Here is a 56072-nt window from a genome sequence, read left to right as displayed (position 1 = left end):
AGATCGGCGTTCTCGTGGCGCTCAAAAGCGAGGCTTTGGCCGAGACGCTGCAGGCGCTCGGCAAGCAGCTGGCGATGCACATCGCGGCCGCCAACCCGCTGGCGCTCGATGCGGCGTCGCTGTCGCCAGTGCTGATTGAGCGCGAGCGTGGAATTGCGATCGAAAAGGCCAAGGAAAGCGGCAAGCCGGCTAACATCGTCGAGAAGATGGTCGAGGGCGGCTTGGCCAAGTTCCGCAAGGACAATGCCTTGCTGTCGCAGCTGTTCGTGATGGACAACAAGACACCGATTGCCGATGTCGTAGCCGCTGCCGGCAAGGATGCCGGCGCCACTATCGAACTGGCCGAGTTTGTCCGTTTCCAGATCGGCGAAGGCATCGAGAAGAAAGAAAGCGATTTCGCCGCTGAAGTCGCCGCCGCATCCGGGGTCAAAGCCGAACCGGTTTCTTAAGCCCGAACGGAACAGCAAGGTTGGCAACTGGACGGGCGCGCCATAAGAGCGTGTCCGCCCGTTTGACCGTTCGCCGCAGAGGATCCGCCCACACATGACCCGGCCTCGCTTCAACCGCATCCTCCTGAAGCTCTCCGGCGAAGCGCTGATGGGGCAAGGGCAGCAAAGCATCGACCCGGACGCCGTTGCCGGGCTGGCCGGCGAAATTGCCGCGGCCAAGGCGCACGGCCATGAATTGTGTTTGGTCGTCGGCGGCGGCAACATCTTTCGCGGGGTTGCGGCAGCGGCGAAGGGCTTTGACCGCGCCAGCGCCGATTACATGGGCATGCTGGCGACCGTGATGAACGCTCTGGCGTTGCAGAACGCGCTGGAAAAAGCCGGCGTCGACACCCGGGTTCAATCGGCGATCCCGATGGCCAGCGTCAGCGAGCCCTATATCCGCCGCCGCGCGCTCAGGCATATCGAAAAAGGGCGGATCGTGCTGTTCGCCGCCGGCACCGGCAATCCTTACTTCACCACCGACACGGCAGCGGCGCTGCGTGCCGCGGAGATGGGCTGCGATGCTTTGTTCAAAGGCACCAGCGTCGACGGCGTCTACACCGCCGATCCCAAGATCGACAAAAGCGCCAAGCGCTACGACCATTTGAGCTATACCAAGGTGCTCGGCGACGATTTGAAGGTGATGGACGCCGCCGCGGTCGCCTTATGCCGGGACAACAACATTCCGATCGTCATCTTCAACATCCGCGAGCCCGGCAACCTTGCCAAGGTGCTCGCCGGTGGGGGCGTCGCGACGATCGTTCAGAACGAGGAGAAAGCATGACGACGAGCATCGACAAAGCGGACCTGCAGCGCCGGATGCACGGCGCCCTGGAGGCCCTGAAACATGACCTTGTCGGGCTGCGCACCGGACGCGCGTCGACCGCCTTGCTCGATCACATCACGGTCGAGGTCTATGGCGCGCAAATGCCGCTGAACCAGGTGGCGACTGTATCGGTGCCAGAGCCGCGATTGCTGACCGTGCAAGTGTGGGACAAATCGAGCGTTCACCCGATTGAAAAGGCCATTCAGTCGGCCGGCCTTGGCCTCAATCCGATCACCGATGGCCAACTGATCCGCTTGCCGATCCCCGACTTGACCGAAGAGCGGCGCAAGGAGCTCGCCAAGCTGGTCGGGCAATTTGCCGAAAAGGCGCGGATCGCGGCCCGCAACGTCCGCCGCGACGGCATGGATCACCTCAAGAACGACGAGAAGAAGCACGAGATCAGCGAGGACGAGCGCAAGCGGCTGGAAGGCGAAGTCCAGAAAATGACCGACCAGACCATAGCCGACATCGACGCCGCCGCCGACGCCAAGGAAAAGGAAATCCTCGGCAAGTGAAGCCAAAGCCTGCCGCGGCGCCAGAGGGAGCGAACCCGCTCGCCAACGCTGGCGGCAGCATCGTTCCGCGCCACGTCGCGATCATCATGGACGGCAATGGCCGCTGGGCCGCTCAGCGAGGGTTGCCGCGCGTCGCTGGGCATCGGGCCGGGGCCGAGGCAGTCCGCAAGACGCTGCGTGCTGCTGCTGAATGCGGCGTCGACACGCTGACCCTTTACGCGTTTTCGTCCGAGAATTGGCGCCGTCCGGAAGGTGAAATCTCTGACTTGAAGGGCCTGCTCGGCTATTATCTGGAACGAGAACTCAATTTGCTGGCCAAGGAAGGTGTACGGTTAAAGCTGATCGGCGATTATGCCGCCTTCGGCCCCGACCTGGTCGAGCGCCTAGAAAAAGCCATTGAGCGGCTGGCCGAGAACAGCCGACTGACGCTGGTGGTCGCGCTCAATTACGGGTCGCGGACCGAGATTGCCGATGCCGCCCGGACGCTGGCGCGCAAAGCCAAGGCCGGGACCCTTGATCCTGACTCCATCGATGAGGGCGCCCTCGGCGCCGAGCTGCAAACGGCCGGCCTCCCCGAGCTCGACCTCCTCATTCGCACGTCGGGTGAAGTGCGCCTGTCCAATTTCCTGCTGTGGCAAGCGGCCTATGCCGAAATGCTGTTCACGCCGGTGCTTTGGCCGGATTTCGACGAGACTCAATTCAAGGCGGCGGTGGCGGAGTTTGCGGCGCGGCAGCGGCGTTTCGGTGGCCGGTGAACGAGCTTTTCGTCCGCACCTTTTCGGCCATCGTCATGATGCTGATCGCCGTCGCCGCAGCGCTGCAGGGCGGCTACTATTTTGCTGTCCTGGCCGCCGCCGCCGCAACCGCGATTTATTATGAGTGGACCCGCCTGGTCCGCGGCTGGGGCGCCGCCTGGTATATCTCCGGGTTCGTCTATGCGCTGGTGCCGGCGCTGGCTTTGCTGTGGATCCGCGATCGCGCCGACCATGGCTTGGCGCTGCTGCTGTGGATCTTCGTCATTACCTGGGCGACCGACATCGGCGCTTACTTCATTGGCCGCAGCTTCGGCCGCGCCAAGCTGGCGCCGACGATCAGCCCGGGAAAGACGGTCGCAGGGCTGTATGGCGGCATGGCGGGGGCGGCGATCCTTGGCGGGGGATGGGCGCTGCTCACCGATCTTAGGCTGACCCTATTGGTGCTGGCGCCGCTGTTCGCGGTTGCTGCTCAAGGCGGCGACCTGTTCGAAAGCTGGATGAAACGGCGAGCGGGGGTGAAGGATTCGGGTAGCTGGCTCCCGGGCCATGGCGGGGTATTCGACCGGTTGGACGGCCTCATCCCGGTCGCGATCCTGACCGCCGCGGCGCAACTGGCGGGCCTCGCGTGAAGCGCAGGGTCTCGATCCTTGGTGCCACCGGGTCGGTCGGCACATCGACGCTCGACCTGATCGAGCGCTCACCCGACCGCTTTGATGTCATCGCATTGACTGCCGGCAGCGATGCGCAAGGCCTGGCGGACGCTGCCAGGCGGACCAGCGCGAAGCTGGCCGTGATTGCCGACCCCAGCCACCTGGCCGAGCTGGAGACGAGGCTGGCCGGGACCGATTGCCGCGCCGCGACCGGTGCCGACGCGTTGAACGAGGCGGCCGCCGGCGAAGCGGAATGGGTGATGGCAGCGATCGTTGGCTGCGCCGGGCTGGTACCGGTCATGGCGGCGATCGAGGCCGGGCGGACGGTTGCTCTCGCCAACAAGGAAGCCCTGGTCAGCGCCGGTGCACTGATGATTGATGCAGCGGCTCGTCACGGCGCCACTTTATTGCCGGTCGACAGCGAGCATAATGCGATTTTCCAGTGCCTTGCCGGCAGTCGCCGCGAAGACGTCGCGAAGCTGATCCTGACCGCCAGCGGCGGGCCGTTCCGCACCGCATCGGACGCTGCTATTCGCGCGGCCACGCCCGCCCAGGCGGTCGCGCACCCAAATTGGACGATGGGCGCCAAGATTTCGGTCGATTCAGCAACGCTGATGAACAAGGGACTCGAGCTCATCGAAGCCCATCATCTGTTTGGCCTGCCGTCGAACCGGATCGATATCTTGATCCATCCGCAATCGGTCGTGCATTCGCTAGTCGAGTTCATCGACGGCTCGGTTCTGGCCCAACTCGGCAGTCCGGACATGCGCGTGCCGATTGCCTATGCCCTTGCCTGGCCCGAGCGGATGGCAACTCCGGCGCAGCGGCTCGACCTCGCAACTATTCGCAGTCTTGACTTCGAACAACCTGATTTGCAACAGTTTCCGGCGCTCAGGATCGCACGTCAAGCGCTTGAGCAGAGCGGCGCGGCGCCGACGATCCTCAATGCTGCCAATGAAGTTGCCGTGGCCGGCTTCCTCGCCGGCCAATTTGCCTTTACGGAGATCGCGAGCCTGGTCGAGCAAGCACTCGAACGGGCTGTCGCGGGGGCTCCGAGCTCGATCGAGGACGTGATCCAGATCGATCTTGAGACGCGACACGCCGTTGCCGAACTGATCGAGGCCCGTTGCCACTAATGCTTCAACAACCGCCCCTCTGGCTGATCCTTATCGCGTTTATCTGCGCTATCGGACCGCTCGTCTTCATCCACGAGCTTGGCCATTATCTCGTCGGGAAGCTGTTCGGGGTTGGCGCGGAGACTTTTTCGATCGGGTTCGGTCGGGAAGTCGTCGGCTGGACCGACCGCAGCGGCACGCGCTGGAAAGTCGGCTGGCTGCCGCTCGGCGGGTTCGTGCGCTTTGTCGGCGACATGAATCCGGCCAGTGCCCCGGTCGATCCGGAGGAAATTCCACAGGAGCTGCGAGCGCGCAGCTTGCATTTAAAACCGGTGTGGCAGCGGTTCCTGATCGTGCTGGCTGGCCCGATGGCCAACTTCCTGCTTGCGATCGTGATTTTCGCGGCATTTTTTGCGACGTTAGGAATGCCACGCACGCCTCCGGTCGCGTTCCGCGTCGCGCCCGGCAGCGCGGCCGAACATGCTGGCCTCATCCGAGGCGATCATATCGTTGCCGTTGACGGCCGTACGACGGCGAGTTTCGAAGAACTGGCGACCTACGTCATTCTCCGACCGGGCCAGGACGCGACGGTCGATTACATCCGCCAGGGCCAGCATCGCCGAGCCATCGCGCGGATCGCGGTCGAGGAACAACAAGACGCTTTCGGCCAGCGTTTCCGGATCGGACGACTAGGTGTTTACGCGCAGGGCCGCGAATATGTACCGTTGAAACCGTTGCAGCTGATCCCGGCCGCGGTGGCCTATACCGGGCGCCTGACACGTTCGATGATCGACGGACTGTGGCAGATCGTCACCGGTCGGCGGTCGGCAAAAGATCTTGGCGGGCCGCTAAAAATTGCTCAGATCGCCGGACAGCAAGCAAGCCTCGGCGCATTTGAGTTCATTCAGCTGCTCGCTTTGTTTTCAATTAATCTGGGATTCATCAACTTATTGCCAGTCCCGGTGCTTGATGGTGGACACCTGTTCTTCTACGCAGTCGAAGCGGTCCGACGGCGGCCGGTCAGCCTGCAGGTGCAGGATTGGGCGTTCCGCGGCGGACTGGCACTTATCCTTGCCTTGCTGCTGTTTACGACATTCAACGATCTCGGCACATTCGGTCTTTGGGACCGGCTTGAGCGCTTGATTGGCTAAGGCGCTTAAGGCAGGGCGGGTCGAGTATCTCCGGGTTCGCTAGCCGAACGCGAAAATTCACTTAAGGCGGGGACCGCGTGATTTCAGGAACTAAGATTATCGGCAAGCGCACAAGTGCAACGCTCCTCGTCGGCACCATTCTTGGCGCCTGGTCGGGGCCGCTGTTCGCCCAGGCCACACCGGCAACCCCGCCAGCCACCACACCGGCGGCAACCGTGGCTCCGGCGCCATTCGCGCTAACGGGTCAGATCCGGTCGATTGCCATCCGCGGCAGCGAGCGCCTCGAGCCCGAGACCGTGCGCGCCTACGCCAATCTGTCGCCGGGCCAGACCTATACGCCCGCGACGCTCGATACGGCGCTTAGGGACCTTTACGCGACCGAGCTGTTCACGGATGTCGTCATCACTGGCGCGGATACCGGCAATCTTGTCATTACGGTGCGCGAAAACCCGGTCATCAATCGCATCGTCCTGGAGGGCAACAAGCGCCTCAAGTCCGACAAGATCCTGCCTGAGATCAAGCTCGCGCCGCGCCAGATTTTCACTCGGACCAAGGTCCGCACGGACGTTGAACGGATTGTTGAGTTGTACCGGCGCGAAGGGCGTTTCGCCGCCCGCGTCGAGCCCAAGATCGTCCAGCTCGACCAGAATCGCGTCGATTTGGTGTTCGAAATTTTCGAAGGTGACAAATCCAAGGTCCGCCGGATCAATATTATCGGCAACAATGAATTTCCCGACGATCGGCTGCGCAAGGAGATGTTCACCCGGCAGGCGGGCGGACCGCTCGGATTCATGAAGTCTAATGACAGCTATGATCCGGACCGGCTGGCAGCCGACCAGCAAAAGCTGCGCGCCTACTACCTGACCCAGGGCTATGCTGATTTTCGCGTCGTTTCGGCGCTTGCCGAGCTCACCCCGGACCGTCGCGACTTCATCATTACCTACGTCGTCGAAGAGGGCCCGCGATACAAGTTCGGGACCATTGATGCCGAAAGCGCGCTACGCGACCTGACCGCCGAAAAGGTCAAGGCCGTCGTCACCCTGCAGCCCGGCAGCTGGTTCAACGCCAAGGCGGTCGAGGATACGGTGTCCCAACTGACCGAGCTGGCGGGTAATTCGGGCTATGCCTTTGCCGACATCAACCCGGCGTTTAACCGCGACGTCGAAAAGCGGCTGATGAACCTCACCTTCCGGGTAGGCGAAACGCCCCGTGTTTATGTCGAACGCATCAACATCCAAGGCAACACCACCACCCGCGACAAGGTCGTCCGCCGCGAGTTTCGCCTCAACGAAGGCGACGCGTTTAGCGCCATCAAGGTCAAGCGCTCGCAGGACCGTTTGCAGAGCCTCGGCTTCTTCCAGGACAAGCTTGAAATCAAGCAGACCGAAGGATCGGCTCCGGATCGCATCGTGCTTGGCGTCGACGTCGAAGAAAAATCCACCGGCGAACTCCAGCTGTCGGGCGGCTATTCCAGTCTCGAACGGTTCGTACTGCAGTTGTCGGTTGCCCAACGCAATTTCATGGGCAAGGGCCAGGAGCTTAACGCCGGTATCAACTATTCGCGATATTCGCGGTCGGTGCAGCTGGGCTTTGTCGAACCCTATCTGTTCGACAAGCAGATCCTGCTCGGTGGCGAAGTCTATCGGCGCGACTACAACAGCTTCAACTTCGTCGATAACAAGCGGAACACCACTTATTCGCAGATCAGTACCGGCACCGGTTTGCGGATCGGATTTCCAGTTACCGAGTTCGTTAGCTTCGGTGGCCGCTATTCGTTCGTGATCGATAAGATCACGCTCAACAAGGCTACGTTCTACTCCGATCCGGACGGTATCGGTCCAAGGGGGCTGGAATGCGACCCGGTCAAGGCTGGTCGCTACCTTTGCGATGAAATCGGGAGCCGGGTGACGTCGCTGGTTGGGCTTTCGTTGCTGCACGACGACACCAACGGCATTCGTCCGACCCGCGGCCAACGAATCCTTTTTTCGCAGGATTTCGCCGGCCTGTTGGGCGACGTGAGGTACCTACGCACGCGATTTGACGCGACGAAATACAAGGAAGTTCGCTCCGGCTGGGTGGCTTCCGTTCACGCCGAAGGCGGGTATATTATGCCGCTGACGAAATCGCCGGGTCCCGGCCGCGACGCCATCCGGCTTACCGACCGCTTCTTTGGCCCTCAGATGCGCGGCTTCGATATCCGCGGGATCGGCCCGCGCATTGTTCGTACCACCTATGACATTACCGGCGCTCTCGACACCAAGACCAACCAAACCAGCGACTCGCTTGGCGGCCGTGCTTATTACATGGGCCGCGTGGAGCTCGAGGTTCCCGTCAGCTCATCGATCCGCAGTCTGGGATTGCGCCCATCGGCATTTATCGACGTGGGTTCGGTTTGGTCACTGACAAAGCCGGAGCTGACGGATATCATTGCGATCTGTGTTCCGGTTACAGCAAATACGACCTTGCCAACTTTCAACCTCGTCCCCGGCGGCGCCGCGACGACTTGCGGTCCGACGAGTGGCCCGACCGGCTTTTCCCGTGTCGCCGGGATCAAGGAGACGTTTCTCGGCAATTCACCCAAACCTCGTTTGGCGATCGGCGTCGGCGTCAACTGGGTTTCACCATTCGGACCATTCCGTCTCGATATCGCCAAGGCGTTGCTTTCTCAGCAAGGCGACGACACCAAATTGTTCAGCTTCAACGTAGGAACCCAATTCTGATGAAAATGATTTTGCTCCACACCTCCGTCGCGGCGGCACTCCTTGGACTAGCCGCTCCCGTCATGGCTCAAAGTGTCCCGGCGGCAACCATCGCCGTCGTCGATCTCGAAAAGGTCACTTCCCAGTGCAACGCTTGCAAAACCGCGAAGGCCGCGCTGACCAGCCAGTTGAACGCGCTCAAGGCTCGCCAAGCCTCGCTGGCAGCGCCGCTCGAAGTGGAAGGCAAGGCCATTCAGGCGGCGGCGAGCGCGCTCGCTGGCAAGGCCCCGGATGCGGCTTTGCAAGCGCGCGCCCAAGCGTTCGAAACCAAGCGCCAGGCAGCCGGGCAGGAGATTTCCCGCCAGGAGCAGCAAATTCAGCGCAATCAGGCCTATATCCAGCAGCAGATTGCCGCCAAACTGGGCCCGATCTATCAGCAGGTCATGCAGCGGCGCGGGGCCAATATCATGGTCGAGGTCAGCACCACGTTGGCAACCAGCGCCTCGCTCGACGTTTCCGGTGACGTGCTGGCCGCGCTCAATGCATCCTTGCCCAGCTTGCAGACGATTGCCCCCGCTCAGGCCGCTCCTCAGGGCCGGTGACCGAATCCGCGCAAGGCGCCGCCGCAACTGCGCTCGATATCGGGCGCGTAATGGCGGCGCTACCGCATCGTTATCCGATGCTGCTCGTCGACCGGGTCGAATCGCTGGAAATCGACCGGTCGATCGTCGCCATCAAGGCGGTGACGATCAACGAGGGGTTCTTCCAGGGTCATTTTCCCGGGCGTCCGATCATGCCCGGAGTGCTCATCGTCGAAGCGCTCGCCCAGGCGGCGGGCGTACTCGCCGTCGAATCGCTCGGTCTCGCGAACAGCGGCAAGCTGGTGTATTTCATGGCCATCGAAGGAGCGAAGTTCCGCGCGCCGGTCGTACCCGGCGTGCTTCTGCGGCTTGAGGTCGAATTCGTCCAGAAGCGGAGCAGCGTCTGCAAGTTCGCCGGCCGGGCGCTGGTCGACGGCAAGGTCGTTGCCGAAGCCCAATTCACGGCGATGATCGCCGACCCGCCGGCGGCCTGAGCCGCCAACCCGCTTCGCCGCGTTCGATCCGAAAACTTCTCGATAGTTCGTCGCTCGTCAACATGGCGGGCGGCGGAAGGTCGGCGGCGATGCTTCCATTGTCCAACAGCAACACCCGATCGAACCCGCCGACACGATCGATGTCGTGAAGGGAAACGATCGCCGAGCAATGGGTCGCTCGCACCGTCTCGCGGAGTAATTCCAGCGTCTTGAGCACCCAATAAGGGTCAAGGTTAGATAGCGGCTCGTCGAGCAGCAGCAGCCGCGGCGACGGTGCCAGTGCCCGAGCCAGGAGCACGCGGGTTCGTTCGCCGGTCGAAAGCTGGTTGGCTGGGCGGTTCGCAAAGGGCTGGAGCTCTAGTTGATCAAGCAGTTGATCGATGCGCTGCGGCGCGATCCGGATCGGTCCCAGGGCGACGACGTCCCGAACGCTGATCGGCCACACCAGGTCGCGGGTCGTTGGCAGGAACGTCAGCAGGCGCGGGCGCCGGGCGACCGGCGCAAACATCAAATCCTCGCGTTCGATGGCGACGCTTCCCCCGGTCATCTGGATCGTGGCCAAGGCCCGCAGCAGGCTGGTCTTACCGCTGCCGTTGGGGCCGATCAGCGCAATTAGCGAACCCGCTGGAACCTCGAGATCGGTCGGGTGCAGGCGGCCGTCGATCGCGACCCCTTGCGCTGTGAGCAGCGGCGTCATGACGTCAGCCGCCCCGACATCCTTTGGCGCATGCCGATCACCAGCCAGATGAACAATGGCGTGCCGACGACCGTGGTCAGAATGCCCACCGGAATGTTACGTCCCGCTGGCGCAAACCGGACCGCAAGATCGGCAAGGACCAGCATGATTGCGCCGATCAGCGCCGCCGGGACCAACGCGCGACCGGGATGGCCGCCGCTCAAGCGACGCGCGGCATAAGGTGCGATCAAGCCAACGAAACCGATCGCGCCGCACACCGACGCGCACGCCCCGACCGCGATGGCCGACAGAACGACGACCTCAATGCCGAGCCGGCGCGGTGGAAAGCCGAGCGACGCCGCGACATCTTCGCCCAGCGCCATCAGGTCGAGCGCCCGGGCTCGCCTGGCCAGCAGAGCACAAGCCAATGCCGCCGGGATCAGCGCAGCGGCGGCTTGGGGAAGGCTGCGATCGACGAAGCTCCCCATCAACCATTCGAAGCTGTCGTAGTAAGCGAACGGGGAGGGGGCGAGCGCGAGCAGCAGGCTGGTGGCGGCGCCCGCGGCGAGCGCGATGGCGACCCCGGCGAGGAGCAAGGTCGCGGTGTCGCTGCGGCGTCCAGCCAGTAGGACTAGTGCCGCCAGCGCCAGACCCGCCCCTCCGGCACCAAAGGCGGCCAGCGCGAGCGGATCGACGATCCCGAACCAATAGGCGCCGAGAACCGCGCCCAGCGCCGCACCGCTGCTGCTGCCGGTGATGTCGGGGGAGGCGAGCGGATTGGCGAACATCGCCTGCAGCGCGGCGCCGGTCATGCCGAGCACCGCGCCATAGCCCGCCGCCAGCAGCGTCCGTGGCAGGCGCAATTCGGTAAACAGCAGCGCCGCGAGGCTGGGATCGGTCCGCCGTAACTCGAGCAGCGGTCCCAATGGCACCAGGAGGTGCAACAGCATGAGCATCATCAGCGCGGCGCATAGGAGGACGATTGAACGAGTCACCGCGTCGCCGCCCGCAAGCGTTCGATTTCAGCGATCATCAACGGCCCCACGCACGTCCAGCGGCGGCCATCGGTCGTCAATCGCTGCGACTTGGCATTGCGGACGATAGGATGATCCAGCCAGCGCGTCCCGCTAGACACCTGCGCGCTGCGATACTCGCTGCGGACCAGCACCGCGGGCGGCCGCACCAGCAGCGTTTCGAGGCTAGCGCGTCCGCCGGGCAGGGGGCGCTGTTCGAGACCGGCGAGCCGCAACCACTGGGTGCCGATCGAACCAGCCGCCAAAGTCGAGCCGCCACCCGAAATCCACATGGTGTCTTTTGCCACCGCCGGGCGGGTCCGTTGCAAGAGCGATAGCCGGTCCAGCCACGGCGTTGCCCTGGCCGGTTCACCCAGCGCTGTTGCCACGGTTCGCAAGTTCGTCGCGACATCCTGCAGCGACTCCGCCGACACCAACTCGACCGGCCGAATGCGCAGCCTCCGGGCGAGCAGGCGGGTCGCCCGCCCGCCGCCACCCATGGTCAGCACAGTGTCGGGCCGACGTGCCAGCACATCCTCGATCGACCCGCGATTGGCAGGAAATCGTCGCGCCGATCGCCACAAAGGCGATTCCAACGGGTCTTGCGACAGGAAGCTGACACTGGCGATCTCGTTGCGGCGGGCGAGCAGCAGCAGATATTCGTCGGTGCACAGGTTGAGCGAGGCGACACTAGCGCCGATCAGCAAGGCGGATGCCAGCATAAAGGCTCCTCCCTTCGGTGCGATAACCAAACACGTCCTGGTAGTGCGCGTCAAAGGCATTGGCGGCGCGGGCGAACAGCTCGATTCGAGTACTCACCGCAAAAGCGACACGCGCACCGCCAAGCCAATAAGAGTGAAGGCGCACAGTCTCGAACGGAAAGACGTCAAAATTCATGTCGTCGTGCGTGCCAGCGGAAGCGATCGATGCGCCATAGCTGAAGCGCCCGCGGGTGCCGTCGAGCGCGAGCGAGCCGCTGTGCTTGGGGCGCCGCAGTTCATGCACCTGGCTGCCGGCGACCGAGCCCGGTTCCGATGCTTTCAGATAGGCATAGTTGGCATCCACCCTGAGCGCTTCGCCGAATTGCCAGCCGAATTCCGCTTCGATTCCCGATCTGCGGCTCTTTTCATCGCGGTTGATGGTGGTGGAAAATGGCGAGCCGAAGATATCGACAATCTCGTCGCTGAGTCGTTGGCGATAGATTGAAAAAGATGCGCGAGCATGATTGGAACGGTAGCGGAGTGATGCTTCGACACCGCGTGAGCTTTCCGGTCGAAGCGATGGATTCCCAATGAAACTTCCGGGAAAGAATCCATACAAATCGAAGAACGTCGGCTGCGCGATGCCCTCGCCGTAGGACGCCGTCACGGACAGGCCGTGGCCAAGGTTAGCAAGGCCCGAAACGCGCAAGCTGGTGGCTTCCTTGAAGCGGTTGAAACGGTCATGACGAACCGCGACGTCGGCAACCACGGGCCCCGCCTTGGCCCGCCATTCGACGGTCAGCGATTGGTGCTGCCGGGTCCGGTCCTGGGCGCTGAAGCCGCCAAAAACGGTATCGCGGGCTTGGAAGCGCTCACTTTCATGGTCCGCCGCACCGATCAGCTGATGGTCGACGCCGCCGGTTGAAAAGCGGCGCTCGATCTGTCCGCTCAACGTCGTCCGCCCGCCGCTGGTCTGGTTGATCGGTGCGCCCGCGAAAAAATTGTCCTTCTTCGAGCCGAGCAGGGACGCCGACAGATGGCCGCTCCACGCTGAAGTCGGGCTGCCAGCGCGGATCCAGAGCTGACCGGCGGCCAGCTTGTTGGTGCTGGCCAAGTCCTGCGTCGGCGCGAAGGTGAACGGATTGCTGCCGTCGAACGCGTTGCGGCCAGTCAAAGCGAAGCCGGAGGCGCCCACTTCGACACTCGGGGACAGGTCCCAGCTTGCCCGGGCGCGGCCCGACAGGTTGCGATAGCCGTCGCGGTCGCCGCCGCCGAAAATATCGATGCCCCTCGCGCGCTGCCACCCTATGGCCGCCGCCAGTTTCGCCGCGCCTGGCGTCGCCGACACCGATGCCGTCGCCCGGCGAAAGCCGAACGAGCCGGCTTCAGTCGCGGCCGAAAACGACGTTGCTTCACCAGTATCGCCGTCGACCGCAATCACGCCGCCGATCGCCTCCGATCCCCACAGTGCCGATTGTGGTCCTCGGACGACCTCAATCCGCGAGACGAGATCGGCGTTGAGCAGCTCGAACCGCGGCGCGTTGCCGGCGGCGGGATCGTTGGCGCGGATGCCGTCGATGAACAGCAGGGTGTGATTGGCCTCAGCGCCGCGGATGCGCACTTCAGCCAATGATCCCGCTGGTCCCGAGGTGGCGACGGCGGTCGACGGCACCAGGCGCAGCAGGGCCGGGACCAGAGGCTCGCCCAGCCGCGCGATGCGCTTGGTGTCGATGATGGTGACGCTGGCGGCGCTGTCCGCCGCACGTTCCGGAACGCGCGCCGCGGTAACGACGATTTCCGTGGTTTCAATCGGTGTGTAATCCATGGTCTATCCCTCTGTTTATCCTGACGAACATGTCGTCACAGAGGGGTGCGCGGTGCTTAACCACGCCCGACCCACGTTCCATCGGCTGGTCCCGGCCGGGGAAACGAACGACGGACCAAGGCAAGTGTCTGACTGCCCCGGGCACGATCCGGGGGTACAGTTGCGGGCACAGCGCCGGTTTTAAACCGGCTTCCTTCTTGGCCAGCGGCCGTAACCGCCGGACCTCGGTCCTGCGAACGGGCTAGGAGGCGGCTCCACGCCTTGTCAAGCTGGCGCGTTTTCGCTAGTGGCGCGCGACACCCAGGTAGCTGGTCGGAAACCAGCGGCCCCAATTTTCCAGGAACCTACCCATGAAGTCCGGCGTCCATCCCGATTATCATATGATCATGGTCGAAATGACCAACGGCACCAAGTTCGAGACGCGCTCCACCTGGGGCAAGGAAGGCGACACCCTCCACCTCGACATCGATCCGTCCGTCCATCCGGCGTGGACCGGCGGCAAATCGAGCATGCTCGACACCGGCGGCCAGGTCGCCCGCTTCAACAAGCGCTTTGGCGGACTGACGCTCGGGAAGAAGTGAGCGACGCGCAGCCTGTCCGGGGGACAGGCGAGCACCGCTCAGGCGAGACCGCGCCGGCCAAGCGCCGGCTGCGGCTATCCTCGGGCCGGATCCAGGTCGGTAATGTTCCCTTATTCTCGGCGCCGCTGATCGAGACCGAGCGGCTGACCCTGCGTCACTTTCGCGCCCACGACCTCGACACGTTCGCCGAGACCTTGGCCGATCCCAACGTCGTGCGGCACATTGGCGGTGAGCCCAACGACCGCGAGGACGCGTGGCGCAAGATGCTGACCGGGGCCGGTTTCTGGGCATTGATCGGGATCGGTATGTGGGCGGTCGAGCGGCGTTCCGACCATCGCCTGATCGGCCATGTCGGCCTGTTCGACTTTCAGCGCGACATGCAACCCAACATCACCGGCGAGCCGGAGATGGGCTGGGTGTTTAATCCCGTTGCGCATGGCCAGGGCTTCGCCACCGAGGCTTGTTTGGCGGCGCTGGAATGGTTCGATCGGACCCAGCCGCCGGTATCCATTCCGGCGATCATCGCGATCAAAAACGAAGCGTCGATGCGGCTGGCGGAACGGCTCGGGTTCGAACGCCAGCCCGATGCAACCTATCGCGATGAGCCAATTGGCTTTTTCCGTCGTCCGTTGCAGCGCGGCTAAGCCCGCTTACCAGCCACCGCCGCCACCGCCGCCGCCGCCGCCGCCCGACGATCCACCGCCGCCCGAGCCGCTGCTCGATCCCGGCGCGGTCGACGCGGAACTGACGGTGCTGGCCAGCGACGAGCCGACCGCGCTGACGAACCCGCCGGTATCATCCCACGGGCTACTGCTGCCGGCGTACCAGGCGAAGCCCTGGCGGCCCTGCGCCGCGGCCTGCGCTAGGACCGACTGAAAACGGTCAGCCCAGTGATTCTCGACCCCCAGCGCGATCGCATAGGGCAAGTAGCGCTCGAACAGTTCGGGTGTTTCCTTGGGTGGCGTCATACGGTCGAGCCGCTCGCCTTCGGCAAGCGACAGATATTGGCGAAACCCAGCGATATGATCGAGCACACGGCGACCCTCGAGAGTCGGCGCCGCAATCCACCAGAAGGCCGAAATCACCAGCGGCAGACCGATCAAGGGGAAGGCGAGGGGGGCCAGCCAGCCCGAATTGAAAGCCGCGGCAATGACCGGAAAACCGACCACGGCGGCCACCCCGCCGGATATTATGATGCCGACGATTACCAGGCATTTGCCGGTCGATCGCAGGCCCTGGACCAGCAGCAGGAGCAAGATGGTGGTGACCATCGCGCCCAATGCGACCAGCACGATCTTCACATCGAGCACCCCGGTGGCTGCGACCACGGCCGCCGCAGTCAGCCACAGCGCCGCCAGGATCAAGGCAATGCCGGCGAGTGCCCAGCCCCAATTGCGCAGGAACAGCTTGCCGTCGAAGCGGGCCAAGAACGCATCGTCGAGCGCCTTCTTGGCGGCGGCGAATTCGACATGATTCTTCTGCTCCATGACGATCGATCCCCTGGCCTCGACAAGCTTGTTCAGCGCCACCGCTTCCTCGGCCGGCAGCGGGGCGGGGCCGTCGGTGCGCTCGAGCCTTGTCTTGTCCTTGGCCAGCCAGCCGCCGTCTTCCTCGACCATCCGGATATGGCCGCGGACCCCCATGTCGACCAGCGCGGCGGCAAAACCGCGATTATCGCCCCCCATCTTCCATACGTAGCGCATCGCGGCGGGACTAAGATCGTCGGCCGGGGCGAAAATCGGCACCACGGTTCCGGGTCGCGGATTACGGCCGGCGCGCTGCCACGCGATGACGTAAAAACCGACCAGGCCGAGCAAAGTCAGGCCGCCGGCGATCAGCGGGCCATAATCGGTCAGCCACCAGCGGGCCCGCGTGCCTTCATCGGCGTCGGCGACCACGCCTTTCGGCCAGGCGACCGCCACCGTCAGCCCTTCGTAGGAGCCCAGCGGCGCCGTCGTCCGGATCTCAATCTCGCCGGGCCGCTCGTTGACGACCGCGGCATATTGCGCGGTCGCGCCCTGGGGACCGGTATAGAATGCGCGCTGCCCAAACTGGACCGCCTTGGGCAGCTTGATGATTGCCTCGGCAACGTCAATTGGAAACACCCAGCCATTGCCGGTGACGTTCCAGTACAGCTCGTCATAATCGGGGAAGCGACCAATCTGGCGGGTCGTGGAATAGCGGATCACATAGCGATGATCGCCGGGCGCGATGATTGTCTTGGCATCGCCAATTCGGACCCGGACGCCGTTGGACATCGGCTCGGTCGCGGCCGGTTCGGGCATGCCGTCGCGCATCACGTCTTTAAGCGTGAAGCCGACCTGGGCCCGCGAGCCGTTGCGACCGCGATAGCGGGTTGGGAAATCGCGAAAAATGCCGTGGTTGATGCGGTCGCCCTCGGCCCGCACGTCGATCGTCTCGGTGATGTCGAGCGACGCATCGGGCTCGACCTGGACGTAGCTGGTGAAGCGAGAAATGCGTTCCTGTGCCGTCGCCGCGGACGCACCGACGGCGGCCAGCAAGAGAGCGGCCAGCGCCGCCAGGAAAGGGCGCATGGTCACGCCGCCGGGCGTGGGAAGGCGACCTTCGGCGCACTCTGAATGGCGGGATCGTCGTCCTGGTAGAACGGCTCTTCGGCGAACCCCAGCGGCCGCGCGACCAGCACCGCCGGAAAGCTCTGGACCGAGCTATTCAAGTCGCGGACGGTGGCGTTGTAATAGCGCCGAGAGCTTTGCAGCTCACCCTCGATGCTGGCGAGCTGATCCTGAAGCTGGAGGAAATTGGTGTTGGCCTTAAGCTCGGGATAGGCCTCGGCGACCGCGAACAAGCGGCCGAGCAAGCCCGTCATCTGCGCGTCGGCCTGGGCGGTCGCTGCGACGCCGCCGGGATTGACGGTCGCCGCCCGGGCCTGGGTCACCTGTTCGAACACCTCGCGCTCGTGGGTCGCATAGCCCTGGACGGTCTCGACCAGATTGGGAATGAGATCGGCGCGGCGGCGCAGCTGAACGGTAATCCCGCTAAAACCCTCCTTAACCAGGGCGCGCAACCGCACCAGCCGGTTGTACATAGCGATGAGTGCCACCAGCGCCAGGACAACGACGCCGAGAATGCTCCAACCGAAAATGCCCATCGTCTTTCCCCCGATTTCCGCCGTCCAGTATACAGGCGCCAAAGTCCGCCCGCTAGAGCGCCGTAGTGCCAGTGGAATGCGGAGAGACAAGTTTGGTGCATTTGCTAGACTGTGCCCATAATTCCTGGCGCGGCAGGTTCGGCGAGTAACATTGCCTCGCCGGGCCGGCCAAGCCTGCGTGAGGTCCTGTTAGGGGGAGTCAAAATGACAATGTTCGCGAAGATTTTGCTCGCAACCTGCCTGAGTTCCGCGTTCGCCGTCACTGCGGTGGCCGGTCCGGTCGAGGATGCGAACGCGGCTTACGAGCGCAAGGACTATTCCGCGGCGGCACCTTTTTATCGCGTTGCCGCCGAACAGGGAAACGCCAAGGCGCAATTCCGTACCGGCTATATTGCCCTGATGGGTGCAGCCGTGGCGGACGAAGCGGCGGCGCTCAAATGGTTCCGCCGGTCGGCCGCCCAGCATTATGCGCCTGCTCAAACATGGCTCGGCCACATGTACCGACTCGGTTTCGGCGTCGAACAGGATCATTCGGCAGCGTTGAAATGGTATCTGTTGGCGGCTGAACAGGGTGATCCTGAGGGGCAGGCCGGCGCCAGCGAAATGTATCAAAATGGCCTCAGTGTCCCGAGAAACTATCCCGAAGCATTTCGATGGCGTCGCCTGGTTGCCGGGCGAGGGGGTGCCGGCGACCAAGCCGATATGGGCTACATGTATCAAAAAGGGGAAGGCACCGCGCAGGATTATGCCGAGGCCCTGAAATGGTATCGCCTGGCCGCCGCCCAGGGGAACGCCTACGCGCAACACGGCATTGGCGACATGTACCATGCCGGCCAGGGCGTCGCCCGGAACGATGCGGACGCGCTCACATGGTACCGTCTGGCCGCCGCCCAAGGCGACATCCGCTCGCAGAACGAGATTGGCGTCATGTATCGTAAGGGCGAGGGGGTCACGCGCGATGATGCGGAAGCGTTGAAATGGTTCCGGCTGGCCGCCGCGCAGGGACATCCCCCGGCAGAATACAACATTGGCCAAATGTACGCGCTGGGTGAGGGGGTCGCGAAGGACCGCGCAGAAGCGGATAAATGGTATGAAACGGCCGCCACAAAAGGCAATGCCGACGCTCAGTTCGAAGTCGGCCGCAAATATCATATCCGCGGGGACTTCAAGAACGATCTTGTGGAAGCGTTCAAATGGTACAGTCTAGCCGCCGCTCAGGGGCACACCGAGGCGCAATATTTTGTCGGGCACCTCTACCTGGAGGGACAAGGCACCAGTCAGAATTATATCGAGGCCTATAAATTTCTCAGTCTCGCCGTGCACGGCTTCGCCGACGTACCCTTGGCCTTACCGATGGTGACCCGGGATCGCGACCTTGCCGCGTCGAAGCTCAGCCCGGCGGAACTCAACGAAGCACAGAAGTTGGTAAGCGATTGGCAGCCTAGCAAGTGACCCGGGCTCTCCCAGGCGGGAGAGGGGTCAGAAGGCCGAAATTCCGGTGATCGCGCGGCCCATGATCAAAGCGTGGACGTCGTGCGTGCCTTCGTAGGTGTTGACCGTCTCGAGGTTGGCGGCGTGGCGCATGACGTGGAATTCGGCGCTGATGCCGTTGCCGCCGTGCATGTCGCGGGCGATGCGGGCGATATCGAGCGCCTTGCCGCAATTATTGCGCTTGATCAGGCTGATGGTCTCGGGGATCAATTCGCCGGCTTCAAGCCGGCGGCCGACGCGCAAGGCTGCCTGCAGTCCCAAGGCAATCTCGGTCGCCATGTTGGCGAGCTTCAATTGGACCAGCTGGTTGGAGGCGAGGGGACGGCCAAACTGGTGGCGGTCGAGAGTGTATTGGCGCGCGGCGGCGTAGCAGGCCTCGGCCGCGCCCATCGATCCCCAGCCGATGCCGTAGCGGGCCCGGTTCAGGCAGCCGAATGGACCTTTCAGCCCTTCGACATTGGGCAGCAGCGAATCCTCGCCAACTTCGACCTCGTCCATGACGACTTCGCCGGTGATCGAAGCCCGCAGCGACAGCTTCATGCCGATCTTGGGCGCGGTCAGACCCTTCATGCCCTTGTCGAGCACGAAACCGCGGATTTTGCCGCCATGCGCATCGGACTTCGCCCACACCACGAACACGTCGGCAATCGGCGAATTGGTGATCCACATCTTCGAACCAGAGAGGACATAGCCGCCCTGCACCTTTTGGGCCCGGGTGCGCATGCCACCCGGGTCGGAGCCGGCGTCGGGCTCGGTCAGGCCGAAGCAGCCGACCAGTTTGCCGCTGGCCAGGCCGGGAAGGTATTTCTGGCGCTGCTCCTCGCTACCATAAGCGTGGATCGGGTGCATCACGAGGCTCGACTGGACCGACATCGCCGAGCGGTAGCCGCTGTCGACCCGCTCGACCGCTCGGGCGATCAAGCCGTAGCTGACATAACCCAGACCGGCGCCGCCATATTCGGGCGGGATGGTGGCCCCGAGCAAGCCGAGCTCGCCCATTTCGGACAGGATATCGCGGTCGAAATGCTCATCCATATAGGCATCGGTGACGCGTGGCTGGAGCTTGGCCTGGGCATAGCCCTCGGCGGTGTCGCGGACCATCCGCTCTTCTTCGTTGAGCTGATGCTCGAGGTCGAACGGATCCGCCCAGTCGAACGGCAGGATGGCAGGCTCGCCCACTGATTTGTCCCCGCGAGTGAATGAAATCGCGGGTTCCTTAGCGGCCTCAGTGGGACTTCGCCACCCCGCCGGCACCGCCCAGCGTTTGCTTCAGGGTAATGCCGAAGCTGACATGCTTGTTGCGCTCACGGAACTCGCGAACGTCGGGATTGGGGTTCGACCGGTTGGGGAAGGAGAAGATCCGCTCGCGCTGCCCGTCCGTATCAAACAGATTGTCGACGTCGAATGTGATCGAGGTACGCGGCCCCGGCCGATATTCGACGAACGCGGTGCCAAAGGGCCCGCCGTTCCAGTTGGTGTCGGTTTCGTCGGCGCGGAAAAACGTGAAGCGGGCGCGATCCTGAACCGTGATGCCATAAGAAAAAGCGCCCGCATCGCGGCGCAGGTCAACGTTCCAGTTCCAGTCGGGGAAAAAGTCGCTGAAATTGCGCGTCGTGTTGGAAATCGGGTCATGGACTCGGGTGCGCTGTAGCTGACCGTCGACCTTGAGCCGCACGCCCTTCAGCCCAAGTTTCGCCAGCGGAGCGTCGATGGTGAGGGCAATGAAGCTCCGCTTGCCGGTGCCGATATTGCCTGGGGCGCTGAAGGTCTCGCCATGGCTGTCGAGGATCAGGATCTGGTCCTGCAGCATGCTGATCTGGTCGACGCCGAGGTCGAGCTTGAACAGGCCGTCGCCAAGGATCGGCTTGTCGATCGTCGCGCGGACTTCCCAGGTGCGCTGGGGCAGCAAATTGGCGTTGCCGGCGTTGACGCGATCGTTGCTAAGCTCGGCGACGCTGATGAAATCGTAGAAGTTCAATTGTGCCACTGTCCGCCGGACCGATAGCCGGGTGTGCCAGCCGCCGCCGGGCTTCCAGTCGAGCGAAATGCTGGGCTTAAGGAACTTCAAGGAACGATTGGCCTCGGTATCGCCGGTGACCGTCAGGTGCGACATTTCGTAGTTGAGGCCGGCGTCGATGCGCAGGGCCGGGGACAGCGATTTGCCGACGTTGATATAGGCTTCGCCGCGCGTCTCCTTGACCTTGGCCTGGTCGATCGGGAGATCGATCCGGGTCTTGTCACCGGTCGGGCCGATCGCAAACAATTCGGTCGAGCTATCGAGCGTGTTGAGCACCGCTTCGATCCCCGCCTCGAACGAAAAGCCGCCAAGGTCCGCGCGCGTCCAGGTTGCCCGGCCGATAGTTTCGCCCTGGGTCGCTTTGGCGGTCTGTTCAAAGCCGCCAACCACTGTGGGATTGTCGCTTAGGACTCCGCTGCGCTGGATATAGGCATCGAAATTGTTGCGCTTGCGCCGCGTCGCCAGGCCGACGAACTTGATCGCGCCTTTCGCCAACGGTCGCGTGATGTCGCCGCCGATTTCCGTCACCGGGTTGCGGTAGCGCTGGAACAGACTGTCATCGCGCTCCGGGGCAGCAGCGGGCACGACGTGGTTCCATTGCTCGAGGTCGAACTTGGCGGGTGACCAGCGCACATTGGCCCGAAACGCGCTGTCCGGGGCGCGCTCGAGTGCCCAGCTTCCGGAAAGATAAGGCACGCGGTCGAAGTAACTGTTGGTCTTGCGACGAAATTCGATTTCCTGGCCCGTTGCGAAATCGGTAATGAGGTCGGTACCCTCCTCGATATTCTTGTTCTGGCCCGTTCCGGCCGACAGGTTGATGGTCGATGCGCCGCGCTTGATCTGGGCTGAGCCTGAAATGTCGCGGTTGATATAACCGGTCCACAACCGGCGGCCGGCGACCGTCACATTGCCGTCGATGCCGGAAACCGCCGACAGGATGACATTCAGGACCTGGCTCCTGCCCGAAAATTCCGAACCATAAAGGTCGCCCGACCCGACCTCGACGCGAATGACGCTGCGGGCCGGGATTTTCGATAGGGTACTTTCCAGCGTTTCCGCCTTGGAACTCGGCCGGGCGCCGTTGATCACGACATTGCCGGCGGCTCCGGCAAAGCCGCGCGTGTCGGTATTGCCGAGGTCGAGCGAGAAACCGGGCACCCGGCGGGCGATGTCGAGCGCGGTCCGCGGCGCGAACTGGGTAAAGAAAGCGGCGTCATACGTGGTCACCCGGCTGGCCGAGTTGGCCGCGGCCGGCGCGGATTGTTCGCCAGCGACCTGGGCCTGGATGGCGCTCGGGACAGCTAGCCCCACCAGAGCGGCCGAAGCAAGGAAAGCAGCTTTCAGGCGCATGTTTTAACCCCCGTGTTATTGATATAATACAGTACATGGCAAGGCGAGCGATGCCATCGCCGTTCGACAAATCGACCAACGATTCCGCGAAACGCGCATGGGCGCCGACGGACGGCCCGTGGCCGGCTCAACGGTTGCGCGTCCGGCTCTTTCGCGCCGCGCAATTGCGTGCGTTCGGCGGAGGGCGTGCGGTCCGAGGCCGGATGTTTGAGTGGCTGGATGTTAACGGTGATCACGCCGCAGTTACGCATTGGGATTCTCCTTCGTATTTGACAGGCAAGGCTTCACCGGTGCGCCGTTTGGGGGCGCTCGATCGCTGCCGATGTTCAGGGTGTCAGCTGGTCAGGCAGACGGGCGGTTCAGGTGTCGTCGTCGACCGCGATATCGGCGGGCGGGTCGACGGATCCGACGACGCGCAGATTGACGACGTCGGCCGCGCTGGCATGGCGAATGCCGCGACGTTGGAGCACGCGCACGAACTCGGCCGTCACGCCGTGGATGCGCATGTTGACCGCCTGTTTGAAGGACAGTTGCGGATAACCGACCTCGGCCATCGACCGCAGGAAGGTGCAGTCGACGCCGTGGACACTCGCGGCGGTAATCTGTTCCGGAGTGAGTCCGCGAAGGCCGTGTTTTTCGAGGTTGCGGATATATCCCGGGGTCACGCCGACGACTTTGAGTGCAACGAGGTCGTCCGTCCCGATGCGCGTGAGCCGAGGGGAGGCGGCGCGAATCGCCGCGGCATATTGGGGCGTCACGCCAAGCATCGCGTTGGCGATTTCCGGAGAGGCCTGGTCCGCCTGCCTGCTGGCCGCGAGTGCACTGGCAACGGCGGCGGTGCGTATTGCGCCGCTGGCGTCGGCAAGCTGGGCGTTGCGCCGGTCATTCCGAGCATTCGCCAAATCCCGTTCCAGAGCGCGCTTCTCGTTCAATTTGAGCGTGCGGTGCGGCACCGCCAATTCGTCAACCGCGTCGCTGACCAACCGCTCCGGCGCCGGAGCGCTGGGGTAATCCAGGGTTTGTGGGACACTGGCTTGCACCAGCGCGTTGATGGGCGACGCCGTCGCGACCGGGTTGGCGGTCAAAGTGAGCGCCGCCAGCGGTGCGGCGAGCACGGCTGCTCCGGCAAACACACCGAGCGCAAAAACGCGTCCGATTGGTCCCCGGGCCAGAGTCGAATCGAGTACCCGGCGAACGCGCCGCGACAGCGAGTTGCGGCCCGGTGCGACGCCGTGCGCGCCGATCAGCAATCCGCGGCACTGGTGGCGGGCAACGCCGATCAAAAGCCTGGCGTAATCGGTGTCCACAATTTGGGCGTCGAGCACCGCATCGTCGGCCGCTTCCTCACGCAATTGGTGGGCTTCGCGGGCCAACACCCAGACCAAGGGGTTGAACCAGAACAAGGCGACCGTAACCCGCGACAGCATCAGCTTGGCCCAGTCGAGATTGGCGACGTGCGCCAGCTCATGGGCGAGAATCGCTTCGGCCTCATCGGGCGAATGGGACGCTTCGCCGTTGACCAGAATGACCGGCCGCACGACGCCCCAGCTGATCGGCGACGGCAGTTCGTCGCTGGTGAGCAGCGCCGTGCCGTGCTTGAAGCCCATCCGTCGTTGCGCCCCGGCTAACGCCGTCAGCCAGCGCGGCTCGACCAGCGCATGTGCCCTTGCCCGCAGCCCGAACAGCCGTCCCAACGCAATCAGGGTGAGCAGGAGGAGCAAAGCGGCAGGAGCGGCATAGACCCAAAGGAGCCAGTCCACGCTCCGCGCGGCGTCGGTGATGCCGCTCGATTGCGGAAAGATTCCCGCGGCGGCTGCGGGCTCCGTGCCGAGCGTGGCAGGATTAACAACTCGATCCTGGGTCGGCCGCATCGCCGCCGCCGACGCAATGTGCTTCGCCGATGTCACAAACGCCGGACCCTTCACCTCGATCGACGGCAGCGCCATGGCTGCAACCGGCAGAAGGACAATCGCGGCCAGCCCGAGATGGGCGATCCAGCTGCGCTGGGAGGCGGAGCGTTTGTCGGCCAGCCGCAGCAGCAGCAGGACAACGCCCGCAATCAAGAAGGACTTGGCGGCGAGGGGGATGAAATAGCCCATCATTTTTCTCCCTTCGCGGCACGCGCCCGGGCGATGATCTGTTCAAGCTCGGCAAGGTCATCCGGCTGCAAGCGGTCCGACATGCCGAGCAGCGCCGTCGCGGCGCCGGCGGCGGAGCCGTTGAAGAACACACGCACGACTTCGCTCAGCGCAGATTTGCGCGCGACGCTGTCCGCGACGACCGGACTATAGATATAACCGCGATCGGATTCCTGGCGGTGGACATAGCCCTTGTCCTCAAGCCGCTTGAGCATAGTCCGGACGGCCGAGCCGCTGGGCTGGTCGGGGAGGGCGTCGCAAACCTCGGCGACGGCCATTTCGCCGCGCTCATAGAGCAAGTCGACGATCTGTCGTTCGCGGGGCGGTAATTTGCTCAGCATGCGTTGGCCTTTCGCGCTACATTTGTGGCGTGTGCTACAATTGTAGCGTGGACGCAAGGCCTTTTTCGTCCGGCTGCAGAAATTTCCTGACGGTTGGCAGAACGCTGGCGGAGAGGGTGGGATTCGAACCCACGGTAGGCTTGCACCCACGGCGGTTTTCAAGACCGCTGCCTTAAACCACTCGGCCACCTCTCCCGCGCGGGATTGCCAACGTTCAGCGCTACACATCTATCGTGGTCGGGGCGGGCCGTGCAAGGCGCGCGGTGAACCCGGCTGGCGCAAGAGGCGTTGGTACTTCTAGGCTGCGGCAGGGACGGGAGGTGCTGTGTTGCGTTCGATCAATGGTTGGATTTTGGTCGGACTGACCGGTGTCGCGCCGGGACCAGCGAGCGCGCAAGTCGCCCTGCAGCCGGTGACGGTTTACGCCCAGCCGGCGGCGACGGCACCAACCGGCTTCGATGCGTATAAGATCTGGCTGATCAGCCGGGCGCGGCGCGAGGGCGTGCGCGAGGCGACCATCCAGACGTCGATCCCGTCACTCCAGCTCAACAACCGGGTGATGGAGCTCGACCGGGCGCAACAGCCGCAACCGCGCACGTCGAACTTCATGGCGCCGTTCGCGCCCTATCGCAGCGAGCATGTGACGTCGTCGTTGATCCAGCGCGGACAAACCCGCTTTGCCGAGCACTGGCCGCGCCTGCACCAGATTCAGACCAGCTACGGTGTCGATCCGGCGGTGCTGATGGCGATTTATGGGCATGAAACCAGCTATGGGGCGATCACTGGCGGGTTCGATTTGCTCCAGGCGCTGGCGACGCTGGCTTACGAAGGCCGCCGCCGCGATTTCTTCGAAACCGAATTCCTCGCCACACTTAAACTGGTCGACATCGGCGTGCCGCGTTGGCGATTGAAGGGCAGCTATGCCGGCGCCACCGGCTATCCGCAGTTCATGCCCTCGGTCGCCTTGCGCCTGCGCGCCGACGGCGATGGCGACGGCTATGCCGATTTATGGTCAAACGAGGAGGACGGCTTCGCCTCGATCGCCAATTATTTGCGCGACGCCGGGTGGAAGCGGGGCATTCCGTGGGGAATCGCCGTGCGGACGCCGGCGACCCTCGATCGCGCCGCGATTCGCTCGTTCATAACAGCGCCCAAATGCGCCAAGGTATATCAACGCCACAGCCGCTGGCTGACGATGGCGGAATGGCGCGCGCTGGGCGTGATGCCTTATGCCGGCCGGCCGATCCCCAACTCCGAGCTGGTGACGCTGCTGGAACCCGATGGCCCGGGCGCGACCGCTTATTTGCTGACCAATAATTACCGCGCGATCCTCGATTATAATTGCTCGAACTATTACGCTTTGTCGGTCGGCTTGCTGGCTGACGCGATCGCCGGGCGGTGAACCCACTCGCGCAAGCGAACTTCCGGCGATAGAGACGGCGGGTCACCCAAATAAAGGCCGCACTATTCCCATGATCCGTTCAATCCTGCTCGCCACTGCCGCAATTGCCGTCCTCACCACCGCCGCGCCGGCGACAGCGCCGCAATTCGACACGCCGGCGGGGAGTGCGTTCCTGATCGACTTGTCGTCGGGCGCCGTATTGCTCGACAAGAATGCCGAACAGCGCATGCCGCCGGCGTCGATGGCCAAGATGATGACCACCGAGGTGGCGTTCGAACTGATCGACCGCGGCCAGCTGCCGCTGAGCAAGGTCTGCACGGTACGGCCCGAGACCTGGCAGGCGTGGCACGGGCCGGCGGCGGGTTCGACCATGTTCCTGTCGACCGGCGAGCAGGTCAGCGTCGAGAATTTGCTGCACGGCATCGTCACTTTGTCGGGCAATGACGCGTCGGTGGTGCTGGCCGAATGCATCGCCGGTACCGAACAGGCGTTCGCCGGACAGATGAACGCGCTGGCGCGCACGCTGGGCCTCAACAACAGCCACTTTGGCAACAGCAATGGCTGGCCCGACGAAGGCCGCACCTTTGTCACCGCTCGCGACCTGGCGACGCTGGCGCGGGCGACCATCGAGCGCCATCCCAAGCTCTACAAGCAATTCTACGGCCAGCCGAGTTTCACCTGGGGCAAGACCCTGGGGTCCAACCAGGACATAACCCAGGCCAATCGCAACCCGATCCTCGGCAAGATCCCCGGCGCCGATGGCCTCAAGACCGGCCACACCGACGAAGCGGGTTACGGCTTTACCGGTTCGGCCGAACAGAACGGCCGGAGGCTGGTGATGGTGATCGCCGGCTTGCCGAGCTGGAATGCCCGGGTGACCGAATCGTCGCGCCTGATGAGCTGGGGCTTCGCCGCCTGGACCGCCAAACCTTTGTTCCAGGCCGGCGCCAAGGTCGGCACCGCCAAGGTCCAGCTCGGCAACGCCTCAGAGGTTAATTTGGTGGCGCCGCGCAATCTCGCGGTCACCGTGCCGGCGGGGCTCGCCAGCAGCCAGACCAAGCTCAAGATCCGCTATCAGGGGCCGATCAAGGCGCCGATTGCCAAGGGCCAGCATATCGCCGACCTGGTCATCTTCACCGCCGACACGGCGCCGCAGGTGGTGCCGCTGGTCGCCGGCGAAGCTATTGAGCAGGCCGGTTTCTTCGGCCGCCTCTGGCTCGGCTTCAAACAGCTCGTCGGGTTGGCGTGAGTCGGTCGGCGTGACAGGCCGTTTCATCAGCCTCGAAGGCGGGGAGGGGGTGGGCAAATCGACCCAGCTCCTGGCCCTCCAGGCGGCCTTGGCGGAGGGCGGCATCGACTGCCTGACCACCCGCGAACCCGGCGGCAGCGCGGGCGCCGAGGCAATCCGTACGCTGCTGCTCGACGGCGATGAGGGGCGCTGGTCGATCCAGTCCGAAGCCTTGCTGTTCGCCGCCGCCCGTGCCGACCATGTCGAAAAGACCATTCGCCCGGCGCTGACGCAGGGGCGGTGGGTGCTTTCCGACCGCTTTCTCGATTCGTCGCTCGCTTATCAGGGCGGCGCCGGCGGGCTTGGGCTGGAGACAGTCCGGACGCTCCATGAGCTTGGCAGCCAGGGTTTCCTGCCCGACCGCACGCTGGTGCTGGTCCTCGGCGGGGGAAACGAACGAGCGCGGGCGCGGGACAGCGCCGGCAGCGACCGGATCGGCGGGCGATCGGCCGACTATCATCGCCAGGTCGACGAAGCGTTCCGACTGATCGCCCAGCAGGAGCCCGAGCGGGTGCGGCTAGTCGATGCGTCCGGCACCCCAGCCGAGGTCACGCAGCGCCTGCTCGACGCCATCGCGGACCTGCTGCCGTGATTGTCGGCCACGACAAAGCGGTCGAGGCGTTCGACAGCGCGAGGCGGTCGGGCTCACTGCATCACGCCTGGCTGCTCGCCGGGCCGAAGGGTGTGGGCAAGGCGACCTTCGCGCGGGCCGCGGCAACGCGCGTATTGGCCGATGCAGCTGGCCCCAAGGTTGACCTGCCGGGCCTGCAGACACCCACCGAGCACCCGACCGCCCGTTTGGTCGAGGCCCGCAGCCATCCCGACATGCGGCTGCTCGAGCGGCTGGAGAATGAGAAGACCGGCGCTCTGGCGCGCAACATCACGGTCGATCAGGTGCGCGGGCTGGCCGAACTGTTCGACCTGACGCCGAGCATGTCGCCGTGGCGCGCGGTGGTCATCGATGCCGCCGACGACCTTGAGAAATCGGCGGCCAATGCCTTGCTCAAGATGCTCGAGGAACCGCCGGCGAACTGCGTCTTCCTGCTGGTCAGCCATGCCCCGGGGCGATTGCTCCCGACCATTCGTTCGCGCTGCAGAGCCTTGAGTTTTCAACCGCTTGGCGATGACGTCATGGCGTCGCTGCTGGAAACCCATGCGCCGACGATTAACGCTGCGGAGCGCGCCCGAATTATTGCCAAGGCCGGGGGCTCGGTCGGCCGCGCTGTGGCCTTCGCCGCGCTCGACCTCGCCCGGCTGCAGGACGCCGCGGCCAAAATCCTGCGCGATGGCGATCCGACCAACGCCCGCCGCGCGGACCTGGCGATCGAGCTTGGCCGCAAGGGCGCCGCCGAGCGCTACGCCGCCTTCCTCGATTTGGTGCCGACGCTGATCGCCCTAGAGGCGCGGAGACACAGCGGCCGCCAGCTCGAACGGGCACTCGACGCTTACGCCCAGTCGCGCGAGCTCGCCTCGCTGGCGCCGCGCTTGTCGCTCGACCCGGCGTCAACCGTGTTTCAGCTTGGTGGAATCCTCGCATCGGTGGCGTCGCGTCCGGTTCCTTGATGGGCGGGGCGGGGGAGGCTAGTGCCCCTTCGCCATGGCCGACCCTTTTTACATCACCACCGCGATCAGCTACCCCAACGGGCGGCCGCACATCGGCCATGCCTATGAGGCGATCGCCGCCGACGTTATCGCCCGCTTCCAGCGGGCCCAGGGCCGCGACGTACGCTTCCAGACCGGGACCGACGAACATGGCCTTAAAATGGTCCAGGCGGCTCGCGACGCGGGGCTTGAGCCGCGCGACTATGCCAAGCAAATGTCTCAAATATTCCAGGACATGTGTGATATTCTTGAGGTCAAGTATGACCGCTTCATCCGTACTTCAGAGCCCGACCACTATCGTGCCAGCCAGGCGATTTGGGCGGCGATGGAGGAAAAAGGTGACCTTTACCTTGGCCGCTACGAGGGCTGGTATTCGGTCCGCGATGAAGCGTTCTACGACGAGAGCGAGCTGACCGAAGGGGAAGGGGGCGAAAAGCTGTCGCCGCAAGGCTCGCCGGTCGAGTGGACCGCGGAAGAGAGCTGGTTTTTCAAGCTGTCCGCCTACCAACAGCCTTTGCTCGAATATTACGAAACCAACCCGCAATTCATCCAGCCCGACAGCCGCCGCAACGAGGTGCTGCGTTTCGTCGAGGGCGGCTTAAGCGACCTGTCGATCTCGCGCACCAGCTTCGACTGGGGGGTGCCGGCGCCCGGCCATGCCGGCCATGTGATGTACGTCTGGCTCGACGCGCTGACCAATTACATTACCGGCTTGGGCTATCCCGACGATACCGAGCTGTTCCAGCGCTACTGGCCGGCGGACGTCCATTTGATCGGCAAGGACGTCGTACGCTTCCACGCGGTCTATTGGCCGGCGTTCCTGATGTCGGCGGGAATCGCGCTGCCAAAAATGGTCTACGGCCACGGCTTCCTGCTCAGCAGCGGCGAGAAAATGTCGAAGAGCATCGGCAATGTCGTCGACCCGTTCGTGCTTGCGACACGCTTCGGGGTCGACCCGTTGCGCTATTTCCTGCTGCGCGAAGTGCCGTTCGGGCAAGATGGCAGCTATAGCCCCGAAGCAATCGTCAACCGCGTCAACGCCGAGCTCGCCAACAGCTTCGGCAATCTGGCGCAACGCACTTTATCGATGATTTTCAAGAATCTCGATGGCATCATTCCCCCGCCGGGAGAACGAGACGAGGACGCCGAATTGATTACGACGGTTCAAATCGCAGTCGAATCCGAAATGCCTAGGGCGTTCGATCAGCTTGCCTTCTCGCAGGGAATCGAAGCGTGGATGCGAGCCGTCTTCGCTTGCAATCAGTACATCGACGTCCAGGCGCCATGGGCACTGAGAAAAAGCGATCCGACGAGGATGGCAGAGGTCCTTGGTGTACTCGTCATTGCGATCAGGACTTTGACCAATGCGATCGCGCCGATCATACCAGAATCGGCCGGAAAATTGCTGACCTTGATCGATGCCGGCGAGGGCGGTGCCCCTATTCCGCAGCCGACGCCGCTTTTCCCGCGGCTGGAGCTCGAGGAGCCGGCGGCGTGAGGCTGATCGACAGCCATTGCCACCTCAACTATCCCGGGCTGGTCGAGCGCCAGGACGAGGTGCTCGACAGCGCCCGGGCGAGGGGTGTCGGGGGTTTTCTCAACATCGCCACCCGCCAGACTGAGTGGGGCGACATCCTCGCCACCGCCGAGCGCCACGGCGACGTTTGGGCCAGCGTCGGGGTTCACCCGCACGAAGCTGATGCGCATCCCGACCTTGGCGCTACGGCGCTGGTCGACGGCTCGCAGCACGCCAAGGTGGTCGCGATCGGCGAATGCGGGCTCGATTATTATTACGACAAGTCCGACCGCGCGGCACAGCGCGAGCGCTTCGCGGCGCATATCGAGGCAGCGCGCGAAACCGGCCTGCCGCTGATCGTCCACACCCGCGACGCCGAGGAAGACACCGCCGCAATACTCGGCGCGGCGGTGAAGCAGGGCGGCGTCACCGGCGTCCTCCATTGCTTCACCGGCAGCCTCGATCTGGCCCGCAAGGCACTGGACATGGGCTTTTTCATCTCGCTGAGCGGGATCGTCACCTTCAAGAACGCCCGCGACCTCCAGGAAACCGCCAAACAGGTCCCGCTCGACCGCCTGTTGGTTGAGACCGATTCACCGTTCCTCGCCCCGGTGCCGCACCGCGGCAAGCCATGCGAACCGGCGTTCGTCGCCGACACCGCGGCCTTCGCGGCCGATTTACGCGGCGAAGAGCCCGACACGCTGGCCGAAGCGACCACCGCCAACTTCTTCCGCTTGTTCAGTCGGGCAGCCGGATGAAGGTTCGCGTTCTCGGCTGCGGCACCTCCACGGGCGTACCGAAGATCGGCAACGACTGGGGGCAGTGCGATCCCGACGAGCCCCGCAACCGCCGCCTGCGCTCGTCGATCATGCTCGACAGCGCCGGCGAGAGCCTGCTGGTCGATTGCGGCCCGGACTTGCGCCAACAACTGCTGGACGGCGGCATCGGGCGGATCGACGGGCTGATCGTCACCCACGACCATGCCGACCATGTCCACGGCATCGACGATTTGCGGCCGTTAACGCAGGCCTTGAAGCGGCCGGTGCCGCTCCACGCCCGCAAAACCGACCTTGAGCGCCTGCAGATGCGCTTCGCTTATGCGTTCGCGCGGGCGGGCATCTATCCACCGGTGGTCGAGGGCGTCGTCCTCGAGCATGAATTGCGCTGGGGCGACGCAACCCTGCGCTTCGTCGACCAGCCGCACGGCGGCATCACCTCGCTCGGCATACGCATCGAAGAAGGCCGGCGATCGATCGTATATTCGATTGATTTCCATGACTTGACCCAAGAGATGGCCAATCTCTACCAAGGCGCCGATGTGTGGATCTGCGATTGCCTGATGCGGCGGCCGCACCCGACCCATGCCCATTTGGAAGCGGTGCTGGGCTGGGCGAGCGATTTGAACGTCGGCCGGCTCTATCTGACCCACATGGGCAACGGCCTCGATTATGCGACCCTGGTGAGCGAATTGCCCAATTGGGCGGCACCAGCGCACGACGGGCTGGAAATCAGCCTGTGAAATCGAACCTACCATGAGGACCAACGATTTGATGCTCGGCGGCGTCTATTTATTGATGGCGGCAATGCTGGTGCTGGGCTCGCTGATGGCGCGGCGCGAGCCCGCGGCCAAGCTGTTCACCATGGCGCTGGCCTGGGTGGCGATCTTCGCCGCCGGCTTTGTCTTGTTCACCTTTCGCGACGATTTCGGCTGGGTCGCCCAGCGGCTGCGGGCCGAAGCGACCCGCGAACCGGTCCAGCAGGGACGCCAGATCCGCATTCCGATGGCGATCGACGGCCATTTTTGGGTCGACGGACGCGTCAACGGCCAGCGGGTCAAATTCCTCGTCGACAGCGGTGCGACCATGACCACCATCGGCCACGACACCGCCGGCCGCATTGGCATCGAGGTCAGCCCGACGCCCGACCAAATGGTGCGCACCGGCAACGGGATCATCAAGGTGTCGAGCGGCCGCGCCGACAGCCTCCAGATCGGCACCATCGCGCGCCGGGACTTCGCCGTCCATGTCGCCGACGACGATTTGAACGTGCTGGGGATGAATTTCCTGTCGTCGCTTGATCGCTGGGGGGTTGAGGGGCGTTGGCTGGTGCTGGTGCCCTGATGCCTGTGCGAATTGCTCCATCACTTTACATAATACATATTATCAGACTATTGGATGATAGGTCGAGAAGGCCCCCCGCAGTCGGAATTGCGGCCGGAAACACTCGATGAGCCTCGACCGCCTCGTCGCCATCATGCGCCGGCTGCGCGACCCGGTGAGCGGCTGCGAATGGGACCGCGTGCAGACTTTCGCGACCATCGCCCCTTACACCATTGAAGAAGCCTATGAGGTCGCGGACGCGATTGCCCGCAACGACATGGATAGCCTTGCCGACGAGCTTGGCGATCTGCAGCTCCAGGTCGTGTTCCACGCGCAAATGGCTGAGGAAGCCGGACATTTCGACCTTGGCCGAGTGCTCGACGGAATTTGCGGCAAGCTAGAACGCCGCCACCCGCATCTGTTCGGCGACGCAACCGAGAGTCCCGGCTGGGAGACGCTCAAGGCCGCCGAACGCCAGAAATCGCCCGACAACAGTGCTCTAGCCGGCGTTGCACTGGCGCTACCGGCGTTGGAACGCGCGCAAAAGCTGCAGCGGCGCGCGGCGCGGACGGGTTTCGACTGGCCCGATGCCGATGGACCGCGGGCCAAGATCGCCGAGGAACTGGCCGAGCTCGACGCGGAAGACGCACCGGACGCCCAGCAAGAGGAGCTAGGCGATCTGCTGTTCGCCCTCGTCAACCTCGCACGGCATCTGAACATTGATGCCGAAGAAGCTCTGCGCAAAGCTAATCGAAAGTTCGAAGCGCGCTTTAGGGTAATCGAGACCGCGCCCAGGTTCAGCGACTTGTCGTTGGACGCAATGGAGGCGCTGTGGGTCCGCGCCAAACAGGATCAAGCGGACTTCAAGGCCTGAAAACGCGCCCAATTATCGCGCGACAGCCGCACCATCAGATGGATGGCGTCGTCGCTGACCCGCTGGTCGAGCACCTCGCCGCGGGCATGCAACCAGGCGATCTTGCTGCCGTCGCTTGCCGGCACGCTGATTTCGATCAGTTGATCATCCTGCGTCAGCCGCTCGCCGATGCGTTTCTGGAGCTCGCCGAGCCCAAGGCCGGTCAACGCCGAGATCGGCACGACATCGTCGCGCCGCGCCGCCTCGTTGAGCAGCGCAGTGCGGTCATCGCCGGCCAGCAAATCGACCTTGTTCCACGCCTCGATCCGTGGCGGCCCCCCTTCCCCCAAGCCCAGCGCGGCCAGCACGTCATCGACATCCTCGCGCTGCGCGTCATGATCGGAGTGGGCCATGTCGCGGACGTGGATCAGCAGATCGGCCGATGCGACTTCCTCCAGCGTCGCCCGGAACGCCGCTACCAGTTCGATCGGCAGGTCGGAAACGAAGCCGACCGTGTCCGACAGGATAGCCTTGTCGAACCCCGGGATGCGGATTTCGCGCATGGTCGGGTCCAGCGTCGCGAATAGCAAATTCTCCGCGAACACGGCTTCGCCGGTCAAGCGATTGAACAGCGTCGATTTTCCGGCATTGGTGTAGCCAACCAGCGCGACCACCGGCCACGGCGCGCGCTGGCGCCGGTCGCGATGCAGGGAGCGGGTGCGCTTGACCTGCTCGAGCTCGCGCTTGATCTTGGCCATGCGGTCGCGGATCAGCCGCCTGTCCGCCTCGATCTGGGTTTCGCCGGGGCCGCCGAGGAAGCCGAAGCCGCCGCGCTGTCGCTCGAGATGGGTCCAGCTGCGCACCAGTCGCCCGGCCTGGTAATCGAGGTGGGCGAGTTCGACTTGCAGCCGCCCTTCCGCGCTCGCCGCCCGCTCGCCGAAAATCTCGAGGATCAGCCCGGTGCGGTCGATCACCTTGGTCTTCGCTTCTTCTTCCAGGGTTTTTTGCTGGACCGGGGTCAGCGCCGCATCGACGATCAGCAGCCCGGCGCTGTGCTCGCGCACGATCTCGGCAATCTCTTCGATTTGCCCTTTGCCGAGCAAACTTGCCGGGCGGATCGCGCGCAAGCGGTAGGCGCGCCGCGCCGCGACCTTGACCCCGATCGCTTCGGCGAGACCCTGCGCCTCGTCCAGCTGTGCTTCCACCGACCGGCGCGCCCCCGCACCTTTGCGGTCGCGGCCCGTAAACTCCGGAACGATGAGCACCGCGCGCTCGCCGCGAGCGACGTCGAGCGTTGCATTGGCGTCGAATTTACTCAGCTTCGCTCTCCGCTGGCGGCACTACAACGGGCTCGCTCTTGTCGGGCCCCAGATCGAGCGGATGCGCCGGCTGCAGGGTCGAGATCGCGTGCTTATAGACCAATTGGACTTGCCCGCTACGCTCGAGCAGCAGCGAAAATTGATCGTATCCGGCGACCGCGCCCTGGAGCATCACGCCGTTGATCAGGAACACGGTCATCGCCTCGGTCTGGCGCGCGGCCGCGACCAGGAACAGGTCCTGCAGCGCCGCCCGGCCGCCATTGCCACCCTGTCCGTTCTTCTGGGTGGCGACAAAATCCGCCGGCATGGCCCCCGGCATGATGGTTGAAATCGAATGCTTGTAGACCAGCTGCGACCCGCCATCGCGGCGCAGCAGCAGGGAAAAAGAGTCGAACCAGGTCACCACGCCTTGCAGCTTGACCCCCTTGACCAGGAAGATGGTCACCGAGGATTTGGATCGCCGGAGGCTGTTGAGGAAATGATCCTGCAGGCTGAGGGGTTTCTCGGCCATGCTTCGCGCTCCTATTCTTCCCCGTCGCGCTTGTCGCCGATACCCAGCGCCTTCAATTTGCGATGCAGCGCCGAGCGTTCCATGCCGATGAACGACGCGGTCCGCGAGATGTTGCCCGAAAAGCGGCGGATCTGAATCTTCAGATATTCCCGCTCGAACGATTCACGGGCCTCGCGCAGCGGACTGCCCATGATGGTCATGGTCGAGCTGGTGACGCCGGTCGAAGTCTGGCTTTCCAGGACCTCGCCCGGCAACAGATCGACTTCGATGCACCCGACCCGGTCGCCCGGCGCGAGGATGATCGTCCGCTCGATGATGTTGCGGAGCTGGCGGACATTGCCCGGCCAGTCGTGCGCCTGGAGCGCCGCCATCGCCTCGTCGGACAGCGACGGCGTCGGGATCCGGCGCTCGGCGGCAAAGCGCGCGAGGAAATGGCTGACCAGCTCGGGGATGTCCTCGCGACGTTCGCGCAAGGCGGGGAGCTTCACCGGGACGACGTTCAAGCGGTAATAGAGGTCCTCGCGAAAACGGCCGGCGGCAATTTCCTCGGACAAGGTGCGCGACGTCGCCGACAGCACCCGCACGTCGACCTTGACCGGCCGTTGCCCGCCGACCCGGTGATAGCTTTGGTCGGTCAGCACGCGCAATATCTTGCCCTGGGTGGTCAGCGGCATATCGGCGATTTCGTCGAGGAAGATGGTCCCGCCATGCGCCTGCTCGAGCAATCCCGGCCGGGCGACGCCATCGACTTCAGAGCCGAACAATTCCTCTTCGACCCGGTCCGGGCTCATCATCGCCGCCGACAGGACGATGAACGGCGCCTTGGCGCGCGGGCTCCACTGGTGGATCATTCGCGCGGCGATTTCCTTGCCGACCCCGCCGGGACCGGTGATCAGCACCCGGCTGCCGGTCGGCGCCACCCGTTTCAATGTTGCCCGCACGGTGTTGATCGCCACCGAGGCGCCGTTCAATTGCTCGTCCTGGCCGAACTGCTTGCGCAGCGTCGCATTCTCACGCCGCAGCGCGTCCGTCTCGGTGGCGCGGTCGACCAGATAGACCAGTCGCTCGGCTTCGAACGGCTTCTCGATGAAGTCGATCGCCCCTTCGCGCACCGCGGCGACGGCAGTGTCGAGGTTGCCATGGCCCGAAATGACCAGCACCGGAATGCTGGCGTCGCGTCGCTTGATTTCCTGCAGCAACTGCAGCCCGTCGAGCCGCGAGCCCTGCAGCCAGACGTCGAGCAAGACCATTGACGGACGGCGGTCGTCGATCGCGTCCAGCGCGGCGGTGCTGTCGGCGGCAGTGCGGACCGCATAGCCCTCGTCCTCCAGCACGCCGCTGACCAGATCGCGAATATCGGCTTCGTCGTCGACGACCAGTACTTCAAGCGCCATCAGGTCATTTCCTCAGTGTCGTCATTGTCGGGATTTTCGCCGCTATCTGGGCTCGTTTCCGATGCGAGCTTGGCCAACCGGTCGGCGTCGAAGGCAATGCGGACGTGCGTCCCACCCCCCTTGCGGTCGAGGAAGGCGATTTCGCCCATATGCTCCTCGCCACTCTTGTTGACGATCGCCAGGCCGAGGCCGGTGCCCCGCACCCGCGTCGTCATATAGGGTTCGGTCAGCCGCTCGCGGTCTTCCGGCAGGCCGATCCCGGTATCGAAGACGTCGATAACGAGCTGATCGTCATCCCTTCGCACGCGCAAGTCGACGCGATCGCCAGCCAGGCTGTGTTCGCCACAGTTTCGTCTCGTTTCAATGGCTTCTACCGCGTTCTTCACGACATTCGTAAGTGCCTGGGAAAGCTGGCGGCGGTCGCACACCATCGGGTAATCACCCTCCAGCGGATCGAGCGCGAAGGTGATCTTGGGATGCGCTACCTCGTGCAGGAACAACGCCTGCTGGGCGATTTCGTGCACATTTTCCTCGCGAAACACTGGCTTGGGCATGCGCGCGAAGTTGGAAAATTCGTCGACCATGCGGCGCAAATCGCCAACCTGGCGGACGATGGTCCCGGTCAATTGCTCGAAAATCTTGGGATCGGACTGGATTTCCGCCCCAAACCGCCGCTGCAGACGCTCGGCGGCGAGCTGGATCGGGGTCAGCGGGTTCTTGATCTCGTGGGCGATCCGCCGGGCGATATCCGACCAGGCGGCGCGGCGCTGGTCGGTCAACTGGTCGGTGATGTCGTCAAAGGTCAACACCGCGCCGTCCTGGTAGCGCACCCGCTTGACCGCCAGGGTCCGATGGCTCGCCCCGACGCTGATCTGCACATCGGCCTCGGGCTGGTCGCCGTGGATGAATTCGTCGAGGTCGGCGGAGACTTTGGACAAGGCCTTGCCTTCGAGCTCCTCGCGGCCTTGCGGCAGGAGCGCTTCGGCCGAACGGTTGATCAGCAAAATCCGGTTCTTGGCATCGAGCGCGATGACGCCCGCGGTCACGCTCGACAGTACTGCTTCAATGAACGCCCGCCGGGTTTCCAGCTGTGTATTGGCGGCTTTCAACGCCCCCGTCTGCTCGTCCAGCCGGCCGGTCATTCGGTTGAACGCCGTCGCCAGCGTTTGAATCTCGTCTTCGGTGTTGGCAACCGGGACGCGGGTCGAAAAGTCCCCCTCCTCGATCCGGCCCGCCGCGGCGACCAATTGCCCGACCGGGCGCACCAGCCGGTCGGCGAGCTTCAAGGCGGTGAAAATCGCCAGGCCGACAATGACCAAGGCGCCGAACAGCAGCGCCGCATTGAACCGCAATTGGAGCGATCGAGATCGATCGAGCGTTCGCTTGTAACTGCTTGCCGCCTCGCTTGTTCGTCGCAGCGAGCGAACCGCCTCAGCATTGATTTCGCGCGCTCCATATAAATATATCGGGGCTATCGGATCCAACCGAACCAGGCCTTCAACCCGATCCGGAACCTCAATCTTGATCTTGGCCTTCCCAGCCTTCAGCTTGGCGGCTTCGGCAGGCGTGAACCGCTGCAAGAGCGGCCGGTCGTCATAATTGATCGCCGCCTGCGTGTTCCATCCGCCCTTGTTGACGGTCAGGATTGCTGATTCGCGCATTTGCCGCGCCGCCACCTGGAATACGAGCTGCGTCTGAAAGTCGGCGGAGTTCATTCCGGATCGGTTGATTACCGTAACTATGTCGGCACCCATCGCTTCCAGATCGGCCTGAAGTCGCGAACGATGCTCTTCTTCATAGATACGGGCGGTGCTTTGGGCTTGCACGAGGACTGTCTTGGCCTTGTCCGAGAACCAAAACTCCATTCCATTTTGAAAGAGTAGTGACGCGAATATCACCACCATGACAGTGGGCACCGCGGCGACCACCGAGAACAGCGCAACCAGCCGAGTGTGCAAGCGGCCACTGCCCAGCCCTCCGGCGGCGGCGCGGTCCATGGCCACTTTGCGCGAAAATAGAACCATCAGGACGATGGCGGGAATGAGGTTGGCGATTAGCAGCAGGGCGATCAGCGGCGGCGACAGCAGGGTTCCGGGCGCGGCGCCGCGACTTAGCACCAACCCGCTGAAAGCGGCGATGACCACCAGCAGGGCGCCGGCGGAGTAGGCTGCATAGGTATAGAATCGGCCGCTCGCCCGCTCCCGCGCCAGCCAGTTCGCCGTTGAGTTGAGCGCCGTCGTGCCGGCCCGTGCATCCATCACTGTGGCCCTAGCACGGTCGCGTTGCATGAAAAACACACTCTGTGCGCAAGGCGCGCTTTTTTATCCCTCAAGCCGCCGAGCGCGCCAGCCACGGTGAATAAAATTCGCGCAACATCGCCACCACCACGCCGGGATCGTCCTGGGTGTTGACCCGGTTGCGGAACTCGGCCGAGCCCGGCAGGCCCTTGGTGTACCAGCCGATGTGCTTGCGGGCGAGGTTGACGCCGGTCATCCGGCCGTAAAGCTCGAGCATCGCCTCATATTGCTCGAGCATCGTATCCAGCTGCTCGTCAAGGCTTGGATCGGGGCGCGACCCGCCATCGCGCAACGCTGGGATCATCTGGCCGAGCAGCCACGGCCGGCCATAAGCGCCGCGCCCGATCATCACCCCGTCGGCGCCCGATTGCGCCAACGCTTCCCTGGCGTCGGCGATCGAGCAGATGTCGCCGTTGACGATCACCGGCACCGACACCGCCGCCTTGACCCGGGCGACGAAGCTCCAGTCGGCGCTGTCCTTGTACATCTGACAACGGGTGCGGCCGTGGACCGTAATCATCTTGACCCCGAGATCCTCGGCGATGCGCGCCAGCTCGGGCGCATTCAGGCTATTGTGGTCCCAGCCAGTGCGCATCTTCAGCGTCACCGGCACTTTCACCGCCTCCACCGTCGCGTCGATGATCGCGGCGGCCAGCGGCAAATCGCGCATCAACGCCGATCCCGCGTCGCCATTGACCACCTTTTTTACCGGGCAGCCCATGTTGATGTCGATGATCGCCGCACCGCGCTGCTCGTTCAATTTGGCGGCTTCGGCCATTTCAAACGGCGCGCAACCGGCCAGCTGGAGCGATACTGGTTCTTCCGATGGATCCCACAACGACTTTTGCAGCGACTGGCGGGTTTCGCGGATCATCGCCTGGCTGGCGATCATCTCGCTGACCGTCAGGCCGGCGCCATAGCGCTTGACGATGCGCCGAAACGGCAAATCGGTGACGCCGGTCATCGGCGCCAGGATGACTGGCGCGTCGATGCGGACGGGACCGACGGTGATGGGCTGGACCAGGTTCATGGGAAGGCGCGGCTTTACAGGAGCGCCGATTGGGGAGCAAGGCGCGGCCAATGAGCGTCACTGCACTGATCGTCGCCGCCGGCAGCGGGGAGCGCATGGGCAGCGGCGTGCCCAAGCAATACCGCTTGTTGGGCGGCAAGCCGGTGCTGCGCCGGGCGGTCGAAGCGTTTGCCAATCACCCATGCATTGACGCGGTGCGGGTGGTGATCAGCGAACTCCATGAGTCCCAGGCGAGGCAGGTGCTGCAGGGCCTGGACGTCGGCCAGCTGGTGCTCGGCGGCAAGCAGCGCGCGGATTCGGTCCGCGCCGGCCTGGCTGCAACCGCAAGTGCGAACGTGCTGGTCCACGACGCCGCCCGCCCCTTCTGTCCGCCGCAAGTGATTGATCGGTTGCTCGATGCGCTCGGCAGCCATGATGGCGCCGCCCCCGTCCTGCCGATCGGCGACACGCTGGCGCGCGCCGGTGAGCTGCTCGGCGACCCGATTGACCGCGCCGGCGCGGTTCGCGTCCAGACTCCCCAGGCATTCTGCGCCGATGGCCTGCGCAGCGCTTACGACCGGTGGACGGGCGAGGCCCCGACCGACGAAACCAGCGTCGCTCGCGCCGCCGGCCTGAGCGTCGCCGCCGTCACCGGCGATCCCCTGCTCGAAAAGCTGACCACGCCGGCCGACTGGGACCGCGCCGAAGCGATGCTGGCCGCGCGGCTGGTATCGCGAACCGGACTAGGCTTCGACGTCCACGGTTTTGCCGGCGACGGACCGGTAATGCTCGGCGGCATCGCCGTGCCCCATTCGCGCGGCCTGTCGGGCCACAGCGATGCTGACGTCGTGCTCCACGCCATCACCGACGCGCTGCTCGGCGCCGCGGCACTGGGCGATATTGGCGAGTATTTCCCGCCCACCGACCCGCAATGGCAAGGCGCCGCGTCGGACCGTTTTCTCGCTTATGCCGCTGAATTGATTCGATCCTCGGGCGGGATGATCGACCATGTCGACTGCACGATCATTTGCGAGGAGCCGAAAATCGGACCACATCGTTCAGCCATGCGAGCGCGGATCGCGGTGATCCTCGGGCTGAAAGACATCGACGTGAATATCAAGGCGACTACGACCGAAGGCCTGGGCTTCACCGGCCGCCGCGAAGGCATTGCCGCCCAGGCGGTGGCAAGCATTCGAATGCAGGGACACGCATGACCAACAGCCTATTGCCCAAGGCGCTGGTCGACAAAGCGCGTGAGGTCGTCGAAGCCAACCGCCAGGCCGGTCGCCGGATCGCCGTCGCCGAGAGCTGCACCGGCGGCCTGGTCGCCGCCGCGATCACCGAGATCCCGGGCTCATCCGAAGTGTTCGAAGCCGGGTTCGTGACCTATTCGAACGCCGCCAAGATCGGCCAGTTGAAGGTCAGCGAAGACCTCGTCGACACGTTTGGCGCGGTCAGCGTCGCGGTCGCCTGGGCGATGGCGCGCGGCGCCCTGCTGGCGTCGGAAGCTGACGTTGCCGTGGCCATCACCGGCATCGCCGGGCCCGATGGGGGAACGCCATCGAAACCGGTCGGCACCGTGGTCTTCGCCCGCGCCGAAAGCGATGCCAACCCGGCCCAGATCGTCGCCGACGAGAAATTGTTTGAGAAAATGGACCGCTCGGGCGTGCGCCTTCAGGCGGCGCTCTGTGCGCTCGAATTGCTGATGCCGTAAAGCGCGGCGGCGCGCTGTTCGAAGGCTCCGATCATCCGCCGCAAGGCCCGGTCGAACATCTGCCCGGCAAGCGCCTCGAAGATCCGCGAGCGAAACGCGAAATCGACCGAGAAATGGACGTCAGTGCCGCCGCCCGGCGCAGCCTCGAAACGCCATTCATTCTTCAGATATTTGAGAGGACCTTCAATATAATCGACGCAGATGTGCGTCGGGCGCTGCTTGGTGACGCGGCTGGTGAAGCGCTCCTTGAAGGCGTTGAAGCCGACGACCAGATCGGCAATGGTCTCGGTCTTGCTCGATGAGCGGACCCGCACCGCCACCACCCACGGCAAAAATTCGTCATAGCGAGCGACATCGGCGACCATGTCGAAGAGCTGTTCGGGCGTGTAGGGGAGATGCCGGGTCTCGCTATGGCGCGGCATCAGGCCTTCGCTTGCTCCAGCTTCGCCGCCCGGGCGACCTGCATTGCGCGGAAATCGTCGCCGGCGTGATAGCTTGAGCGGGTCAGCGGCGACGCCGCGACCAGCAGGAAGCCCTTGGCCCGGGCAATCGCCGCATAAACCTCGAACGCCTGCGGCGTGATGAATTCCTCGACCTTGGCATGACGCGGGGTCGGTTGGAGATATTGCCCCATGGTGAGGAAATCGATGCCCGCCGAGCGCATATCGTCCATCACCTGGTGAACTTCGAGGCGTTGTTCGCCAAGGCCGACCATCAGGCCCGATTTGGTGAACAAGGTTGGCGCCATGCGCTTGACACTTTCGAGCAGGCGCAGCGAGGCATAATATCGCGCGCCGGGGCGGATCGTCGGATAGAGCCGCGGCACCGTTTCCAGATTGTGGTTGAAGACGTCGGGGCCCGCTTCGATGATCGCCGCGACCGGCGCTTCGCCTTTGTTGCGGAAATCGGGCGTCAGAATCTCGATCGTCGTGTTGGGCGCATTGCGGCGTAGCGCTTCGATCACCTTGACGAATTGCGACGCGCCACCGTCGGCCAAATCGTCGCGGTCGACCGAGGTGACGACGATATGCTCGAGGCCAAGCTCGGCCGCGGCAACCGCGACATGTTCGGGCTCCAGCGGGTCGACCGCCCGCGGCATCCCGGTCTTCACATTGCAAAAGGCGCAGGCGCGGGTGCAGGTGTCGCCCAGGATCATCACGGTTGCGTGCTTCTTGGTCCAGCACTCGCCGATGTTCGGGCAGGCGGCTTCCTCGCACACCGTCACCAGGCCCAGCGAGCGCATCAGTTTGCGCGTCTCGTGATAGCCGGGGCTGGTCGGCGCTTTCACTCTGATCCAGTCGGGCTTGCGCTGGCGGGTTTGAAAGGCGGGCTCGGTCATGACGGCCAGATAGCGATTGGCGGCGGTGCTTGCCACCCCTCCCCGCTTGCCGCTAGCGGCAGCGCATGATTCAGCTTGAAGAGATGATCGAAGGGTATCGACGGTTTCGCGCCGTCGGCTGGGAGCGCGAACGCGAACGCTGGTCCGAACTGGCCGAAGGCCAGAGCCCCAAGGTCATGGTCATCGCTTGTTCCGATAGCCGGACCGATCCGACCCAGATCTTCGACGCCCGGCCGGGCCAGATGTTCGTCGTCCGCAATGTCGCCAACCTCGCGCCGCCGTTCGAGACCAGCCACGGCTATCACGGCGTGTCGGCAGCGCTCGAATTCGCCGTCACCCAGCTCGAAGTCGACGAAGTGTTCGTCTTGGGCCACGGCTCCTGCGGCGGTTGCGCGGCGGCGCTGACCGGGCAGTTCGACGACGCCGACCATGGCGAAGGGCATTTCATCGCCGCTTGGGTGGATATGTTGAAAGAAGCGGCGGCGAACATCCGTTCAAGTCATGCCAGCCTCGACGACGCGGCGTTCCTGGCGATGGAGCGCGAGGCAGTGAAAGTGTCGCTGGCCAATCTGCGCACGTTTCCGTGGGTCATCGAACGCGAGGCCGCGGGCCGCCTGGCCCTGCACGGCGGGCACTTCTCGATATCGGAAGGCCGCCTGTACCTGCTCGACGAGGCGGCAGGTGAATTCCGCCTCGTCTAGCAATTTCGCAGTCAGTTCAACGAACTAGCAGCGCGTGTTATAGTCGTAGATCGGCCGGCCATACTGGTCGACATAATAGCAATAGCCGCGGGTATCGCGGTAATATTGGCGGCCCTTGACGACCGCGCCGAGCACGCCGCCGAGGATGGCGCCGGCAATCGCGCCTTGGCCAACGCTAACGCCGGGAATGATCGCGCCGGCGACGCCACCGGCAATCGCCCCACCGACCGCGCCGGTGGCGACGCGTCCAGCCTGGGTCGAACCGGTGTTATTATATCCGTTGTTGTAATACGGATCGTTGTAGCCGTTGTTGTTGTAGCCATAAGGATTGGTCGTGGCGCAGCCGGTCACCGCGACACTCGCGGCAAGGGCTGCTGTAATTCCAAGATATTTTCTCATCTGTCTGTCCTTCCGAAACTCGCACCCTGTGATTTTTCTAAAGTGCTTGAGAAGGGGTTTCGTTCCCGCATCGATCATTCGTAGTGCCGGTGTCTGGAGCGATGTGCGCCAAGGTGTGGTGATTCCGCGACACTGCGCTAGACAGACGCAAAGACGGGGATTCGCGCCATGAAAGACCGCAACGGCGACGCGGAAAAAAACATCGCTCTGCTGATCGATGCCGACAATGCGTCGGCCAGCCATCTCGACGAAGTGCTCCTGGTCTTGAGCGAGCTCGGTACGATCAACGTCCGCCGCGCCTACGGCAATTGGGCCAAGACCAGCCTCAAGGGCTGGGAAAAGCTCACCGGCCTGCATTCCATCATTCCGATGCAGCAGTTCGACGTCGCCAAGGGCAAGGGCGCGACCGACATGCGGCTGATCATCGACGCCATGGACCTGCTTTACCGCGGCAATGTCGACGGCTTTGGGATCATGTCGAGCGACAGCGACTTCCTGCCGCTCGCCCAGCGGATCCGCGAGGAAGGGCAACCAGTTTACGGCTTCGGCACGGCCAAGACCCCGCTCCCCTTCCGCCAGGCCTGCACGCGTTTCTTCGACGTCGCGGCGTTGGCCATGGACGAGCAGGAAGCGCTCGAGCAGCCGGCGATGGCCAAGGGCCGCCGACCGGTGGACAGCGAATTGCTGCAGGTGCTGGGCGCGGCGTTCAAGGCCTCGAAACGCGATGAGGACGGCTATGCGTCGCTCTCGGAGCTGGGCCAGCGCGCCAAGGCGGTGTCGAGCTTCGCCGCCCGCAACTATGGCTACACCCGCTTGTCCGACCTCATCCGGGCCGTGCCCAATTTTGAGGTCAAGGGCGGCGAAGAAGGCGGCTTGCTGGTCAAGCGTTTGCGCTAACGTCAGCGCCAATCTCCGCTCAACTGTTGTCTTGCCGACACAGCGTCATCATTTTTTGATCAAGGCAAGGAACGGTCGCCGCCTCTGCGGGTTCACCTGCCATTCACCAATGGAAACCGTTGTTCTTTGACCTCGCAAGTGCATCACAAGGCCGAGCAATATCTCGAAACCGCGATCGACGCGCTCGCGTCCGGGAAGGGGTATCACGCGCAGCTCGATCAGCTGCCGGTGCCGATCTATACCGTCGATGCCAACGGCGCCGTCACTTACTGGAACCGCGCCTGCGCAGAATTCGCCGGCCGCGAGCCGCAGCTCGGACAAGACCGCTGGTGCGTTACCTGGAAAATCTACACTACCGGCGGCGAGCGTCTGCCCCACAATCAATGCCCGATGGCCCAGGCCATCCGTGAAAAGCGCGAAGTACGCGGCGCGGTGGCGATCGCCATGCGTCCCGACGGCAGTCGCCGCGCCTTCACCCCCTACCCGACGCCGTTGTTCGATGACGCCGGCAATCTGACCGGCACAATCAACATGCTGGTCGATGTCAGTGCCGAACAGGCCGACGTGCTAGCCGACCAAGCCCGCCGCTGCCGCCGCCTCGCCGACGCCACCTACGACCGCCAGATCTGCGGCGTGCTGTCAGCCATGGCGGATGCGTTCGCCAAGACCGCCGCCGACCTCGGCGACTAGAGCAATTCCAGCGAACAGATGACCTCGTCGCCGGCGGCGATACCGGCCTGGGCGCGCACGGCGGCCTTGATCGGCAGGATGTAGCCGCCCGATTTCTGCGGAAACACCGAGGTCCGCCAGGTCACCGCCTGTCCTGAGCCTGTCGAAGGGTTGATCGTCGCCTCGACCCGCGCCGAGCCAAAGCCGCGGCGAGTGCCGAAACTGTGGGCTTTGATTTCAATCGCTTCCTCGGGCGGGACAGTGAGGAAATGCCAATGCCCCTTCCCCTCGCTCCACAGCCAGACGGGTCCGGTGACGGTGATCATGGGTTTTTGACGGCCTGACTCGTTGGCTGTTCGTCGCTCGACATCAGATGGGTGACGAGCCATTTCCCATGACTGCGCCTGGCCGCCATCAGATAATAGCCTGGCCAGTGATACGCCGTCTTTTGGTCCTGCCAATGAAGGTCGGATTTTCCCCAGACGATGGCGTGATGATCATCGCCGGAAACGCCGTCGGCGGTCATCGTGAAGGCCGTCACTGTCCCGGCTGTGCCTTTGGCCGGAAACCAGAATTGCTGCATCGCTGTCCACCCTCGGCGCGGACGTACGCCGTCGTGCGGGATAAACGTCGCTTCCGGAGCGAAAATGCCCATCACCTGATTGCGATCGTTGCGAAGCCAGCCGTGCGTGAGCCGCTGTGGTAGCTTGCCGATTGCCGCTTTGTCGGACGCAGACAGCGACCGGGCGTCCGCCAGCGACGCGCTCATCACCATGGCAACGGCAATCACGATCAGTCTGCGCATTCCTTCCACCTCCCGTGGTCGCATCGCATCGAAGTGAAATCGGTCCGAAGTCCAGTGCCAATTTTAAGCGCAATGCAAATACCACTCGCTAGCTGCTAGCAGCTCTACCGCGTCAGCTTCTTGTACGTCATTCGGTGCGGGCGGTCGGCTTCCGGTCCCATGCGGCGCCGCTTATCTTCTTCATAAGCTTCGAAATTGCCTTCGAACCATTCGACGTGGCTGTCGCCTTCGAACGCCAATATGTGGGTTGCCAGGCGGTCGAGGAAGAAGCGGTCGTGGCTGATGATCACCGCGCAGCCGGCGAAATTCTCCAAGGCTTCTTCGAGCGCGCGCAGGGTCTCGACGTCCAAATCGTTGGTCGGCTCGTCGAGCAGCAGGACGTTGCCGCCCTCCTTGAGCATCTTGGCGAGATGGACGCGGTTGCGCTCGCCGCCCGACAGCTGGCCGACCTTCTTTTGCTGGTCGGTACCCTTGAAGTTGAACGCGCCGACATAAGCCCGCGTGCCGATCTCGTGTTTGCCGAAGCGGAACACGTCGGAGCCGTCGGAAATCTCTTCCCAGACATTGTTGCTGGCCTTGAGCGCGTCGCGGCTCTGGTCGACGAAACCCAAATGCACCGTCGGGCCGATCTTGATCTCGCCGGAGTCGGGCTGTTCGTCGCCGCGGATCAGCCGGAACAAGGTGGTCTTGCCGGCGCCGTTGGGGCCGATCACGCCGACGATCCCGCCCGGCGGCAGCGAAAAGCTCAAATCCTCGAACAGCAATTTATCGCCATAGGCCTTGCTGACGCCATCGAGGTCGATGACGTTGGCGCCCAATCGCTCGGGCAGCTGGATCAGAATCTGCGCCTTGCCCGGGGTGCGATTCTCCTGCGCTGCGACCAGTTCGTCGAACGCCTTGATGCGGGCCTTGGACTTGGCCTGGCGCGCCTTGGGTGAGCGGCGGATCCATTCGAGCTCGTCGTTGATCGCTTTTTGCTTGCCCGCATCCTCGCGCTCTTCCTGCTGGAGGCGCTTGGCCTTCTTCTCGAGGTAGCCCGAGTAATTGGCTTCGTAGGTGTAATAGCGGCCGCGATCGAGCTCGAGCACCCAGTTGACGACATTGTCGAGGAAGTAGCGGTCGTGGGTGACGAGGATGACGTTGCCGGCATAATCGACGAGGTGCTTTTCGAGCCATTGTACGCTTTCGGCGTCCAAATGGTTGGTCGGCTCGTCGAGCAGCAGGATGTCGGGCTTTTCGAGCAGTAGCCGGGTCAGCGCGACCCGGCGCTTCTCGCCGCCCGAGAGATTGTCGACGCTCGCGTCACCCGGCGGGCAGCGCAGCGCGTCCATCGCGATCTCGAGCTGGTTGTCGAGGGTCCAGCCATCGACCGCGTCGATTTTCTCCTGAAGCTCGCCCATCTCAGCCATCAGCGCGTCGAAATCGTCGCCCGGGTCGGCCATTTGCGCCGAAATCGCATTGAAACGCTCCATCATGTCGGCGACCGGGCGCACCCCGTCCATGACGTTCTCCTTGACCGTCTTGGAGGCATCGAGCTGCGGTTCCTGCTCGAGATAACCGACGGTGATATGCTCGCCTGGCCATGCCTCGCCGGTGAATTCCTTGTCGCGACCGGCCATGATTTTCATCAGCGTCGACTTGCCTGATCCGTTGGGCCCGACGATGCCGATCTTGGCATCGAGGTAAAATTGCAGGTCGATATTGTTGAGCACGGGCTTGGGCGCGCCCGGGAAGGTCTTCGACAGACCCTTCATCACAAAGCTGTATTGGGCGGCCATCGGGTCGCGGGTATCCTTGCAGTAGGGGAATGGCCCGCGCCTTTAGGGGAAGGCGGCGCCTGGGTCTAGGCGCGCCGTTTACGCTCAACTTCCGTTGCGGCTGTTATTCGGTCGTCGGAAAGTATCGTACCACGTCACAGGCCGAATTTGCCGCTTTCTGTTTGGCCCGCTCCATGGCTTGATCGGCAAGGTAGGCCCAGGCAGCAATTGCCATGTCATGCGGCGCTAGGCCGACCTTGGCTGCTTCCGCCGCGACCAGTCGGCAGAAGCTGGTTGCCGGTTCTCCCACTTGTTCCGTCGATGCTTTCGCCATCAGTTTTGCAGCCTTGTCGATGGCTTCGGAGCTCGCCAGGCGGTCGCGCAGCACGACTTCATCGTCGATCTTGAGATTGAGGACGGTAGCCGGATCGAGCTTGCTCACATCCGCGACGTCGCCGATGACTGGCGCAAACAGGCTCTTGGTCAGCGGATCGGCCTTAACTTCCCACTGTCCAATTATTCGCCCCGGCACCTGCGCCGTGATATAGGTTTTAATAGGGTTGGGGGCGATCAGGACAATTCGTGCCAGAGTTTTTTCCTGGTCGCTCGGCAAGATCGGGATGCCTTGTCGCGCGGTCTCATCCACCTTCTTGTAAAAGAGCTTGGACAAGCTATCGTCGACAAAACTGGCCGCATCGTTGAAACGCGCCTTGTTGGCATCGGTAATCAACAGCGTGCTGGGCGTGATGAACTTCGAGCCCCGATCGACGATGTCGAGGATCGCGCTGCCGATATTGAACTCGCTCGCGCCTTCGCTTTGGAAGTTGGCACTAAAATTGAGGACGCTGCTTCGGTCGACCCGAAAATATGGCAGCAAGAAATCGTTGTTTCGAATGGCTGTCGTCCAGGTCTGGCCGTCCTTCTTGCTGTTTCGAAGCATCGAATAGAGCTTGCTGCTGGCCTTTACACCGATCGGTTCGATCACTGCGTCGAATTTCAAGACATGATTGTCGATCTTGCCGACGAAAAACCGCTCGATCGGAGTCCGCGATTCCTCGGAATACCGACGAAGCTGGGGGCCCCCGCAAGACGTGTAAACAATTCGCAGGCGAGTATAGCCCAGCACCTCCCCGCCACTTGGAAGAGCAACGATCGCCTGAGTACCCACGTCGGACCGCTGTAGCGATTTTGTCCCAGGATCTGAATGATCGTTCGGGATTTCCAACACCGCAATATTCTCAAGCGTAGCCGGATTGAGGTGTGCCGTGCTGCAAGCCGGACTCGTGGGCGGCGCTGCAGCGAGGTGCTGCGACGCGACTATCGCGGCGAAAATGATGTTGCTGTTGATCATGCTCGTAACCCCCACAGGCCCGCAAATGGGTTAGGTCCGAGCAAGGACAGGATTGTTTATTTTTTGTTCAATTGCAAGCGGACGGCAACGGGGCCGTCGGATCGTCTAGAAGGGCAGTTTGAAGCCCGGCGGCATCGGAATGCCGCTGGTCATTTTCTCGATTTCTGGTGCCGCGGCCGCGTCCGCCTTGGCTTTGGCGTCGTTCAGGGCGGCGGCGATCAGATCTTCGAGCATCGCCTTTTCCGACGGCTGCAGCAGGCTGTCGTCGAGGTCGACGCCAATAATCCGGCCCTTGGCGGTGGCGCGGATCTTGACCAGCCCGCCGCCCGAAATCCCTTCGACCTCGATCTTGTCGAGATTTTCCTGCGCCGCCTGCATCTGGGTCTGGACGTCTTGGGCCATTTGCATGATTTCTTCGAGACTGGGCATGTCAGGTGCCTTTCAAATCGAGAGTATCGGACGGTTCGAACGATTCGAGCGATGCGTCCGGAAATGCTTCAAGCACCGCGCGGACATTCGGTTCCGCCAGCACGTCCGCCCGCACCCGCTCCTCGGCCATTTTCTCCTGCTCGAGCAATGACGGCTGCGCGGTCTCGTCAGAGATCGCAATTTGCCAGCGGGTGCCGGTGATGCCCTTCAACGCCGCATCGAGCTCGCGGGTCCAGTCGGCGCCCAGCGGTTTCAGCGGCTTCAAGGCCAATTCGGGCGGGGCGTAGCGAACCAGGCCGATCTGGTCGTGCAATTGCTGGGCAATCACCCGCTTGCCATGCTCGTCGAGCAAGGCGACCAGGCCAGCGAAATCCGGTGGAATCTTGGCCGACGGCGAATCCGGTGATGGTCTTGTCGGCGCTGGCAACGCGCCTCGCACCGCCTCCCCCGACAGCCGCGTCAACACCGCCGCCGGATCGGGCAAATCGGCGGCGTGGATCAACCGCAAAAGTGCCATGGTCGCCGCTTCTTGCGGATCGGGCGCGATCTGGACGTCGCTCAAACCCTTCAGCAGCATTTGCCACAGGCGGTGGATATCGGCCCATGACAGCTTGCCGGCCAATTCTTCGGCCGACTGTCGCTGCTCGGTCGACTGGAGCGCGGTGACGCCCGCCCCCGCCTTGACCCGCGTCGCCGAATGCAATTCTTCCATCAGCCCGCGCAGCAACGACGCCGCATCGGTGCCGAGCGCGTAGAATTCGTCGAGCTCGGTGAGTGCGGCCGATGCATCCCCCGACAGCACCTGCTGGAGCAACCGGCGGATCCGTCCGCGATCGGCCAGGCCGAGCATGTCGCGCACCTGTTCGGCGGTGACATTGCCGCTGCCGAGCGCGATCGCCTGGTCGAGGATCGACAGGCCGTCGCGGGCCGAGCCCTCCGCCGCCCGCGCGATCATCGCCAGCGCTTCAGGTTCGGCCTGGACATCTTCAAGCCGGGCGATTTCGGCGAAATGTTCGATCAGTTTGTCGGCCGGAATGCGCCGCAAGTCGAAACGCTGGGTGCGCGACAGCACCGTCACCGGCACCTTGGCCACTTCGGTGGTCGCGAACAGGAACTTCACATGTTCCGGCGGTTCCTCAAGTGTCTTCAACAACGCATTGAAAGCACTCTTGGAAAGCATGTGAACTTCGTCGATGATGTAGATTTTGTAGCGGGCGCTGACCGAGGCGTAGCGGACCGCCTCGATGATCTCGCGGACATCGTCGACCCCGGTGTGCGACGCGGCGTCCATCTCGATCACGTCGATGTGCCGCCCGTCCGTGATCGCCACGCAATGCTCACACACCCCGCATGGCTCGATGGTCGGGCCGCCCTGCCCGTCCGCGCCGATGCAGTTCAAGGCTTTGGCGACCAGCCGCGCGGTCGAGGTCTTGCCGACCCCGCGCACCCCGGTCAGCAGGAAGGCGTGGGCGATCCGGTCGCGCGCGATCGCATTGCCGAGTGTCGTCACCATTGCGTCCTGACCGATCAGCTCGTGGAAGGTCTGCGGCCGATATTTGCGGGCGAGCACGCGATACGGCGCGGCCTTCAACGGCTGGGCAGGCGCTTCTGGCAAGTCGAGGCCGAGGCCGGGCGATTCGTCTTCGATCATTGCAGTCGGTTTAGGGGGTCCCTGCCGTCATTGCGAGCTTAGCGAAGCAATCTAGTCTGGATTGCCGTGTCGCTGCGCTCTTCGCAATGACGAGATGCTGGAAAGGTGGGAGCCGGAACGACCCGAAGCGAAATCGTTGTGGCTGCTTCCTTCCGGATCTGACCAGGTTGGCGACAACTTCGTCCGCCCGACTCCCGCCGCGCATATGATGGATGCTGGCGTGTTTCTCAAGATGGCGTCTATCGCCCCATCCAGTTGCGCGACCCGGGCGGCATCCGCACGCTGAGCGATTCGAGCTCCTTGGTCAGCATGATCTGGCACGCCAGGCGCGACGTCCGCGTCACGTGGGCGGCGATATCGAGCAGATCCTCTTCCTCGTCGCTGGCGGGCGGCAGCTTGGCGAAATCCTCGGCCTCGACAATCACATGGCACGTCGAACAGGCCATCACCCCTTCGCATGCCCCTTCGAGGGGCTGCGACGCGGCCCAGGCGACGTCGAGGAGGCGCTGTCCGGCCTTGGCCTCGACTTCCTTGTCGAGCGTCCCGTCGGCCTTGTGAAACCGCACCAGCGTCACGCCGCGATGTCCTGCTGGGCGCGAGCGGCGGCGTCGATCCGGGTGACGGCGTCGACCAGCTCGTCCTCGGTCGTATAGCGCCCGAAACCGAGGCGGATCGAGGAGCGCGCTTGCGTATCCGACAAGCCCAGCGCGCGAAGCACGTGGCTGGGACGCCCCGACCCGCTGGCGCACGCCGAGCCCAGCGAGAAGGCAATATCGCGCAGGTCGGAGATCAGCCGCGCCGCGTCGAGACCCTCGCGGCGGAGGTTGAAATTGCCATGATAGCGTTGGTCGCTGCTGCCGTTGACGATCCAGTCGGGGCCCAAAGCGGCCATCGCGGCCTGCCACAGTAGCTCGATATGATCATGGTCCTGTCGACCACGTTCCGCCGCCAACTTTGCCGCCATGCCGAAGCCCACACACAGCGCCGGCGACAGCGTCCCGGAACGCAGCCCCTGCTCCTGCCCACCGCCGTGAATCAATGGCGCCGGCTCCGCACCCTGACGCATCCACAGCGCGCCGATCGCTTTGGGGCCGTGGATTTTGTGCGCCGACACCGCGATCAGGTCCGGACCTAGCGGAATTGTCACGCGCCCCAGCCCCTGCACCGCATCGCACAGCATGAAGGCGCCGACCTCGTGCGCGGCCTCGGCGATCTCGGCGACCGGCTGGATCACCCCGATTTCATTGTTGACCAGCATCGCCGCGACGATTCCTACCCGCTCATCGAGCGCGGCCTTGACGTCGCCGAGGTCGACCAACCCGTCCGGCGCGACCGGCAAGCGAATGATGTCGCAGCCCTGCGCTTCAAGCCATTCGCAGCTGTCAAGCACCGCCGCGTGCTCGGTGGCGATGGTGACGATGCGGTTGCGGCCCTTCGCACGCTCGATCGTGCCCTTGAGCGCCCAGTTGATCGCTTCCGTCGCACTGCCGGTGAAGGCAACGGATCCGCCCGGCAGGCAGATGGCATTCTCCACCCGGTCCCGCGCCACCTCAATCGCCGCCGCCGCCTCACGGCCCCAGCGCGATGGCGAGTGCGGGTTGGCGAAATGATTCTCGGCCCACGGCCGCGTCGCCTGCACCACTTCGGGCGCGACCGGCGTGGTCGCCTGATAATCGAGGTAGATCATGCGGCCCGGGCGCCCGCTCGGTCCGCAATCCGCTGCCACTCGGCGAGGAAGCGCTCGACGTCATCGGCGCTGGTCTGTGGTCCGAAGCTGACCCGGACCACCGATCCTGCAACGTCCGGCGCAATTCCCATCGCCTCGAGCACGCGGCTGGTCTTCATACTCCCAGAAGAGCAGGCGCTGCCCGCCGAAATGGCAATGCCGGCCAGGTCGAACTGAATGAGCTGGCTGGCGCTCGACACGCCCGGCATGGCGTACGCACCGATGGTCGCAATCCGTTCACTGGCCGCGGCCACCGCACTTCCGCCGCCGGCAACAATCGCCTCTTCGAGCTTACCGCGAAGCTCGGCCAGCCCCGGCATCGCTTCGACGAAGGCGCGTGACTGCAGTGCAGCGGCAAAACCGGCGGCGGCGGGCAAATTCTCGGTCCCGCGGCGATAACCCTTTTCTTGGCCGCCGCTGGGGCTAAGCGTCGCGATATCGCGCACCAGCAACGCGCCCATCCCGGGCGGGCCGCCCAGCTTGTGCGCCGACACGGCGATGAAATCAGCCTCAGGCAGCGGAACTTTGCCCGCGCCTTGCGCGCAATCGGCCAGCAGCAGCGATCCCGCCGCGCGAACCAAGGCCGCGATCTCCGCGATTGGCTGGACGACGCCCGTCTCATTGTTGACCAGCTGGACCGCGATCAGCGCCGGCTCACCGGCCAGCGCCTGCTCCAGTGCGGCGAGGTCGATCGCTCCGTGCCGGTCGACGGCCAGGACCTCGGCATCCGCGCCCATCGCCGCAACCACGGCATCATGTTCGGTGGCGCCAACCAGCCGGCGTCCGACTTTCGCCCGCGCCGCGACGATCGCAATGGCCTCGCTCGCCCCGGACGTCAGGATGACGTCATGCCGCCACCCCAGCGCTTTGGCGACGGCAGCCCGCGCCTCCTCCAGCGCGGCCCGCGCGGCGCGGCCGTCGGCATGCGGCGAGCTCGGGTTGGCCCACACCCCAAGCGCTTGCCCGATCGCAACTTGCGCGTCGGCAAGCACCGGCGTGGTTGCGGCATGGTCGAGGTAGATGCGGTCGGGCGCGGTCAAAATTGAAGGTTTCCTGCCGATTGCCAGTTGAAGCGCGCTCCCTATAGAGGACCAGCCGCCGCGGTGCACCCGTGGGCGACGCACCCTATGTACGCGAGCACCTTTTTCCCATGCCCGAAGTGATTTTCCCTGGCCCCGAAGGCCGCCTCGAAGGCCGTTTCCATCCTGGCCTGCGCCCCCGCGCACCGGTGGCGATGATCCTGCATCCACATCCCAATGCCAACGGCACGATGAACAACAAGATCGTGCAATTGCTGTATCAGACATTCGTTCGCCGCGGGTTCGCGACATTGCGATTCAACTTCCGCGGGGTCGGCAAAAGCCAGGGCATCTTCGACAATGGCATCGGCGAACTGTCCGACGCCGCGTCGGCGCTCGACTGGGTCCAGTCGATCCATCCCGAAGCGCAGACGACCTGGATTGCGGGGATCAGCTTCGGCGCGTGGATCGGGATGCAGCTGCTCATGCGCCGCCCCGAGATCAAGGGCTTCATCTCGATCGCCCCGCCGGCCAACATGTACGACTTCAGCTTCCTCGCGCCTTGCCCCTCGTCGGGCATCATCGTTCAGGGCGAGGCCGATGAGGTCGTCACCCCGATCGCGGTCCAGAAGCTGGTCGACAAGCTGCGTACCCAGCGCCACATCACCATCCACCACGACACCATCCCCGGCGCGAACCACTTCTTCGCCAACGAAATGCCGCAGCTGATGGGCAGCGTCGACAATTACCTCGACATGCGGCTGGAGAAGGATCTCAAGCGCTAGGGCGTCACAGCGTCCAGATGAGGACGTTCGCGACCAGGACCAGCGCCGCACCGATCATCAGCAGGCCGCGCTGGCGGGTCATTGGATCACTGCGCAACGCCCATCGCACGCCCACGCCGAACAGCAGGAATGCAGCGATCATTGCCATCGCCATGCCCGCTTCGCCGATTGCCCGCATTCTTTCGTGCCCCTCAACCAACGGTTAACCCGGTTCGCAGATAATCCGCTTATGCGCGAGCCGAATTCCCAAGTCTTCCTCGACGAGGCATTCGAGCGGATCGAGGAGACGATCCTGCCGTGCATCACGCTGTTGCTCGAAAGGCTGATCGATACCGCTGCGGGGATCGGCAAGAGCGATCCAAAGGCGCTTGCGGACGAATTACGGACAGTCGCCGCCGAGCTCGATGGACTTACCAAGGCGGTCGAGCGCGCCAGCCCGGCGCTCCACGACGGTGACGACGCAAGAGTTGCCACCGGCTAACTCCACATCGTGCCTCAGCGACATAGAGTGCTGATGTTCAACCGGTTTCGCTGAACCGTTGCGCGCCTGCGACAGGCGTGGCGGCGGCGCCACCTCGGCTTGCGAAAAACTGTTGCAACCGGGGGCACCCCCCCATATATCGCCTCCCTCGCTGCCCCATGGGACTTCCAACCGCAAGGCAGCTTTTCTCGAACTACCAGTTGGAGGTCCCTTGAGTTGCACAACCCAAATCGCGCGCTGGGGCTAGCGAAAGCCCCGTCCACCGGCATTGCCAATGCCGGCGAGATTGCGAAGTTGCGGCCGGTTCAACCGGTCACTCTGCTTCGTCCGCATGCTGCCCGCAGGGCCGCCCGTTACTTCGTCGAGAAGTTCCCGGGTCGTTCGCTCTATGCGGTCAAGGCCAACCCGTCGCCGGCGCTGCTCGAGCTGCTGTGGGCCGAGGGGGTGACTCATTACGACGTCGCGTCCTTGGGCGAAGTGAGACTTGTGGCGGAAACGCTGCCGCAGGCGACCTTGTGCTTC

The 56072-nt window shown here is 63.9% G+C and carries 57 protein-coding genes, 1 tRNA gene, 1 other RNA gene, 1 pseudogene and 1 riboswitch (1 of these 61 running past the window's edge); of the genes and pseudogenes, 30 read left to right on the top strand and 30 right to left on the bottom strand.

Annotated elements, in window-relative coordinates; translation table 11 throughout:
• The 10 genes from tsf to fabZ form a co-directional block, all read left to right on the top strand.
• A protein-coding gene (gene tsf, locus RMO25_RS00670; RefSeq protein ID WP_309660670.1) for a translation elongation factor Ts crosses the window boundary here: on the top strand, positions 1 to 449 show its final stretch. Its footprint begins 493 nt before the window's first position; the window shows 449 of its 942 coding nt (coding positions 494-942); the start codon falls outside the window, past its left edge; it ends in the stop codon at positions 447 to 449.
• Positions 450 to 543: 94 nt separating this feature from the next.
• Positions 544 to 1272, top strand: a complete 729-nt coding sequence (pyrH, locus tag RMO25_RS00665) for a UMP kinase (protein WP_309660669.1) — start codon at positions 544 to 546, stop codon at positions 1270 to 1272.
• Positions 1269 to 1829 (top strand): ribosome recycling factor, encoded by a 561-nt coding sequence (gene frr, locus RMO25_RS00660; RefSeq protein ID WP_309660668.1) that lies wholly within the window; start codon positions 1269 to 1271, stop codon positions 1827 to 1829. Before pyrH ends, frr begins: the two co-directional genes overlap by 4 nt.
• Complete coding sequence (locus tag RMO25_RS00655; RefSeq protein WP_309660667.1) at positions 1826 to 2584, top strand: isoprenyl transferase; 759 nt, start codon at positions 1826 to 1828, stop codon at positions 2582 to 2584. The genes frr and RMO25_RS00655 overlap by 4 nt, the downstream gene beginning before the upstream one ends.
• Positions 2581 to 3213: a phosphatidate cytidylyltransferase gene (locus tag RMO25_RS00650; RefSeq protein ID WP_309660666.1), complete on the top strand. Its 633-nt coding sequence runs from the start codon at positions 2581 to 2583 to the stop codon at positions 3211 to 3213. The genes RMO25_RS00655 and RMO25_RS00650 overlap by 4 nt, the downstream gene beginning before the upstream one ends.
• Positions 3210 to 4370, top strand: a complete 1161-nt coding sequence (locus RMO25_RS00645) for a 1-deoxy-D-xylulose-5-phosphate reductoisomerase (RefSeq protein WP_309660665.1) — start codon at positions 3210 to 3212, stop codon at positions 4368 to 4370. The genes RMO25_RS00650 and RMO25_RS00645 overlap by 4 nt, the downstream gene beginning before the upstream one ends.
• Complete coding sequence (gene rseP, locus RMO25_RS00640) at positions 4370 to 5500, top strand: RIP metalloprotease RseP (protein ID WP_309660664.1); 1131 nt, start codon at positions 4370 to 4372, stop codon at positions 5498 to 5500. The genes RMO25_RS00645 and rseP overlap by 1 nt, the downstream gene beginning before the upstream one ends.
• An 80-nt stretch (positions 5501 to 5580) precedes the next feature.
• Positions 5581 to 8220 (top strand): outer membrane protein assembly factor BamA, encoded by a 2640-nt coding sequence (gene bamA, locus RMO25_RS00635; RefSeq protein ID WP_405051814.1) that lies wholly within the window; start codon positions 5581 to 5583, stop codon positions 8218 to 8220.
• Positions 8221 to 8282: 62 nt separating this feature from the next.
• A complete protein-coding gene (locus RMO25_RS00630) occupies positions 8283 to 8801 on the top strand; it encodes an OmpH family outer membrane protein (RefSeq protein WP_309660662.1) in 519 nt (172 codons plus the stop codon).
• A 50-nt stretch (positions 8802 to 8851) separates the two neighbouring features.
• Entirely contained in the window at positions 8852 to 9274 is a 423-nt protein-coding gene (gene fabZ / locus RMO25_RS00625; RefSeq protein ID WP_309660797.1) for a 3-hydroxyacyl-ACP dehydratase FabZ, read from the top strand.
• On the opposite strand, the gene RMO25_RS00620 is transcribed toward fabZ, so the two are convergent.
• From RMO25_RS00620 to RMO25_RS00605, 4 genes are read right to left on the bottom strand one after another with little or no spacing between them, the layout of a single operon-like run.
• Positions 9240 to 9971: an ABC transporter ATP-binding protein gene (locus tag RMO25_RS00620; RefSeq protein WP_309660661.1), complete on the bottom strand. Its 732-nt coding sequence runs from the start codon at positions 9969 to 9971 to the stop codon at positions 9240 to 9242. The genes fabZ and RMO25_RS00620 overlap by 35 nt on opposite strands.
• Positions 9968 to 10945 (bottom strand): iron ABC transporter permease, encoded by a 978-nt coding sequence (locus RMO25_RS00615; protein WP_309660660.1) that lies wholly within the window; start codon positions 10943 to 10945, stop codon positions 9968 to 9970. Before RMO25_RS00615 ends, RMO25_RS00620 begins: the two co-directional genes overlap by 4 nt.
• Entirely contained in the window at positions 10942 to 11685 is a 744-nt protein-coding gene (locus tag RMO25_RS00610; RefSeq protein WP_309660659.1) for a hypothetical protein, read from the bottom strand. Before RMO25_RS00610 ends, RMO25_RS00615 begins: the two co-directional genes overlap by 4 nt.
• The gene (locus RMO25_RS00605) at positions 11654 to 13489 is read right to left on the bottom strand and encodes a TonB-dependent receptor domain-containing protein (RefSeq protein ID WP_309660658.1); all 1836 of its coding nucleotides are present in this window, start codon (positions 13487 to 13489) and stop codon (positions 11654 to 11656) included. Before RMO25_RS00605 ends, RMO25_RS00610 begins: the two co-directional genes overlap by 32 nt.
• A gap of 101 nt (positions 13490 to 13590) precedes the next feature.
• A riboswitch (cobalamin riboswitch) is annotated at positions 13591 to 13731 on the bottom strand.
• 108 nt (positions 13732 to 13839) lie between these two features.
• On the opposite strand from RMO25_RS00605, the gene rpmE reads away from it, so the two are divergent.
• Together rpmE and RMO25_RS00595 are read left to right on the top strand one after the other, a co-directional pair.
• Entirely contained in the window at positions 13840 to 14070 is a 231-nt protein-coding gene (gene rpmE, locus RMO25_RS00600) for a 50S ribosomal protein L31 (RefSeq protein ID WP_309660657.1), read from the top strand.
• The gene (locus tag RMO25_RS00595; protein ID WP_309660656.1) at positions 14067 to 14714 is read left to right on the top strand and encodes a GNAT family N-acetyltransferase; all 648 of its coding nucleotides are present in this window, start codon (positions 14067 to 14069) and stop codon (positions 14712 to 14714) included. The genes rpmE and RMO25_RS00595 overlap by 4 nt, the downstream gene beginning before the upstream one ends.
• Positions 14715 to 14720: 6 nt before the next feature.
• Here RMO25_RS00595 and RMO25_RS00590 read toward each other — a convergent pair whose 3' ends face one another.
• Together RMO25_RS00590 and RMO25_RS00585 are read right to left on the bottom strand one after the other, a co-directional pair.
• A complete protein-coding gene (locus RMO25_RS00590; RefSeq protein ID WP_309660796.1) occupies positions 14721 to 16625 on the bottom strand; it encodes a DUF2207 domain-containing protein in 1905 nt (634 codons plus the stop codon).
• Between the two features lie 2 nt (positions 16626 to 16627).
• A complete protein-coding gene (locus RMO25_RS00585; protein ID WP_309660655.1) occupies positions 16628 to 17200 on the bottom strand; it encodes a LemA family protein in 573 nt (190 codons plus the stop codon).
• 204 nt (positions 17201 to 17404) lie between these two features.
• On the opposite strand from RMO25_RS00585, the gene RMO25_RS00580 reads away from it, so the two are divergent.
• Positions 17405 to 18652, top strand: a complete 1248-nt coding sequence (locus RMO25_RS00580; RefSeq protein ID WP_309660654.1) for a hypothetical protein — start codon at positions 17405 to 17407, stop codon at positions 18650 to 18652.
• 27 nt (positions 18653 to 18679) lie between these two features.
• Here RMO25_RS00580 and RMO25_RS00575 read toward each other — a convergent pair whose 3' ends face one another.
• The 5 genes from RMO25_RS00575 to RMO25_RS00555 all read right to left on the bottom strand — a co-directional run bounded on the left by RMO25_RS00575 (position 18680) and on the right by RMO25_RS00555 (position 24732).
• The gene (locus RMO25_RS00575; protein ID WP_309660653.1) at positions 18680 to 19870 is read right to left on the bottom strand and encodes an acyl-CoA dehydrogenase; all 1191 of its coding nucleotides are present in this window, start codon (positions 19868 to 19870) and stop codon (positions 18680 to 18682) included.
• A gap of 46 nt (positions 19871 to 19916) precedes the next feature.
• On the bottom strand, positions 19917 to 22058 hold the full coding sequence (locus RMO25_RS00570) for an outer membrane beta-barrel protein (RefSeq protein WP_309660652.1): 2142 nt from the start codon (positions 22056 to 22058) through the stop codon (positions 19917 to 19919).
• 359 nt (positions 22059 to 22417) lie between these two features.
• Positions 22418 to 24160 (bottom strand): M56 family metallopeptidase, encoded by a 1743-nt coding sequence (locus RMO25_RS00565; RefSeq protein ID WP_309660651.1) that lies wholly within the window; start codon positions 24158 to 24160, stop codon positions 22418 to 22420.
• Entirely contained in the window at positions 24157 to 24537 is a 381-nt protein-coding gene (locus RMO25_RS00560) for a BlaI/MecI/CopY family transcriptional regulator (protein ID WP_309660650.1), read from the bottom strand. The genes RMO25_RS00565 and RMO25_RS00560 overlap by 4 nt, the downstream gene beginning before the upstream one ends.
• Positions 24538 to 24642: 105 nt before the next feature.
• Positions 24643 to 24732: transfer RNA gene (locus RMO25_RS00555), tRNA-Ser, on the bottom strand.
• 133 nt (positions 24733 to 24865) lie between these two features.
• Between RMO25_RS00555 and RMO25_RS00550 the strand changes: the two genes are divergently transcribed.
• From RMO25_RS00550 to mazG, 9 genes are all read left to right on the top strand, one after another.
• The gene (locus RMO25_RS00550) at positions 24866 to 25939 is read left to right on the top strand and encodes a lytic murein transglycosylase (protein ID WP_309660649.1); all 1074 of its coding nucleotides are present in this window, start codon (positions 24866 to 24868) and stop codon (positions 25937 to 25939) included.
• A 70-nt stretch (positions 25940 to 26009) separates the two neighbouring features.
• A complete protein-coding gene (locus tag RMO25_RS00545) occupies positions 26010 to 27188 on the top strand; it encodes a D-alanyl-D-alanine carboxypeptidase family protein (protein ID WP_309660648.1) in 1179 nt (392 codons plus the stop codon).
• Between the two features lie 10 nt (positions 27189 to 27198).
• The gene (gene tmk / locus RMO25_RS00540) at positions 27199 to 27819 is read left to right on the top strand and encodes a dTMP kinase (protein WP_309660647.1); all 621 of its coding nucleotides are present in this window, start codon (positions 27199 to 27201) and stop codon (positions 27817 to 27819) included.
• Complete coding sequence (locus RMO25_RS00535; RefSeq protein ID WP_309660646.1) at positions 27816 to 28790, top strand: DNA polymerase III subunit delta'; 975 nt, start codon at positions 27816 to 27818, stop codon at positions 28788 to 28790. Before tmk ends, RMO25_RS00535 begins: the two co-directional genes overlap by 4 nt.
• A 34-nt stretch (positions 28791 to 28824) precedes the next feature.
• A complete protein-coding gene (gene metG, locus RMO25_RS00530; RefSeq protein ID WP_309660645.1) occupies positions 28825 to 30327 on the top strand; it encodes a methionine--tRNA ligase in 1503 nt (500 codons plus the stop codon).
• Positions 30324 to 31103, top strand: a complete 780-nt coding sequence (locus RMO25_RS00525; protein WP_309660644.1) for a TatD family hydrolase — start codon at positions 30324 to 30326, stop codon at positions 31101 to 31103. The genes metG and RMO25_RS00525 overlap by 4 nt, the downstream gene beginning before the upstream one ends.
• Positions 31100 to 31864, top strand: a complete 765-nt coding sequence (locus RMO25_RS00520) for an MBL fold metallo-hydrolase (RefSeq protein ID WP_309660643.1) — start codon at positions 31100 to 31102, stop codon at positions 31862 to 31864. The genes RMO25_RS00525 and RMO25_RS00520 overlap by 4 nt, the downstream gene beginning before the upstream one ends.
• 13 nt (positions 31865 to 31877) lie before the next feature.
• Positions 31878 to 32465 (top strand): TIGR02281 family clan AA aspartic protease, encoded by a 588-nt coding sequence (locus RMO25_RS00515; protein ID WP_309660642.1) that lies wholly within the window; start codon positions 31878 to 31880, stop codon positions 32463 to 32465.
• A 106-nt stretch (positions 32466 to 32571) separates the two neighbouring features.
• On the top strand, positions 32572 to 33318 hold the full coding sequence (gene mazG / locus RMO25_RS00510) for a nucleoside triphosphate pyrophosphohydrolase (RefSeq protein WP_309660641.1): 747 nt from the start codon (positions 32572 to 32574) through the stop codon (positions 33316 to 33318).
• Here the strand turns inward: mazG and hflX are convergent.
• From hflX to dusB, 5 genes are all read right to left on the bottom strand, one after another.
• Positions 33297 to 34616 (bottom strand): GTPase HflX, encoded by a 1320-nt coding sequence (gene hflX, locus RMO25_RS00505; protein ID WP_309660795.1) that lies wholly within the window; start codon positions 34614 to 34616, stop codon positions 33297 to 33299. The two genes, mazG and hflX, sit on opposite strands and share 22 nt — an antisense overlap.
• The gene (gene hfq, locus RMO25_RS00500; protein WP_309660640.1) at positions 34609 to 35127 is read right to left on the bottom strand and encodes an RNA chaperone Hfq; all 519 of its coding nucleotides are present in this window, start codon (positions 35125 to 35127) and stop codon (positions 34609 to 34611) included. The genes hflX and hfq overlap by 8 nt, the downstream gene beginning before the upstream one ends.
• A gap of 11 nt (positions 35128 to 35138) precedes the next feature.
• Complete coding sequence (locus RMO25_RS00495; RefSeq protein WP_309660639.1) at positions 35139 to 36521, bottom strand: sigma-54 dependent transcriptional regulator; 1383 nt, start codon at positions 36519 to 36521, stop codon at positions 35139 to 35141.
• On the bottom strand, positions 36521 to 38779 hold the full coding sequence (locus RMO25_RS00490; RefSeq protein ID WP_309660638.1) for an ATP-binding protein: 2259 nt from the start codon (positions 38777 to 38779) through the stop codon (positions 36521 to 36523). Before RMO25_RS00490 ends, RMO25_RS00495 begins: the two co-directional genes overlap by 1 nt.
• A 70-nt stretch (positions 38780 to 38849) precedes the next feature.
• Positions 38850 to 39848, bottom strand: coding sequence for a tRNA dihydrouridine synthase DusB (dusB, locus tag RMO25_RS00485; RefSeq protein WP_309660637.1), 999 nt, complete (start codon positions 39846 to 39848; stop codon positions 38850 to 38852).
• A gap of 50 nt (positions 39849 to 39898) precedes the next feature.
• Between dusB and RMO25_RS00480 the strand changes: the two genes are divergently transcribed.
• Positions 39899 to 41041, top strand: a complete 1143-nt coding sequence (locus RMO25_RS00480) for a bifunctional 2-C-methyl-D-erythritol 4-phosphate cytidylyltransferase/2-C-methyl-D-erythritol 2,4-cyclodiphosphate synthase (RefSeq protein ID WP_309660636.1) — start codon at positions 39899 to 39901, stop codon at positions 41039 to 41041.
• A complete protein-coding gene (locus RMO25_RS00475; protein WP_309660635.1) occupies positions 41038 to 41541 on the top strand; it encodes a CinA family protein in 504 nt (167 codons plus the stop codon). The genes RMO25_RS00480 and RMO25_RS00475 overlap by 4 nt, the downstream gene beginning before the upstream one ends.
• Here RMO25_RS00475 and RMO25_RS00470 read toward each other — a convergent pair.
• Positions 41502 to 41963 (bottom strand): type II toxin-antitoxin system RatA family toxin, encoded by a 462-nt coding sequence (locus tag RMO25_RS00470; RefSeq protein ID WP_309660634.1) that lies wholly within the window; start codon positions 41961 to 41963, stop codon positions 41502 to 41504. The genes RMO25_RS00475 and RMO25_RS00470 overlap by 40 nt on opposite strands.
• Complete coding sequence (lipA, locus tag RMO25_RS00465) at positions 41963 to 42880, bottom strand: lipoyl synthase (RefSeq protein WP_309660794.1); 918 nt, start codon at positions 42878 to 42880, stop codon at positions 41963 to 41965. Before lipA ends, RMO25_RS00470 begins: the two co-directional genes overlap by 1 nt.
• Positions 42881 to 42945: 65 nt before the next feature.
• Here lipA and RMO25_RS00460 point away from each other — a divergent pair, with 65 nt between their 5' ends.
• Positions 42946 to 43581, top strand: coding sequence for a carbonic anhydrase (locus RMO25_RS00460; RefSeq protein WP_309660633.1), 636 nt, complete (start codon positions 42946 to 42948; stop codon positions 43579 to 43581).
• 24 nt (positions 43582 to 43605) lie between these two features.
• Here RMO25_RS00460 and RMO25_RS00455 read toward each other — a convergent pair whose 3' ends face one another.
• Positions 43606 to 43980, bottom strand: coding sequence for a hypothetical protein (locus RMO25_RS00455; protein ID WP_309660632.1), 375 nt, complete (start codon positions 43978 to 43980; stop codon positions 43606 to 43608).
• 168 nt (positions 43981 to 44148) lie between these two features.
• Here RMO25_RS00455 and RMO25_RS00450 point away from each other — a divergent pair, with 168 nt between their 5' ends.
• Positions 44149 to 44877 carry an NYN domain-containing protein gene (locus tag RMO25_RS00450; RefSeq protein WP_309660631.1) on the top strand — a complete coding sequence of 243 codons (729 nt, stop codon included), beginning with the start codon at positions 44149 to 44151 and terminating at the stop codon, positions 44875 to 44877.
• Positions 44878 to 45015: 138 nt separating this feature from the next.
• Entirely contained in the window at positions 45016 to 45567 is a 552-nt protein-coding gene (locus RMO25_RS00445) for a PAS domain-containing protein (protein ID WP_309660630.1), read from the top strand.
• Here RMO25_RS00445 and RMO25_RS00440 read toward each other — a convergent pair.
• From RMO25_RS00440 to RMO25_RS00395, 10 genes are all read right to left on the bottom strand, one after another.
• Positions 45564 to 45872 (bottom strand): DUF1905 domain-containing protein, encoded by a 309-nt coding sequence (locus RMO25_RS00440; RefSeq protein WP_309660629.1) that lies wholly within the window; start codon positions 45870 to 45872, stop codon positions 45564 to 45566. The two genes, RMO25_RS00445 and RMO25_RS00440, sit on opposite strands and share 4 nt — an antisense overlap.
• Positions 45869 to 46351 carry a nuclear transport factor 2 family protein gene (locus RMO25_RS00435; protein ID WP_309660628.1) on the bottom strand — a complete coding sequence of 161 codons (483 nt, stop codon included), beginning with the start codon at positions 46349 to 46351 and terminating at the stop codon, positions 45869 to 45871. The genes RMO25_RS00440 and RMO25_RS00435 overlap by 4 nt, the downstream gene beginning before the upstream one ends.
• Positions 46352 to 46455: 104 nt before the next feature.
• On the bottom strand, positions 46456 to 48129 hold the full coding sequence (gene ettA / locus RMO25_RS00430; RefSeq protein ID WP_309660627.1) for an energy-dependent translational throttle protein EttA: 1674 nt from the start codon (positions 48127 to 48129) through the stop codon (positions 46456 to 46458).
• A gap of 103 nt (positions 48130 to 48232) precedes the next feature.
• Complete coding sequence (locus tag RMO25_RS00425; RefSeq protein WP_309660626.1) at positions 48233 to 49459, bottom strand: hypothetical protein; 1227 nt, start codon at positions 49457 to 49459, stop codon at positions 48233 to 48235.
• A 105-nt stretch (positions 49460 to 49564) separates the two neighbouring features.
• Entirely contained in the window at positions 49565 to 49888 is a 324-nt protein-coding gene (locus tag RMO25_RS00420; protein WP_309660625.1) for a YbaB/EbfC family nucleoid-associated protein, read from the bottom strand.
• A gap of 1 nt (position 49889) precedes the next feature.
• Positions 49890 to 51539 (bottom strand): DNA polymerase III subunit gamma/tau, encoded by a 1650-nt coding sequence (locus RMO25_RS00415; protein ID WP_309660624.1) that lies wholly within the window; start codon positions 51537 to 51539, stop codon positions 49890 to 49892.
• Between the two features lie 101 nt (positions 51540 to 51640).
• Positions 51641 to 51738, bottom strand: an RNA gene (gene ffs / locus RMO25_RS00410) — signal recognition particle sRNA small type.
• 40 nt (positions 51739 to 51778) lie between these two features.
• Complete coding sequence (locus RMO25_RS00405) at positions 51779 to 52114, bottom strand: 2Fe-2S iron-sulfur cluster-binding protein (protein WP_309660623.1); 336 nt, start codon at positions 52112 to 52114, stop codon at positions 51779 to 51781.
• Positions 52111 to 53226, bottom strand: coding sequence for a cysteine desulfurase family protein (locus tag RMO25_RS00400; RefSeq protein ID WP_309660622.1), 1116 nt, complete (start codon positions 53224 to 53226; stop codon positions 52111 to 52113). Before RMO25_RS00400 ends, RMO25_RS00405 begins: the two co-directional genes overlap by 4 nt.
• Positions 53223 to 54305, bottom strand: coding sequence for a cysteine desulfurase family protein (locus RMO25_RS00395; protein ID WP_405051809.1), 1083 nt, complete (start codon positions 54303 to 54305; stop codon positions 53223 to 53225). The genes RMO25_RS00400 and RMO25_RS00395 overlap by 4 nt, the downstream gene beginning before the upstream one ends.
• Positions 54306 to 54415: 110 nt before the next feature.
• Between RMO25_RS00395 and RMO25_RS00390 the strand changes: the two genes are divergently transcribed.
• Complete coding sequence (locus RMO25_RS00390; protein ID WP_309660621.1) at positions 54416 to 55069, top strand: alpha/beta hydrolase; 654 nt, start codon at positions 54416 to 54418, stop codon at positions 55067 to 55069.
• A 4-nt stretch (positions 55070 to 55073) separates the two neighbouring features.
• On the opposite strand, the gene RMO25_RS00385 is transcribed toward RMO25_RS00390, so the two are convergent.
• Positions 55074 to 55247 carry a hypothetical protein gene (locus RMO25_RS00385; protein ID WP_309660620.1) on the bottom strand — a complete coding sequence of 58 codons (174 nt, stop codon included), beginning with the start codon at positions 55245 to 55247 and terminating at the stop codon, positions 55074 to 55076.
• 51 nt (positions 55248 to 55298) lie between these two features.
• On the opposite strand from RMO25_RS00385, the gene RMO25_RS00380 reads away from it, so the two are divergent.
• Both RMO25_RS00380 and RMO25_RS00375 read left to right on the top strand, forming a co-directional pair.
• Positions 55299 to 55550: a hypothetical protein gene (locus RMO25_RS00380; protein WP_309660619.1), complete on the top strand. Its 252-nt coding sequence runs from the start codon at positions 55299 to 55301 to the stop codon at positions 55548 to 55550.
• A gap of 216 nt (positions 55551 to 55766) precedes the next feature.
• A pseudogene (locus RMO25_RS00375) lies at positions 55767 to 56072 on the top strand (type III PLP-dependent enzyme); the annotation flags it as partial.

The organism is Sphingomonas sp. (assembly GCF_031361285.1).
In the GTDB taxonomy this organism is placed as follows: domain Bacteria; phylum Pseudomonadota; class Alphaproteobacteria; order Sphingomonadales; family Sphingomonadaceae; genus Sphingomicrobium.
Note: the sequence above shows the minus strand (reverse complement) of the source record. Positions and strands in the feature narration are given on the sequence as shown.

Coding starts and splice junctions, on each gene's coding strand:
- pyrH (WP_309660669.1), top strand. CDS start 544: ATGACCCGGCCTCGCTTCAACCGCATCCTCCTGAAGCTCTCCGGCGAA.
- frr (WP_309660668.1), top strand. CDS start 1,269: ATGACGACGAGCATCGACAAAGCGGACCTGCAGCGCCGGATGCACGGC.
- rseP (WP_309660664.1), top strand. CDS start 4,370: ATGCTTCAACAACCGCCCCTCTGGCTGATCCTTATCGCGTTTATCTGC.
- RMO25_RS00630 (WP_309660662.1), top strand. CDS start 8,283: ATGGCTCAAAGTGTCCCGGCGGCAACCATCGCCGTCGTCGATCTCGAA.
- fabZ (WP_309660797.1), top strand. CDS start 8,852: ATGGCGGCGCTACCGCATCGTTATCCGATGCTGCTCGTCGACCGGGTC.
- RMO25_RS00620 (WP_309660661.1), bottom strand. CDS start 9,971: ATGACGCCGCTGCTCACAGCGCAAGGGGTCGCGATCGACGGCCGCCTG.
- RMO25_RS00610 (WP_309660659.1), bottom strand. CDS start 11,685: ATGCTGGCATCCGCCTTGCTGATCGGCGCTAGTGTCGCCTCGCTCAAC.
- RMO25_RS00605 (WP_309660658.1), bottom strand. CDS start 13,489: ATGGATTACACACCGATTGAAACCACGGAAATCGTCGTTACCGCGGCG.
- rpmE (WP_309660657.1), top strand. CDS start 13,840: ATGAAGTCCGGCGTCCATCCCGATTATCATATGATCATGGTCGAAATG.
- RMO25_RS00590 (WP_309660796.1), bottom strand. CDS start 16,625: ATGCGCCCTTTCCTGGCGGCGCTGGCCGCTCTCTTGCTGGCCGCCGTC.
- RMO25_RS00585 (WP_309660655.1), bottom strand. CDS start 17,200: ATGGGCATTTTCGGTTGGAGCATTCTCGGCGTCGTTGTCCTGGCGCTG.
- RMO25_RS00580 (WP_309660654.1), top strand. CDS start 17,405: ATGACAATGTTCGCGAAGATTTTGCTCGCAACCTGCCTGAGTTCCGCG.
- RMO25_RS00570 (WP_309660652.1), bottom strand. CDS start 22,058: ATGCGCCTGAAAGCTGCTTTCCTTGCTTCGGCCGCTCTGGTGGGGCTA.
- RMO25_RS00565 (WP_309660651.1), bottom strand. CDS start 24,160: ATGATGGGCTATTTCATCCCCCTCGCCGCCAAGTCCTTCTTGATTGCG.
- RMO25_RS00560 (WP_309660650.1), bottom strand. CDS start 24,537: ATGCTGAGCAAATTACCGCCCCGCGAACGACAGATCGTCGACTTGCTC.
- RMO25_RS00545 (WP_309660648.1), top strand. CDS start 26,010: ATGATCCGTTCAATCCTGCTCGCCACTGCCGCAATTGCCGTCCTCACC.
- metG (WP_309660645.1), top strand. CDS start 28,825: ATGGCCGACCCTTTTTACATCACCACCGCGATCAGCTACCCCAACGGG.
- RMO25_RS00520 (WP_309660643.1), top strand. CDS start 31,100: ATGAAGGTTCGCGTTCTCGGCTGCGGCACCTCCACGGGCGTACCGAAG.
- RMO25_RS00515 (WP_309660642.1), top strand. CDS start 31,878: ATGAGGACCAACGATTTGATGCTCGGCGGCGTCTATTTATTGATGGCG.
- mazG (WP_309660641.1), top strand. CDS start 32,572: ATGAGCCTCGACCGCCTCGTCGCCATCATGCGCCGGCTGCGCGACCCG.
- hfq (WP_309660640.1), bottom strand. CDS start 35,127: ATGGCCGAGAAACCCCTCAGCCTGCAGGATCATTTCCTCAACAGCCTC.
- RMO25_RS00495 (WP_309660639.1), bottom strand. CDS start 36,521: ATGGCGCTTGAAGTACTGGTCGTCGACGACGAAGCCGATATTCGCGAT.
- RMO25_RS00490 (WP_309660638.1), bottom strand. CDS start 38,779: ATGGATGCACGGGCCGGCACGACGGCGCTCAACTCAACGGCGAACTGG.
- dusB (WP_309660637.1), bottom strand. CDS start 39,848: ATGAACCTGGTCCAGCCCATCACCGTCGGTCCCGTCCGCATCGACGCG.
- RMO25_RS00480 (WP_309660636.1), top strand. CDS start 39,899: ATGAGCGTCACTGCACTGATCGTCGCCGCCGGCAGCGGGGAGCGCATG.
- RMO25_RS00475 (WP_309660635.1), top strand. CDS start 41,038: ATGACCAACAGCCTATTGCCCAAGGCGCTGGTCGACAAAGCGCGTGAG.
- RMO25_RS00470 (WP_309660634.1), bottom strand. CDS start 41,963: ATGCCGCGCCATAGCGAGACCCGGCATCTCCCCTACACGCCCGAACAG.
- lipA (WP_309660794.1), bottom strand. CDS start 42,880: ATGACCGAGCCCGCCTTTCAAACCCGCCAGCGCAAGCCCGACTGGATC.
- RMO25_RS00460 (WP_309660633.1), top strand. CDS start 42,946: ATGATTCAGCTTGAAGAGATGATCGAAGGGTATCGACGGTTTCGCGCC.
- RMO25_RS00455 (WP_309660632.1), bottom strand. CDS start 43,980: ATGAGAAAATATCTTGGAATTACAGCAGCCCTTGCCGCGAGTGTCGCG.
- RMO25_RS00450 (WP_309660631.1), top strand. CDS start 44,149: ATGAAAGACCGCAACGGCGACGCGGAAAAAAACATCGCTCTGCTGATC.
- RMO25_RS00440 (WP_309660629.1), bottom strand. CDS start 45,872: ATGATCACCGTCACCGGACCCGTCTGGCTGTGGAGCGAGGGGAAGGGG.
- RMO25_RS00435 (WP_309660628.1), bottom strand. CDS start 46,351: ATGCGCAGACTGATCGTGATTGCCGTTGCCATGGTGATGAGCGCGTCG.
- ettA (WP_309660627.1), bottom strand. CDS start 48,129: ATGGCCGCCCAATACAGCTTTGTGATGAAGGGTCTGTCGAAGACCTTC.
- RMO25_RS00425 (WP_309660626.1), bottom strand. CDS start 49,459: ATGATCAACAGCAACATCATTTTCGCCGCGATAGTCGCGTCGCAGCAC.
- RMO25_RS00420 (WP_309660625.1), bottom strand. CDS start 49,888: ATGCCCAGTCTCGAAGAAATCATGCAAATGGCCCAAGACGTCCAGACC.
- RMO25_RS00415 (WP_309660624.1), bottom strand. CDS start 51,539: ATGATCGAAGACGAATCGCCCGGCCTCGGCCTCGACTTGCCAGAAGCG.
- RMO25_RS00400 (WP_309660622.1), bottom strand. CDS start 53,226: ATGATCTACCTCGATTATCAGGCGACCACGCCGGTCGCGCCCGAAGTG.
- RMO25_RS00390 (WP_309660621.1), top strand. CDS start 54,416: ATGCCCGAAGTGATTTTCCCTGGCCCCGAAGGCCGCCTCGAAGGCCGT.
- RMO25_RS00385 (WP_309660620.1), bottom strand. CDS start 55,247: ATGCGGGCAATCGGCGAAGCGGGCATGGCGATGGCAATGATCGCTGCA.
- RMO25_RS00380 (WP_309660619.1), top strand. CDS start 55,299: ATGCGCGAGCCGAATTCCCAAGTCTTCCTCGACGAGGCATTCGAGCGG.